Annotated in this window: 40 protein-coding genes (2 of these 40 cut by a window edge); 8 read left to right on the top strand and 32 right to left on the bottom strand. The window is 73.2% G+C overall.

What is annotated here, in order from left to right; genetic code table 11:
• A protein-coding gene (locus tag FB00_RS04395) for a DUF3048 domain-containing protein (RefSeq protein ID WP_047231561.1) crosses the window boundary here: on the bottom strand, positions 1–267 show its 5' end (the start). The gene continues 810 nt to the left of window position 1, outside the view; 267 of the gene's 1,077 nt are visible here — the first part of the coding sequence; it begins with the start codon at positions 265–267; the stop codon falls past the left edge of the window.
• A gap of 98 nt (positions 268–365) precedes the next feature.
• On the opposite strand from FB00_RS04395, the gene FB00_RS04390 reads away from it, so the two are divergent.
• Both FB00_RS04390 and FB00_RS04385 read left to right on the top strand, forming a co-directional pair.
• Entirely contained in the window at positions 366–1,631 is a 1,266-nt protein-coding gene (locus FB00_RS04390; protein WP_047231560.1) for an AMP-binding protein, read from the top strand.
• A 53-nt stretch (positions 1,632–1,684) separates the two neighbouring features.
• Complete coding sequence (locus tag FB00_RS04385) at positions 1,685–2,554, top strand: 1,4-dihydroxy-2-naphthoate polyprenyltransferase (RefSeq protein ID WP_047231559.1); 870 nt, start codon at positions 1,685–1,687, stop codon at positions 2,552–2,554.
• A gap of 31 nt (positions 2,555–2,585) precedes the next feature.
• Here FB00_RS04385 and FB00_RS20925 read toward each other — a convergent pair whose 3' ends face one another.
• Positions 2,586–2,951 (bottom strand): DUF4229 domain-containing protein, encoded by a 366-nt coding sequence (locus FB00_RS20925; protein WP_082140964.1) that lies wholly within the window; start codon positions 2,949–2,951, stop codon positions 2,586–2,588.
• Between the two features lie 31 nt (positions 2,952–2,982).
• On the opposite strand from FB00_RS20925, the gene FB00_RS04375 reads away from it, so the two are divergent.
• Entirely contained in the window at positions 2,983–3,453 is a 471-nt protein-coding gene (locus tag FB00_RS04375) for a PLD nuclease N-terminal domain-containing protein (RefSeq protein WP_047231557.1), read from the top strand.
• Positions 3,454–3,564: 111 nt separating this feature from the next.
• Here the strand turns inward: FB00_RS04375 and ccsB are convergent, their stop codons facing one another.
• The 6 genes from ccsB to FB00_RS04345 form a co-directional block, all read right to left on the bottom strand.
• Positions 3,565–4,584 carry a c-type cytochrome biogenesis protein CcsB gene (ccsB, locus tag FB00_RS04370; RefSeq protein WP_047231556.1) on the bottom strand — a complete coding sequence of 340 codons (1,020 nt, stop codon included), beginning with the start codon at positions 4,582–4,584 and terminating at the stop codon, positions 3,565–3,567.
• A 3-nt stretch (positions 4,585–4,587) separates the two neighbouring features.
• Positions 4,588–6,477, bottom strand: a complete 1,890-nt coding sequence (resB, locus tag FB00_RS04365) for a cytochrome c biogenesis protein ResB (RefSeq protein WP_047231555.1) — start codon at positions 6,475–6,477, stop codon at positions 4,588–4,590.
• Between the two features lies 1 nt (position 6,478).
• On the bottom strand, positions 6,479–7,234 hold the full coding sequence (locus FB00_RS04360; RefSeq protein ID WP_047231702.1) for a cytochrome c biogenesis CcdA family protein: 756 nt from the start codon (positions 7,232–7,234) through the stop codon (positions 6,479–6,481).
• Positions 7,235–7,344: 110 nt separating this feature from the next.
• Positions 7,345–7,977, bottom strand: coding sequence for a TlpA family protein disulfide reductase (locus FB00_RS04355; RefSeq protein ID WP_082140963.1), 633 nt, complete (start codon positions 7,975–7,977; stop codon positions 7,345–7,347).
• Between the two features lie 127 nt (positions 7,978–8,104).
• Positions 8,105–8,776, bottom strand: a complete 672-nt coding sequence (locus tag FB00_RS04350; protein ID WP_047231554.1) for a histidine phosphatase family protein — start codon at positions 8,774–8,776, stop codon at positions 8,105–8,107.
• A 70-nt stretch (positions 8,777–8,846) separates the two neighbouring features.
• Positions 8,847–9,374 carry a MarR family winged helix-turn-helix transcriptional regulator gene (locus FB00_RS04345; RefSeq protein ID WP_047231553.1) on the bottom strand — a complete coding sequence of 176 codons (528 nt, stop codon included), beginning with the start codon at positions 9,372–9,374 and terminating at the stop codon, positions 8,847–8,849.
• 172 nt (positions 9,375–9,546) lie between these two features.
• Here FB00_RS04345 and FB00_RS04340 point away from each other — a divergent pair, with 172 nt between their 5' ends.
• Positions 9,547–10,098: a YceI family protein gene (locus tag FB00_RS04340; RefSeq protein WP_047231552.1), complete on the top strand. Its 552-nt coding sequence runs from the start codon at positions 9,547–9,549 to the stop codon at positions 10,096–10,098.
• A 114-nt stretch (positions 10,099–10,212) separates the two neighbouring features.
• Here FB00_RS04340 and FB00_RS04335 read toward each other — a convergent pair whose 3' ends face one another.
• Positions 10,213–10,887, bottom strand: a complete 675-nt coding sequence (locus tag FB00_RS04335) for a redox-sensing transcriptional repressor Rex (RefSeq protein ID WP_197088739.1) — start codon at positions 10,885–10,887, stop codon at positions 10,213–10,215.
• 59 nt (positions 10,888–10,946) lie between these two features.
• Positions 10,947–11,240, bottom strand: a complete 294-nt coding sequence (locus tag FB00_RS04330; protein ID WP_412846775.1) for a glutaredoxin family protein — start codon at positions 11,238–11,240, stop codon at positions 10,947–10,949.
• A 61-nt stretch (positions 11,241–11,301) separates the two neighbouring features.
• Between FB00_RS04330 and FB00_RS04325 the strand changes: the two genes are divergently transcribed.
• The gene (locus FB00_RS04325) at positions 11,302–12,183 is read left to right on the top strand and encodes an HAD family hydrolase (RefSeq protein WP_082140962.1); all 882 of its coding nucleotides are present in this window, start codon (positions 11,302–11,304) and stop codon (positions 12,181–12,183) included.
• A 140-nt stretch (positions 12,184–12,323) separates the two neighbouring features.
• Here FB00_RS04325 and FB00_RS22255 read toward each other — a convergent pair whose 3' ends face one another.
• Entirely contained in the window at positions 12,324–12,422 is a 99-nt protein-coding gene (locus tag FB00_RS22255; protein ID WP_003792170.1) for a 30S ribosomal protein bS22, read from the bottom strand.
• Positions 12,423–12,643: 221 nt separating this feature from the next.
• Positions 12,644–13,873 (bottom strand): acetoin utilization protein AcuC, encoded by a 1,230-nt coding sequence (locus FB00_RS04320; protein ID WP_082140961.1) that lies wholly within the window; start codon positions 13,871–13,873, stop codon positions 12,644–12,646.
• 166 nt (positions 13,874–14,039) lie between these two features.
• On the opposite strand from FB00_RS04320, the gene FB00_RS04315 reads away from it, so the two are divergent.
• Together FB00_RS04315 and FB00_RS04310 are read left to right on the top strand one after the other, a co-directional pair.
• A complete protein-coding gene (locus FB00_RS04315; protein ID WP_047231549.1) occupies positions 14,040–15,416 on the top strand; it encodes a TrkH family potassium uptake protein in 1,377 nt (458 codons plus the stop codon).
• A gap of 163 nt (positions 15,417–15,579) precedes the next feature.
• Positions 15,580–16,284, top strand: coding sequence for a potassium channel family protein (locus FB00_RS04310; protein WP_047231698.1), 705 nt, complete (start codon positions 15,580–15,582; stop codon positions 16,282–16,284).
• Between the two features lie 35 nt (positions 16,285–16,319).
• Here FB00_RS04310 and FB00_RS04305 read toward each other — a convergent pair whose 3' ends face one another.
• A complete protein-coding gene (locus FB00_RS04305; protein WP_082140960.1) occupies positions 16,320–16,895 on the bottom strand; it encodes an ArsR/SmtB family transcription factor in 576 nt (191 codons plus the stop codon).
• A gap of 76 nt (positions 16,896–16,971) precedes the next feature.
• On the opposite strand from FB00_RS04305, the gene FB00_RS04300 reads away from it, so the two are divergent.
• Positions 16,972–18,285 (top strand): MFS transporter, encoded by a 1,314-nt coding sequence (locus FB00_RS04300; protein WP_047231696.1) that lies wholly within the window; start codon positions 16,972–16,974, stop codon positions 18,283–18,285.
• 48 nt (positions 18,286–18,333) lie between these two features.
• On the opposite strand, the gene FB00_RS04295 is transcribed toward FB00_RS04300, so the two are convergent.
• The 19 genes from FB00_RS04295 to FB00_RS04200 all read right to left on the bottom strand — a co-directional run.
• The gene (locus FB00_RS04295) at positions 18,334–18,966 is read right to left on the bottom strand and encodes a hypothetical protein (RefSeq protein WP_047231548.1); all 633 of its coding nucleotides are present in this window, start codon (positions 18,964–18,966) and stop codon (positions 18,334–18,336) included.
• A gap of 330 nt (positions 18,967–19,296) precedes the next feature.
• Positions 19,297–21,306, bottom strand: a complete 2,010-nt coding sequence (locus tag FB00_RS04290) for an Ig-like domain-containing protein (protein ID WP_047231547.1) — start codon at positions 21,304–21,306, stop codon at positions 19,297–19,299.
• Positions 21,303–23,552 (bottom strand): glycoside hydrolase family 127 protein, encoded by a 2,250-nt coding sequence (locus tag FB00_RS04285; RefSeq protein ID WP_047231546.1) that lies wholly within the window; start codon positions 23,550–23,552, stop codon positions 21,303–21,305. The genes FB00_RS04290 and FB00_RS04285 overlap by 4 nt, the downstream gene beginning before the upstream one ends.
• Positions 23,553–23,764: 212 nt before the next feature.
• Complete coding sequence (locus FB00_RS04280; RefSeq protein WP_197088738.1) at positions 23,765–26,338, bottom strand: immunoglobulin-like domain-containing protein; 2,574 nt, start codon at positions 26,336–26,338, stop codon at positions 23,765–23,767.
• Positions 26,339–26,454: 116 nt separating this feature from the next.
• Positions 26,455–31,392 (bottom strand): family 43 glycosylhydrolase, encoded by a 4,938-nt coding sequence (locus FB00_RS22625; RefSeq protein WP_231581707.1) that lies wholly within the window; start codon positions 31,390–31,392, stop codon positions 26,455–26,457.
• Between the two features lie 324 nt (positions 31,393–31,716).
• Positions 31,717–34,134 (bottom strand): family 43 glycosylhydrolase, encoded by a 2,418-nt coding sequence (locus FB00_RS04265; protein WP_047231545.1) that lies wholly within the window; start codon positions 34,132–34,134, stop codon positions 31,717–31,719.
• Positions 34,135–34,284: 150 nt separating this feature from the next.
• Positions 34,285–37,182, bottom strand: a complete 2,898-nt coding sequence (locus FB00_RS04260; protein WP_052877421.1) for a family 43 glycosylhydrolase — start codon at positions 37,180–37,182, stop codon at positions 34,285–34,287.
• Between the two features lie 154 nt (positions 37,183–37,336).
• Positions 37,337–41,515, bottom strand: coding sequence for a beta-L-arabinofuranosidase domain-containing protein (locus FB00_RS20915; protein ID WP_052877420.1), 4,179 nt, complete (start codon positions 41,513–41,515; stop codon positions 37,337–37,339).
• Between the two features lie 250 nt (positions 41,516–41,765).
• Positions 41,766–45,569, bottom strand: coding sequence for an alpha-L-arabinofuranosidase C-terminal domain-containing protein (locus FB00_RS21510; RefSeq protein ID WP_197088737.1), 3,804 nt, complete (start codon positions 45,567–45,569; stop codon positions 41,766–41,768).
• A 335-nt stretch (positions 45,570–45,904) separates the two neighbouring features.
• Positions 45,905–46,882 carry a galactofuranose ABC transporter, permease protein YjfF gene (yjfF, locus tag FB00_RS04245; RefSeq protein ID WP_047231689.1) on the bottom strand — a complete coding sequence of 326 codons (978 nt, stop codon included), beginning with the start codon at positions 46,880–46,882 and terminating at the stop codon, positions 45,905–45,907.
• Between the two features lie 80 nt (positions 46,883–46,962).
• On the bottom strand, positions 46,963–48,021 hold the full coding sequence (locus FB00_RS04240) for an ABC transporter permease (RefSeq protein WP_047231544.1): 1,059 nt from the start codon (positions 48,019–48,021) through the stop codon (positions 46,963–46,965).
• Complete coding sequence (locus FB00_RS04235; protein WP_047231543.1) at positions 48,018–49,556, bottom strand: sugar ABC transporter ATP-binding protein; 1,539 nt, start codon at positions 49,554–49,556, stop codon at positions 48,018–48,020. The genes FB00_RS04240 and FB00_RS04235 overlap by 4 nt, the downstream gene beginning before the upstream one ends.
• Before the next feature lie 222 nt (positions 49,557–49,778).
• The gene (locus FB00_RS04230; RefSeq protein WP_047231688.1) at positions 49,779–50,795 is read right to left on the bottom strand and encodes an ABC transporter substrate-binding protein; all 1,017 of its coding nucleotides are present in this window, start codon (positions 50,793–50,795) and stop codon (positions 49,779–49,781) included.
• Between the two features lie 382 nt (positions 50,796–51,177).
• The gene (gene araA, locus FB00_RS04225) at positions 51,178–52,686 is read right to left on the bottom strand and encodes an L-arabinose isomerase (protein WP_047231542.1); all 1,509 of its coding nucleotides are present in this window, start codon (positions 52,684–52,686) and stop codon (positions 51,178–51,180) included.
• A 155-nt stretch (positions 52,687–52,841) separates the two neighbouring features.
• On the bottom strand, positions 52,842–53,609 hold the full coding sequence (locus FB00_RS04220; protein WP_047231541.1) for an L-ribulose-5-phosphate 4-epimerase: 768 nt from the start codon (positions 53,607–53,609) through the stop codon (positions 52,842–52,844).
• Positions 53,606–55,279: a xylulokinase gene (locus FB00_RS04215; RefSeq protein WP_047231540.1), complete on the bottom strand. Its 1,674-nt coding sequence runs from the start codon at positions 55,277–55,279 to the stop codon at positions 53,606–53,608. The genes FB00_RS04220 and FB00_RS04215 overlap by 4 nt, the downstream gene beginning before the upstream one ends.
• Positions 55,280–55,398: 119 nt before the next feature.
• Positions 55,399–56,451, bottom strand: a complete 1,053-nt coding sequence (locus FB00_RS04210) for a LacI family DNA-binding transcriptional regulator (RefSeq protein ID WP_047231687.1) — start codon at positions 56,449–56,451, stop codon at positions 55,399–55,401.
• Positions 56,452–56,486: 35 nt separating this feature from the next.
• A complete protein-coding gene (gene proC / locus FB00_RS04205) occupies positions 56,487–57,374 on the bottom strand; it encodes a pyrroline-5-carboxylate reductase (protein WP_047231539.1) in 888 nt (295 codons plus the stop codon).
• A 148-nt stretch (positions 57,375–57,522) separates the two neighbouring features.
• A protein-coding gene (locus FB00_RS04200; protein ID WP_047231538.1) for a hypothetical protein crosses the window boundary here: on the bottom strand, positions 57,523–57,671 show its end. Its footprint extends 580 nt past the window's final position; the window shows 149 of its 729 coding nt (coding positions 581–729); its start codon lies beyond the right edge, outside the window — the gene reads right to left on this strand; it ends in the stop codon at positions 57,523–57,525.

Below are 57,671 nucleotides of genomic sequence, written 5' to 3'. Positions count from 1 at the left end.
CGGCCGCGCCTGGGGCGCGTTCTCGATCTTCACCGCGAGCGCCGGGCGGTCCGCGACCTCCTCGGCCTCGACGCCGGTCAGCGGCCACACGAGCGGCACGTCCGGCGTGGGCGGCGCCCCCTTGTCCGCGGACACGTCCGCGTCGACCGTCTCCGTGGTGGGCGCGGCCGGCTCGCCGCCGCACCCCGCGAGCAGGACCGACGCCGCGGCGAGCGCGACCACCAGCCTCGCCCGGACCGCACCGTGCCCTCGTGCCGTCCTCGTCATCCTCGACCTTCCCGTCGGTCCAGGACCCGGTCCTGGCGCTGCCCCTGCGACGGACGTGCGCTTCCCGGTCACCCTACGGCCCGGCCTACGCTGATCCGGTGAACCGCGCCGTCGTCCCCGCCGATCTCGACGCCCTGGTCGCGGCGGTCGGCGCCGCGCTCGACGGCGCCGGCCCCCCGGTGGCGCCCGTCCCGCTGCTCGCCCGGCCCGGGCCCGCCGACGTGCCGCCGGGCGCCGCGCTCGTCCTGCGCACGTCGGGCTCGACGGGCGAGCCGCGCGAGGTCGTGCTGTCCGCGGCGGCGCTGCGCGCCTCGGGCGCCGCGACGCACGAGCGGCTGGGCGGGCCCGGGCACTGGCTCCTCACGCTGCCCGCGACGCACGTCGCGGGCGTGCAGGTGGTCGCCCGCGCGCACGCGGCCGGGCGAGGCCTCACGGTCGCACCGGACGACGAGCCGTTCACCCCGGCCGGCTTCACCGCGCTCGTCGCCCGGGCACCGCGCGCCGCGCGCCGGTACGTCTCGCTCGTCCCCACGCAGCTCCACCGCCTCCTCGCCGCGGCGGAGGCGGGCTCCGACGGCGGCGGCGCGGGACTCGACGCGCTCTGCGCCCTCGACGCGGTCCTGCTCGGCGGTGCCGCCGCGCCTCCCGCGCTGCTGCGCCGCGCGCGGGCGGCGGGCGCGCGCGTCGTGACCACGTACGGCATGACGGAGACGAGCGGCGGGTGCGTGTACGACGGCGTCCCGCTCGGGGGCGCGCGCGTGCGCCTCGCACGCCCCACGCCGGAGGACGGGCCGGGCGGCGCCACGGGCGTCGTCGAGCTCTCCGGCCCGTTCCTCGCCGACGGCTACCTCGGGGACCCGGCCGCGACCGCGCACGCGTTCCGCACCGACGACGACGGCACGCGCTGGTTCCGCACCAGCGACCTCGGCCGGCTCGACGGGGCGCCGGACGAGCCGTCGCTCACCGTGCTCGGTCGGGCGGACGACGTCGTCGTCTCGGGCGGCGTCAACGTCGCCCCGGCCGCGGTCGAGGCCCTCGTCGCCGAGGTCGACGGCGTGGGCGAGGCGTGCGTCGTCGGCGTGCCGCACCCGGAGTGGGGGCAGGAGGTCGTCGCGGTCGTCACGACGGGAGGGCCCGCGCCCGCCGCTCCCGGCTCGGTCCCCGGCACGGGGGGCGCGGTCGCGGACGCCCCGGCCGCGCTCGTCGTCACGGTCCGGGACCACGTCGCGGATAGGCTGGAGCGGGCGGCCGCACCACGTCGCGTGCTCGTCGTCGCGGACCTCCCGCGCCGCGGGCCCGGCAAGGTGGACCGCGCCGCGGTGGTGCGGCTCGCCGTCGGGCACCTCCAGGGCCGCCCTGGTTGAGCCGCCCGCGGTCCCACCACCCTGCACGACCCGCACGACCGAGACGGAGCACCATGGCCAGCACCACCGAGTGGGTCGCGGGCGCGCGCCCGCGCACCCTTCCCGCCGCCGCGACGCCCGTCATCGTCGGGTCCGGCGCCGCGGCCCAGGTGGACGGCTTCGCCTTCTGGCCCGCGCTGCTCGCCCTCGGCGTCGCGCTCGCGCTCCAGGTGGGCGTGAACTACGCGAACGACTACTCCGACGGCGTGCGCGGCACCGACCTCGACCGCGTGGGCCCCATGCGGCTCACCGCGACCGGCGCCGCGCGACCCGGGCAGGTGCGCGCCGCGGCGTTCGGCGCGTTCGGCGTCGCCGCCGTCCTCGGGCTCGTGCTCTGCGCGGTGACCGGCCACTGGTGGCTGATCGCCGTGGGCGCGCTCGCGATCCTCGCGGGCTGGTACTACACGGGCGGCCGCAACCCCTACGGCTACCGGGGACTGGGCGAGGTCGGGGTCTTCGTCTTCTTCGGCCTGGTCGCCACGCTCGGCACCACCTACACGCAGGCGGGGGTGGTCACGTGGCCGTCGGCCGTCGGGGCGGTCGCGGTGGGCCTGCTCGCGTGCGCGATCCTCATGGTGAACAACATCCGCGACATCCCGACCGACGTCGTCGCGGGCAAGCGCACGCTCGCGGTCCGGCTCGGCGACTTCCGTGCCCGCCGGGCCTACGTCGCGATGATCTGGGTCCCGCTGCTGCTGGCGGTCGTGTGCGCGTTCGCGTCGCCCTGGGCGCTCGGCACGCTGGTCCTCCTGCTGCCGGCCGTGCTCCTCACGCTCCCGGTGATCGCGGGTGCGCGCGGCCCGCTCCTCGTGCCGGTGCTCGCCGGGACCGGGCTGTTCGAGCTCGCGTACGGCGTGCTGCTGGGGGTCGGGCTCGCGCTCTGAGCACCGGCAGCAGGCCGTGGCCTCGGTGGGCTCAGCGGGCCGACGAGGCCCCGGGCCGCTCGGTCGGCGCCGGGTCCGTGCCGGGCGCGGCGGCCTTCTCCTCGCGGTCGAGGGCGGCATCCTCGGCCGCCGCGTCGAGGGCCGCGTCCTCGGCCGCCGCGTCGTCCTCGATCTCGCGCGAGAACCGCTCGCCCGTGCGCGCGCGGTGCTCGGCTCGCGCGGCGAGGTAGCGCGAGGCGGCCTCGCGGGGCTTGCGCAGGGTCAGGTACGACAGCATGAGCGCGACGACCGCGGCGACGAGGACGAGCAGCCAGCCCCGGAGGCCGGCGAACCAGAGCACGCCCAGCGCGGCGGCGAAGAGCAGCAGACGCAGGACGGAGTAGACGACGACAGGCACGAGTCCAGGGTACGGCCCGTAGGCTGGAGCCATGCTTCGCGTGCTGCTCCCCCTCATCGCCGTCGGCCTCGCGGTCTACGCGCTCGTCGACCTCGCCTCGAGCGACGAGGAGGAGCGCGGCGGCATCCCCAAGGGGCTGTGGATCGTCCTCATCATCCTGCTGCCGTTCCTCGGCCCCATCGCCTGGATCCTCGTCAAGCGGTCCGCGTCGCGCTCGGGCTCGCGGTACGCGGGCGGGCGCCCGTCGGGCGGCTCGTCGAACGGCGGCACGCGCCGGCGCCGCAACGCCCCCGTCGCGCCCGACGACGACCCCGAGTTCCTCTGGCGGCTCGAGCAGCAGCAGCGCCGCCAGGCACGGGACGAGGCGCCCTCGCCCGCGACGGACGACGCTCCCCCGGCGACCGGGGACACGACGGAGGACGGCCGGACCGAGGACGACGGCGACGCGCGTCGACCCGGGGCGAGCAACGGGTCCGACGACGGCGACGACACCGCCCGCTGACCGACCCGCCGCGCACAGGTCGAGCGCTGCGTCCGCGGTCGAGCGCTGCGCGTCCAGACGCAGCGCTCGCGCGGGGACGCAGCGCTCGGTGCGGCGCGGTGCCGGACCGGGTCAGTCGCCCGGGTTGAGGCCCGAGTACGAGTGCTTGCCGTTGAACAGCAGGTTCACGCCCGTGAAGTTGAACAGCACGCACGCGTAGCCGACGATCACGAAGTACGCCGCCCGGCGCCCGGACCAGCCGCGGGTCGTGCGCGCGTGCAGGTACGCCGCGTACACGATCCAGACGACGAAGCTCCAGACCTCCTTGGGGTCCCAGCCCCAGTAGCGGCCCCACGCGTGCTCGGCCCAGATCGCGCCGCCGATGATGGTGAACGTCCACAGCACGAACGCGACGGCGTTGAGGCGGAAGCTCAGCGCCTCGAGCTGGAGCGGCCCCGGCGTCGAGTCGAGCCAGCGCCAGCCGCGCGCGCCGAGGAACGCATTCCCGGAGTCGCGCGAGTCGCGCAGGAGCTGGAGCACCGACGTGACGAACGCGACGGTGAAGATGCCCGTCGCGATGATCGCGACGCCCACGTGGATGACGAGCCAGTAGGACTGGAGCGCGGGCTGCACGCCGGTCGCGGCGACGAAGAACGCGTTCTGCGCGAGCACGAGGAAGAGCACCGCGAGGCCGGTCACGAACGACCCGAGGAAGCGCACGTCGCGCTTGAGGGAGACTCCGAGGAACACCGCGAGGGCCACGAAGGCGCCGACGAGCGTGAACTCGTACATGTTGGCCCACGGCGTGCGGCCCGCGGCGATGCCGCGCGTGACGATCGCGACGAGCAGCAGCGCCGTCCCGAGCCACGTGAGCGAGATCCCGATGTTGGCGGCCTTGCGCGACGGCTCGGGCGCGGCGACGGGGGCGGCGTCGACGGCCTCCGGAGTGTCCGGGCCGTACGGCGAGACGGACGCGCCCGCGCCCGCGAGCACCTCCGCGCCGGGCGCCTTCGCGTCGGCCCGTGCCTCGGCCCGCTCGTCGTCGGCGCGGCCCGCGAGCCGCGCGAGGTCGATCGCGAACGCGACGAGCGCGACGGTCAGGGCAGTCGCAGCGGCCCAGACGAGGTCCTGGCTCAGCTCGGCTACGGTCATCGGTCAGCCTTTCGTGCGCGGTCGCGCGGTCGGGTCCTGTGCGGGACGCGCGGTGGAGCGGGTGCGGTCGGCCGGTGCGCGTCCCGGCGACGAGGTGAGGTCACCCTCACCCGATGGTGCCACGCCCGGGAGCGCGGCGAGAAGCGAGTCCACCTCGCCCTGGAGGCCGGCGTCGTCCCCGCGGGCGAGGCCCGCGACGGCGACGACGGTGCGCTCGCGCGGGGCGTCGTCGCCCGTCCCGGGCACCTCCTCGCGCCACGCGCGCACCCACACGCGGCGGCGCGGGGTGAAGAGCGAGACGGCGAGCCCCGTGAGCGCGCCGAGCGCGAACACGAGCACCCACGTGAGCGACGGGTCGTGGCGCAGGTCGAGCGCGACGTAGCGCGGCAGCGAGTCGAACGTGATCGTGCCGAGGCCGTCGGGCAGGTCGACCGTCTCGCCCGGGGCGACGAGCAGCTTCACGCGCTCGCCGTCCTCGTCGACCGACGGCGTGAGGTCGTCGGTGTCGAGGCGGTAGACGTTCTGCGGCAGGCCCTCGTCGAGGCCGAGGTCGCCGCGGTAGACCTCGAGCACGAGCAGCGGGTTGATCGGCTGCGGGTACACCGACGCCGCGGTCTCGCCGTCCTCGCTGAGCTGGGCCGTCGGGAGGAAGTACCCGACGAGGCCGATCTGGTCGAGGCCGGAGGACACGTCGGGCACCTTGATGACGCCGCGCGAGGTGTACATCGTGTCCTCGGGGAGGAACGGCACGCGGCCGGAGAACGCGACCTCGCCGTCGGCGTCGTGCACCGTGACCTCGGGCGCGAACCCGTTGCCCTGGAGGTAGATCTTGGCGCCGCCCGCGGTGAGCGGGTGGTTGACCTTGATGGTCTCCTCGTGGGTCGTGCCGTCGGGGTCGCGCACGGTGACCGTCGCGGTGAAGTCGCGCGACTGCGCGAACGCGACGGAGTCCTGGGCGAACTCGGACTCGAAGGCGTCGAGCGTCATCGAGAACGGCACGAGCGACGACGGCCGGAACCACGCGCCGTTCTCGAACGTGTCGTAGTCGACGACCGCGTTCGCGAACCCGCGGCCCTCCGTGACGATCGCCTGGCCGCGGTAGTGCAGGAGCTGGCCCGTCGCGACGGCGACCAGGAGGCCGACGAGAGACAGGTGGAACAGCAGGTTGCCGGTCTCGCGCACGTAGCCCCGCTCGGCGGACACCGTGCGCGCCGCGGGCCGCGCGGCGGCGCGGCCCCGTGCCGGGGCGGCCTCCTCGGTGCCCGTGTCGACGCGGAACGTCGGCAGCCAGCGCAGACGGCCACGCAGGTGCGTGCTCGCGGCCGCGACGACGTCGTCCGGCGACGCGTCGGTGACGGCGCGCCCCTGTGCCGGGAAGCGGTCGAAGCGCCGCGGCGTGCGCGGCGGGCGCGTACGCAGCGCCTGCCAGTGCGCCTTGGTCCGCGGCAGGATGCACCCGACGAGCGAGACGAACAGCAGGATGTAGATGGCCGAGAACCACACCGAGGCGTAGACGTCGAAGAAGCCGAGCCGGTCGAGCCACTCCCCCGTCGTCGGGTTCTCCTGGAGGTAGCGCAGCACGGCCGCCGGGTCCTGGGGGCGCTGCGGCAGGACGGAGCCGGGCACCGCCGCGACCGCGAGCAGCATCAGCAGCATGAGCGCGACGCGCATGCTCGTGAGCTGGCGCCACGTCCAGCGCAGCGTGCCGCGCCACCCGAGCCTCGGGAGCGCCGGGCCGCCGGCGCCTCCCGCGTCGCCCCCGCCACCCGACGGCGTCCGGTCCCCCGGGCCGTCGCCCGCGGAGAACGCGTCGTCGATGCCCTCGGGGCGGTAGCCCGTCGAGGTCGTCGGACGCTCTTCCGATCTCTCGGCCTGGCCGGTCCGCTCGGTCATCTCACACCACCGTCACGTAGCCGTCGATCCAGCCCTGCATGGTCGACGTCCATGTCGTCCACAGGCCCGTGACCAGCGCGAGGCCGATGAGCACGAGCAGCCCGCCGCCGATCCGCATGATGGCGAGGCGGTGCCGGCGCAGGAAGCCGAGCATGCGCTGCGAGCTCTGGAGCCCGAGCGCGATGAGCAGGAACGGCACACCCAGGCCGAGGCAGTAGGCGATCCCGAGGATCGCGCCACGGCCCGCCGAGGCCTCGTTCAGCGACAGCGACTGCACGGCGACGAGCGTCGGACCGAGGCACGGCGTCCAGCCGAGCCCGAACACGATGCCGAGCAGCGGCGCACCCCAGAGCCCGGCCTGCGGGCTCAGGTGGAGGCGCCGCTCGCGCTGGAGGAACGGGACCGCGCCCATGAAGGCGAGCCCCATGAGAATCACGACGACGCCGAGGACGCGCGTGATGACGTCCTCCCAGCGGACCAGGTGCACGCCGATCGCGCCGGCCGCGACCATGAGCGCGACGAAGACCAGGGTGAACCCGGCGACGAAGAGCCCGACCCCCGCGAGCACGCGCCCGCGGCTCGGCGCCGCGACCCGGGTGGCCGTCGTCGTCCCCCCGGACGCTCCGCGCCCGCTCCCGGCGTTCGCCGCGGCCATGCCCGAGACGTAGCCGACGTAACCGGGCACGAGCGGCAGCACGCACGGCGACGCGAAGGACACGAGCCCCGCGAGGACCGCCACGGGGACCGCCAGGAGCATCGACCCGCTCCAGACCGTCGCGGCGAACGTGTCGCCGACGCTCGTCGCGGCGGCCGCGGGGAGCGCGGCGGTCGGGACGGTGGCGGCGAGGGACGCGAGGGTGACCACGGTCAGCCGGCCGCCTCGTCCTCGGCGAGCACGTCGTCGACGAGCGCGTCCAGGGTGGAGCCCTCGGCGAGCCCGATGACGCGCGCCGCGACGCGGCCCTCGCGGTCGAGCACGACCGTCGACGGCACGGCCTGGAGCGGCACGGTGCCGGAGAGCGCCGCGACGACCTCCCCGCTGCGGTCGTCGATCGACGGGTAGGGCACCTCGAACCGGCGCTGGAACGCCTGCGCGGCGCCCGCCTCGTCGGTCGTGTTGATGCCGAGCACCTGCACGCCGTCGTCGGCGCGGTCGTTCGCGAGCGCCACGAGGTCGGGCGCCTCGGCACGGCACGGCGCGCACGCCGCGTACCACGTGTTGAGGACGACGACGTCGCCCAGCCAGGCGCTCGTGTCGACCTGCTCGCCCTCGTAGTCGGTGCCGGTGAGCGCGACGACGTCACCCCGCTCGCCGGCGTCCCAGGTGCGGACCGAGCCGTCGCCGGAGACGTAGCCCTGCCCGACGACGTCGGTCGTCGCGCCGGAGTCCTGGGCGCACGCCGCGAGGCCGAGCGTCGCGGCGACCACGACGCCCGCGGTCAGCACGCGGCGGACGGGCGGGAGGGCGCGCGGGTCACGCGCGCGCGAGCTGGCGGTCACAGCGTCATCACGGGAGGCACCCTGCCCGGGGTTCCTGGACGCCACCTGAGAGACGTGACCTCCGCCACTCCCGAACGGGACGGTTCGGGCGCCTGGACGGCGACGACGGCGTGAGACATGACCGACGTCACGCCCCCGCGACGGTCGCGGCGCCCGGGAGGAGGTCGGCGACCGGCTCGGAGTAGTGCAGGCCGACGAGGCGGTCGTCCTCGAAGTGCAGCGACGTGAGCGACGCGAGCGAGCACTCACGCTTGCGCGGGTCGTGCCACAGCCGGCGGTTCTCGAAGCTCAGGCGCGTGAGCCACACGGGGAGCTGGTGGCTGACGAGCAGCGCCTCGTGCCCGGCCGCCTTGTCCCGCGCGTCGGCGACGGCGGCCCGCATGCGCGCGACCTGCTCCACGTACGGCTCGCCCCACGACGGGCGGAACGGGTTCCACAGGTAGGGCCAGTGCTGCGGGTGGCGCAGCGACCCGTCCCCGACGCCGAACGTCTTGCCCTCGAAGTGGTTCGCCGCCTCGATGAGGCGGTCGTCCGTGCCGAGCTCGAGCCCGAAGGCCTCGGCGGCGGGCGTCGCCGTCTCCTGCGCGCGCTGGAGCGGTGACGCGACGACGACGGCGAGGTCGGCGCGCGGGCGCGACGCCCCGTCGGGGCCGGGCTCGCCCGCGAGGTGCGCGGCGACGCGGCGGGCCATCTCGTGGCCCCGCTCGGAGAGGTGGTAGCCGGGGATGCGGCCGTAGAGGACGCCGTCGGGGTTGTGGACCTCGCCGTGGCGCAGGAGGTGGACGATGGTGGAGACCATGCGCACCAGTGTCCCGCACTCCGGGCTCTGACCGGCACCCGGCGCACGCGACCCCGGGGCGGCGGCGGGGTCAGGCGTCGCGGTCCGCCTTGCACGCCGCGGCGACGGCGGCCATCGCCTCGCCGAGCGCCTGGAACTGCTCCGGCGTGAGCACGTCGACCATGAACCGGCGCACGGCCGCGACGTGCGCCGGGGCGGACGCCACGAGCACGCGGTAGCCCTCCGGCGTCATCGCGCAGTTGACCCCACGGCGGTCGCCCGTGCTCGCCGAGCGCCGCACCAGGCCGCGCGCCTCCATGCGCGCGACCGTGTGGGTGACGCGGCTGCGGGAGCGCGCGAGCCCGTCGGCGAGCGCGGACATGCGCAGCGTGTGGTCCGGGCTCTCCGAGAGCCGCACGAGGAGCTCGTACTCGTTGAGCGAGACCTCCGACCGCTCCTCGTGGTCACGCCCCAGCGACTCGATGAAGCGCACGGTCCCGTCGAGGTAGGCGCGCCACAGACGCTGCTGCTCGGCGTCGAGCCAGCGCGGCTCCGCGCTCGCGGTCGCGACGGTGCTGGCGGTCGTCGTCGGCTGGGCGTCGACGTCGTTGCTGGTCATAGGTCCTCGGGCGCTCGCGGACGGGGGTCGGTTCGGGGGCGGAACCTCGGGCAACATTCTTCCACCCCACCGGGAATAGACGGATCACCCCCTGCTGTTGATACGCTCGTACGAAGTTGAACCTTCAACCAAGTTCGGTCCTCCGGGACCCACGACCCCCTCAGGAGCACCCATGGCCACGCCGCTGCCCGCCGGGCTCAACGCCGGTACCTACGCCCTCGACTCGTCCCACTCGCAGGCGGCCTTCACGGTTCGCCACGCCGGCATCTCCAAGGTGCGCGGCACGCTCGCCATCACGGCCGGCACCATCACCGTGGGCGACGACCTCGAGTCGACCTCCGTGACCGCCGAGCTCGACGCGGCGTCCGTGAGCACGGGCGACGCGAACCGCGACAACCACCTGCGCAGCGCGGACTTCTGGGACGCCGAGAACAAGCCGACGTGGACGTTCTCGTCGACGAGCATCTCCGGCGACGGCGACGACTTCGTCGTGGCGGGCGACCTGACCATCAACGGCGTGACCAAGCCGGTCGAGCTCGAGACCGAGTTCGCGGGCACCGCGACCGACCCGTTCGGCAACGCGCGCGCCGGGTTCGAGGCGACGACCGAGATCTCCCGCAAGGAGTTCGGGCTGACCTGGAACGCGGCGCTCGAGACCGGCGGCGTGCTCGTCGGCGACAAGATCAAGATCGCGCTCGACGTCTCGGCCATCAAGCAGGGCTGACGACCGACTCCCGGACACCCGTCCGTCCCCGGGACCCTTCCCCGGGAACGCTGCACCCACCGGCAGGGGTGCCGCCCGAGGGGCCGCGTGCACCAGCACGCGGCCCTTCGTCGTTCAGCGGTCCTGCGCCTCGGCGAGCGCGCGAGCCTGGGAGTGGAACGCGAGGATCTGGAGCTCGCTGCCGACGTCCACGCCGCGCACGTCGACGTCCGCGGGCACCTGGAGGGCGCGCGGCGCGAAGTTGAGGATCTCGCGCACCCCGGCGGCGACGACGCGGTCCGCCACCGACTGCGCGTGCGCCGCGGGCGTCGCGAGGACCACGATCGACACCTTCTCGCGCGCCACGACCTCCTCGAGCGCGTCGACGTGCTCGACGACGAGACCCGCCGCCCGCGTCCCGACGACGTCCGGCGACGCGTCGAGGAGCGCCGCGACGTGGAAGCCGCGCTGCTCGTAGCCCGAGTAGTTCGCGAGCGCGTGCCCCAGGTTGCCGATCCCGACGATCGCGATGCGGTGCTCGTCCACGAGCCCCAGCGCCTCGGTGATGTACTGCGCGAGCGAGTCCACGTCGTACCCGACGCCGCGCGTGCCGAACGAGCCCAGGAACGACAGGTCCTTGCGGAGCTGCGCCGGGCCCACGCCGGAGAGCTCCGCGAGCTCGACCGACGACGTCGTCGCCACCCCCCGCGCCACGAGGTCCCGCAGCGCCCGCAGGTAGGACGGGAGCCGCGCCACCGTCGCGCTCGGGATCCCCGGCGCCGTCACCTCACCGACTACCTGCTCAGCCACCCGTCACCCCGTCGTCCCTGGGACCGTCCTCGTCGACGGTCACGCTCCACCGGGAGGAATCATCCCAGGTCCGCGCGCGCCGTCGAAATCCGACCCACCGCGCGCGCGAGCCGGCGGGCGTCCACCCGCCAGAAGCCCTGCTGGACGCCGCCGACCGTCACGACCGGGACGTACTCGCCGTACTGCTCGCGCAGCGCCGGGTCGGCGCCCGGCGCGTCGACGTCGACCTCCGCCCACGCGACCCCCGCCTCGGCGCACACCGCCTCGACGACCGCCCGTGCGTCGTCGCACAGGTGGCACCCCGCGCGGCCGTAGAGGACGACGGGAGGGGCGGGGGCGTCGGAGGTGGTCACGACTCCCAGGGTACGAGGGACCCGCCCCCGGGACGGTCCGGAGACCGCCTAGAGTGGGGTCATGGCGACGTCTTCCGGTCCGGGCCCCGTCCCGACCCCCGGGTCGACGGACCCCGAGGACGCACCCGCCGCCGAGCGCACGCCGCCCGCTCCCGCGCACCGCACCGCCGCGTTCTTCGACGTCGACAACACGATCATCCGCGGCGCGTCGTCGTTCCACCTCGCCCGCGCCCTCTACCAGCGCGAGTTCTTCTCGACGCTCGACATCGCGCGCTTCGCCGTGCACCAGGCGCGCTATCTCCTGTTCGGCGAGAACAAGCAGCAGATCGACCGCATCCGGTCGCGCGCGCTCGCGCTCATCGCCGGCCGCTCCGTCGCCGAGGTCACCGCGATCGGCGAGGAGGTCTACGACACCGTCCTCTCGCTGCGCATCTACCCCGGCACGCGCCGCCTGCTCGACGAGCACCTCGCCGCGGGGCACCAGGTGTGGCTGGTCTCCGCGACCCCGGTCGAGATCGGCGAGCTCATCGCCCGCCGCCTCGGCACGACCGGCGCGCTCGGCACGGTCGCGGAGCACGAGGACGGCTTCTACACCGGGCGCCTCGTCGGCGACATGATGCACGGCCGCGCCAAGGCCGCCGGGGTGCGCGCCCTCGCCGAGCTCGAGGACATCGACCTCGACGCGTCCTACGCCTACGGCGACTCGCTCAACGACGTCACCATGATGGAGACGGTCGGCCACCCCTGCCCCATCAACCCCGACGCACGGCTGCGCCGCTACGCCCAGGACGTCGGCTGGCCCATCCGCGAGTTCCGCGGCCGTCGCCGGCGCGTCGCCCGCAGCAGCGTCCGCACCGCGAGCTGGGCCGGCGCCGCCTGGGCCGCCGCCCTCGTCCTGCGCTCCGTGCGCCGCGCCGTCGACCGCCGCATCGCCCGCCTCTGAGCCGCCCAGCACGGCGGACCGCGGTTCTCCCCCGCGCGACCGCGGTTGTTCCTCGACGGGCGCCGGAGACGCGTCGAGCCCGGTCCCCTCGGGAGGGGCCGGGCTCGACGGCGGGTCGGCGCGTCAGGACGCGCGCGACGTCACTTCTTGTTGCGACGCTGGTGACGCGTCTTGCGAAGCAGCTTGCGGTGCTTCTTCTTGGCCATGCGCTTGCGGCGCTTCTTGATGACGGAGCCCATACGGTCCTCGCAATGCTCGAGCGGCGTGTCGGTCGGCGACCGGTCGACCGGCCGCGTGTGGTCCACGGTTGATCGGGGCGCCCCGGCGACCACGAGGGCGCCGCGAGCCGACCAACACGAGAGAAATCCGCCCCCTAGACTACCCGCTCGCGCTCGTGCCCCGGTACGCCGCCGCCCGCGGGGGCCCGCGGCGCTCCCGTGAGGCGCCGCCCGCCACGGCCTCAGTCGAAGTGCGGGTCGAGACCCAGGAGCGGGAAGACGGCGCGGCGCGTGGCCGCGACGGCGCGGTCGACGTCGTCGTCCGGGTCGTAGCCGCTGCTCCAGCGCCGCACGTCGACGGGCGGGCCGAACGCGAGCGGGGCGTCGAACCCCGCGACCTCGGCCACGCGCGCGCGCCACTCCTCCGGCAGCGGCTCGCCCGCGGTCACGGGCCGGTGCACGACCTCCCCCACGACGGCCGACCACACGAGCGGGACGACGCGCGCGATCGCGTACCCGCCGCCGCCGAGCGCGAGCCACCGCCCGTCGGCGAGCTCGTGCGCGAGGTCGTGCACCCACCCCAGGGCGGTGCGCTGCGCGTCGACGGACACGTCGAGGTCGGAGAGCGGGTCCTCGCCGTGCGCGTCGCACCCGTGCTGGGTCACCAGGACCTCGGGCCGGAACGCCCGCAGCACGGGCGGCACGACGGCGTCGACCGCGCGGAGCCAGCGCGCACCGTCCGTGCGGCGTGGCAGCGCGACGTTCACCGCGGTCCCCCCGGCGCCCGCGCCCCCGACGTCGGTCGGGTGGCCCGTCCCCGGGAAGAGCGTCGCGCCGCTCTGGTGGACGGACACCGTGAGCACGCGCGGGTCGTCCCAGAACGCCTCCTCCACGCCGTCGCCGTGGTGCGCGTCGAGGTCCACGTAGGCGACGCGCGCGACGCCGTCGTCGAGCAGGCTGCGGATCGCGACCGCCGCGTCGTTGTAGACGCAGAAGCCCGACGCCGCGCCGGCCTTCGCGTGGTGCATGCCCCCGGCGACGTTCACCGCGTGCCCGACGCGTCCCGCCGCGATCTCCCCCGCCGCCTCGTACGAGCCCGCGACGATCCGGGCGGCGGCCTCGTGCATCCCCGGGAAGACGGGGTCGTCCTCGGTGCCGAGCCCCCGCGCCGGGTCGGGCGTCCCGTGCTCGGACGCCGCGCGCACGGCCGTGACGTACTCGGGGTCGTGCACGAGCCCCAGCACGTCGTCGCTCGCGGGCTCGGGTCGTAGGACCGCAGGCGCCGCGTCGCCGTCGAGCAGACGGAGCGCGCGCACCAGGCCCATCGTCAGGTCGAGCCGGGCCGGGGCCATGGGGTGGCCGTGGCCGAAGTCGTAGCCGAGGAGCTCCGGGCTCCACACGACGCAGGATCCGGGCGCCGCGGCGCCCGCACCGGTGGGGGCGGGCGACGACGTGGGGTCGGTCGTGGGCATGGCTCACGGTAACGCCCGACGGCGCGCACCCGCCCCGGTGGACCGGTCGCCGGACCCCGGTGCGGCACCCGGGCGCCGGAAGCGGCATGATGTCCCGGCGCCGGAGCGGCGACATGACGGGCCACCGGGCCCGTGGCAGAGTGGCGCGAGTGGTGAGGGAGGCTCCATGCCGACGAGCATGACCGGGCGCCTGTTCAAGGGGCGGGAGATCGTCGACCGCCTCGCCCGGCAGTCGCCCGCACGCCTCGCCGTCACGGTCTTCGCCGCCGTCATCGCCGTCTTCACCGCCCTCCTCATGGCGCCCTGGGCGACGGCGAGCGGACGGGCGGCGCCCTTCGTCGACGCGCTGTTCACCGCGACGTCCGCGGTGTGCGTGACGGGCCTCGTCGTCGTGCCGACCGGGACGTACTGGTCGACGTACGGGCAGGTCGTCATCCTGCTCGGCATCAAGATCGGCGGCCTGGGCGTGATGACGCTCGCGTCGATCCTCGGCATGGCCGTGTCGCGACGCATCGGCCTCACGCAGAAGCTCCTCACGGCGTCCGAGACCAAGACGACGCGGCTCGGCGAGGTCGGCTCGCTCGTGCGGGTCGTCATCATCACCTCGACGTCGCTCGAGCTGCTCATCGCGCTGCTCCTCCTGCCCCGCTTCATCGTCCTCGAGGAGACGTTCGGGGAGGCCGCCTGGCACGGGATCTTCTACGGCATCTCGGCGTTCAACAACGCGGGCTTCATCCCCACCGAGCAGGGGCTCGCGCCCTACGTGGGCGACTGGATGCTGTGCCTGCCGATCATCCTCGGCGTGTTCATCGGCTCCCTCGGCTTCCCCGTGATCCTCAACGTCATGCGCAACCGCAAGCGCGTCGGGAAGTGGAGCCTGCACACCAAGCTCACGCTCACCACGAGCGCCGCCCTCGTCGTCGTCGGCACGGTGCTCTTCGCGGCCGTCGAGTGGACGAACCAGCGCACGCTCGGCCCGCTCGCGTTCGGGGAGAAGCTCCTCGCCTCGCTCTTCGCGGGCGTCATGCCCCGCTCGGGCGGCTTCTCCACCGTCGACACCGGCGGCATGCACGAGGCGAGCTGGCTCATCACCGACGCCCTCATGTTCGTCGGCGGCGGCTCCGCGTCGACCGCGGGCGGCATCAAGGTCACGACGCTCGCCGTCATGCTCATCGCGATCGTGTCCGAGGCGCGCGGCGACCGGGACATGGAGGCCTTCGGTCGCCGCATCCCTCGCGACACCCTGCGGCTCGCCGTCGCCGTGTCCTTCGTCGGCGCGACCGCGGTCCTGCTGGCGAGCCTTCTCCTGCTGGAGATCACGGGCGAGACGCTCGACGTCATCCTCTTCGAGACGATCTCCGCGTTCGCGACGGTCGGCCTCAGCACCGGGATCACGCCCGACCTCCCCGACGCGGGCAAGTACGTGCTCGTCGCGCTCATGTTCGTCGGCCGCACGGGCACCATGACGTTCGCCGCGGCGCTCGCGCTGCGCGACCGCCGCCGCATCGTGCGCTACCCCGAGGAACGCCCCATCATCGGGTGAGCGACCCGCCCGCCGCGGCGTGCGCCGTCGGGCACCGCCACCGACCCTCCCCGACCACACGAAAGGCCCCACCGTGACCGACCCCTTCTCCCGCGGCGCCGACCCGAGCCCCGGGCCGGCGACCGGGAAGGACGCCCTGTCGGCAGACCCCGTCGCGCGGCGCATCGTCGAGCGCGGGCGTGCCGAGCGCTCCCGCCGCGACGAGGCGAAGGCTCCGCGCAAGGACGCAGGCGTCCTCGTCATCGGTCTCGGACGCTTCGGGACGGCCATCGCCGCGACGCTCGACCGCCTCGGCCAGGACGTGCTCGCCGTCGAGCGAGATCCCGACCTCGTCGCCCAGTGGAGCGGGCAGCTCCCCCTCGTCGAGGCCGACGCCTCCAACCCCGTCGCGCTCGAGCAGCTCGGCGCGCGCGACTTCCCCGTCGCCGTCGTCGGCGTCGGCACGTCGCTCGAGGCGAGCGTCCTCATCACGGGCAACCTCGTCGACCTGGGCACGCCGCAGATCTGGGCCAAGGCCATCTCCGCCGAGCACGGGCGCATCCTCCAGCGCATCGGCGCGCACCACGTCGTCTTCCCGGAGGCCGATGCCGGCGCGCGCGTCGCGCACCTGGTCTCCGGCAAGCTGCTGGACTACATCGAGGTCGAGGACGGGTTCACCATCGTCAAGATGCGACCGCCCCGCGAGGTCCAGGGCTTCACGCTCGCGCAGTCCAAGGTCCGCGAGCGCTACGGCGTCACCGTCATCGGGGTGAAGTCCCCCGGCGAGGACTTCCTCTACGCCAACCCCGAGACCCGCATCAGCGCGAACGACCTCCTCATCGTCTCGGGTCACGCCGACCTCCTGGAACGCTTCGCCGCCCGCCCCTGACGGGACCGACCGGACGGTCAGGACGGTCAGGTCGTTCAGGACGGCGGGCGGTGCAGGAGGAACAGCCCGCGGTGGAGCGGGCGGTCGAGGCGCTGGTCGTCCGTCGCCACGTACTCGTCGAGGACGGCGAGGATGCGTCGGTCGAGCTCGGCGACGTCGTCGTCCGAGAGGTGGAGGCGGAACGCGGCGGACGTCGTGACGGCATCGGGGCCGGCGGCGAGGGCGTCGTCGAGCGCCGCGGCGACGGGGCCGAACCGGACGTCGGGCGCGGTGCCGCGCAGGGGGTCGTCGAGCCACCAGGTCGCCCCGGTCGCGCGGTAGGGGCGCTCGAGCGCTCCCCCCGCACCGGTCCGCACCTCCGCGGGCTCGAGCAGGCCGGCCCGGACGAGCAGCCGGACGTGGTGGAGGGCCGTGCCGGGCGCGACGCCGAGGTGGTCGGCGAGCTCCTTGTTGGTCATCTCGCGCGTGCCGCACTGCCGGACGATGCGCTGGCGCAACGGGTGGGCGAGGGCCTTGGCCTCGAGGGCCGTGGGCGGGCGGCGCCCAGGCACCTCGGGTGGCGTGGTCCCCGGCCCGGGGGCGGGGTCCTGCGGCGTGGGCTCGACGCTCATGGAGGCATCGTACGGCGGCCGATCGAGATCGCCCGATCGATTGGGTTTTCTCGATCGCTGTGCCATGCTGGGCCGCATGGACTCCCCGCCCCGCCGCCGACGCCCGGCCGGCACGCCCCTGGGTGCGCCGTTCCGGCGCCTCTGGACGGCGTCGACGGTGTCCAACCTCGCGGACGGCGTGCTCAAGGTCGCGCTGCCGCTCGTCGCGGTCCGGTACACCGACTCCCCCGCGCTCGTGGCCGGGCTGACGTTCGCCCTCACCCTGCCCTGGCTCCTCTTCGCGCTGCCCGCCGGCGCGCTCGCCGACCGGCTCGACCGCCGCCACGCGATGATCGGCGCCAACGTCGCGCGGGCGCTGCTCGTGGTCGCGCTCGCCGCCGTCGCGCTCGTGCCCGACGCCGGGAGCATCGCCGCGCTCTACGTCGTCGCGTTCGGGGTGGGCGTCACGGAGACGCTCTACGACACCTCGGCGCAGTCGATCCTGCCGCAGGTCGTCCCGCGCACCGCGCTCCCCCGGGCGAACGGGCGGCTGTACGCGGCGGAGCTCACCGCCAACCAGTTCGTCGGGCCTCCGCTCGGCGGGCTGCTCGTCGCGGCGGGCGCGGCCGTGGCGTTCGGGCTCCCGGGCGCGCTGTGGGCGCTCGCCGTCGGGCTCCTCGTCGGGCTGCCCGGCTCGTACCGCCCCGAGCGCACGACCCGCACGACGCTGCGGGCCGACATCGCGGAGGGCCTGCGCTTCCTGTGGCACGACCGGATCCTGCGCACGCTCGCCCTCATGGTCGGCGGCATCAACTTCGCGAGCAACGCCGCGTTCGCGATCTTCGTGCTCTTCGCCGTCGGCCCCGACTCCCCCCTGGGGCTGTCGGAGCCCGCGTACGGCGTGCTGCTCACGACGACCGCGGTCGGCGCGTTCGCCGGCTCGTTCGTCGCGGAGCGCGTCGTCGTGCTCGTCGGCCGGGCGCGCTCCCTCGCGCTGACCGTGCTCAGCACGGTCGCGCTGGTGGGGGTCCCCGCGGTGACGACGAACGCGTGGGTGATCGGCGCCGTCTACGCCGTGGGCGGCGCCGGGATCGCCGTGTGGAACGTCGTCACCGTCTCGCTCCGGCAGCGGATCACGCCCGACGCGCTGCTCGGCCGCCTCAACTCCTGCTACCGGCTCGTCGCGTGGGGCACGATGCCGCTCGGCGCGGCGGTCGGCGGCCTGCTCGGCGAGGTGTTCGGGCTGCGGAGCGTGTTCGTCGTCATGGCCGCGGTGTCCGCGACGACGCTCCTGGGCATGCTCGTCGTGGACGACCGCGCGATGGACGCGGCGGAGCAGGCCGCCGACGAGCGCGCCGGCGTCGGGGAACGGGCGGTCGAGCCCGCGGCGGGCCCCGTCACCGAGGACTGAACCGCGCCGTCGCCGCCTCGTCGCGCGAGCCCTCCGCCCCGGCGGCGGTCAGGCGGCGGGCCGGTCCTTGTGCGCCCGACGGCGCAGCGCGGCACCAGCCGCGACGGCCACCCCCGCGAGCACGGCGGCCCCGACGAGCCCCGTGCCGGTGGTGGCGAGACCGCCCGGGCGCGGGGACGCCGACGTCCCGCCGCCGGCCGTCCCGCCCGTGCCGGTGGACGGCGTCCCGCCGGGCTCCTCGGGCTCGCCCGGTGCGGCGAGGACGACGAACGGCTCGGACAGCACGTCGGCGTCGACGCCCGGGGCGACGACGCGGACGTGGTGCTCGCCCGGGGACGTCCCGACCGGGATCGTCGTCACGAGCTCGAACGCGCCGTCCGCGTCGGTCCTGACCGTGCCGAGCAGCACGGGCTCGCTCTCGAGCCAGACCTCGTAGGTGGCGTGCGGCGTGAGGCCGGTGCCGCGGACCACGAGCTCGCCGCCGACCACGAACGGACCTTCGCCCACGACGACGCGCGGCCCTGCGGGCACCTCGCGGTCGGTGATCTCGACGCTCACGCGCACGCCCTCGGCCGGGTCCGGGGACGTGGCGGTGAGGGCGGCGGCTGACGCCGCTCCGGCGGGGACGAGGAGGGAGCCGGCGATCACGAGGGCGGCGAGCAGCCTGCGGGTGGTCGTCACGCGATGAACCTCTTCGTCCGGCCCGGGGGTGGGCGCTGCTGGGTCCCCCCGAACCCGGCTGGACGAGCGTCCAGCCGCGATCATCTTGCCATCTTGGACGCCTGAACTGAACAGGTGTCCAGGTTGTTCACCCTCCCGCCACCGGCCCGACTTCGGGCAGCACGAGGCTCGGCCCCCGCCGCTCCGAGGAGCGACGAGGGCCGAGCCGGACCCGGGCGGTGCCGGCACACCGCCCGGGGGTCTGTGGTCACCCGCCCTGGCGAGGTAGAGGCGTGGTCACGACCACGCCTCTACCTCGCGGTACCGGGGCTCTACCTGGCGAGCGGCGGGTCAGCCGCAGTCGAGCGCGTCGAACGGCGCGTCGACCGTGGCGGTCACCTCCTCTCCGCCGACAGCGGCGGTGGCCGTGACGGTCGCGGTGCCGGCCGCGGCCGACGTCGCGCGCGTCGCGAACGACTGGTACGCGCTCTTGCCCGGCGCCACGTCCGCGAACGCCTTCTGCCGGAACGGCGTGGAGAGCGTCACCGAGACCGGGACGTCCTCACCGTTCGTCGCGCGCACGGCGACGTACGCCTTGCCCGCGAGGCAGCGCGGCGAGACCTCGACCGCGAGGTCGAGCTCCGGCTCGTCACCCAGCGCGGGCAGGACGACCTGCTGGCGCACCTCCTCGTTGCCCGCCGCGTCGGTCGCGGCGAACTCGATGACCTGCGGCTCGTCGGTGAGCGCGCGCGTGAACGGCTCGGTATAGGTGCCCCAGAACGTGCCGGGACCCTCCCACTGCACCTTGTCCACGCCCGAGCCCGCGTCCGTGGCGGCCAGCGTGATCTCGACGCTGCTGCCGACCTCGCGCAGCGTCGCGACCGTCACGGGCGCGGCGCTGTCGACGCGGAGCTCGCGCGAGCCCGTCCCGACGTTGCCGGCGGCGTCCGTCGCGCGCGCCTCGACGGTGCGCACGCCGTCCTCGTCGACCGCGAACGGTCCGTCGTACGGGGCCCACGCTCCGCCGTCGACCGAGACCTCGACCGCCGGGGCGGGGTCGCGGTTGTCGGAGGCCACGACCGTGACGGTCGGGTGCTGGACGTACCAGCCCGACGTCGCCGGGCCGGGCTGGGCAGTCACGGTCACGGTGGGCGGGGTGGTGTCCTCGCCGGTGTCGGGCGCGACGACGAACACGACGGCCTCGGCCGGCACGTCCGTCCCCTCGACGTCGCCGTCGACGAAGAACAGCCCGTCGGGCTCGGCGTACTCCGCGGGGTCGACGGCGTCCCACGTCACGGGGATGCGGCTGTCCTTCGACGCGTCCTCGTACTCGGCCGTGACGGTCGCCGGGAGCACCGGGGCGGTGCCCGCGAGCGTCACGACGCTCACGTTGTCCACCGCCGTGATCGCACCCGGCTCGCCGTCGCGCACGTGCACCGTGCCGCTCACCGGCTCGACGAGCTCGTCCGACGTCCCGCTGACCTCGAACGCGCCCGCCGCGGCGACGTCCTCGGCCGTGACGTCCTCCCAGTCGACCGCGACCGTCTCGACACGACCGTCGGTGAAGATCGCGTCGATCTCGGCCGGGAGGTCGGGCAGGACGCCGACGTCCGTGGGGATGTGGACGGGCGAGTGGTCGATCGGCCCGTTCGGGTCGACCGGCTCGGGCTCCTCGACGCCGCCCGTGCCCCAGACCTCCCACTCGGAGACCCCGACGGCCGAGTACGTCGTCGCCGTGGTGCCCCGCAGCGCGGCAAACGTCGCGCGCAGGCGGGTCGTCGTCACCGCGTCGAAGGTCGTCTCGTTGGTCTCGAGACGCTGCGTCGGGTAGCCGCTCGGGTTCGGGACGTCGACGAACGCGCCGGCGTCGGCGTCCCAGTACTGGAGCGTCCACGACGCCGGGACGCGCACGTTGTCGCCGTTCGCGTCGGTGCCGTCCGACCAGAACCGGACGACGGAACGGTCCACCGTGACCGGCGCGGGCCAGGAGTACTCGAGCCACTGCGTCGCGGGGCGATCCCCGCTCCACGTCGCCCACGTCGCGTCGTGCGCTCCCCCGGTGCTGACGCCCGCGCCGTCGTTCACGGCCTCGACCTTGTTCCACGACGCGGTGTAGCTCGCCTCGGGCGTGCCGATGAGCGCGACGTTCGACGGCGCCTCGTCCGCCGCCGCGGTCAACCCTGCGGGCCCCGGACCGCCGACCGCGGCCCACGCCCCGACCCCCGCGCCCGTGAGGGCCAGGGCGAGCGCGGTCGCGGTGGCGACCACGCGCCGTCGGGCACGCGGTGCCGCCGGCCGGTCCCCGAGCGGGATGAGCACGGTCGAGCCCGCGACCCGTGATGAGTTGGTGCGCGCGCTCATGCCAGCCTCGCCTTCCCTGCCGTGACCAGGACCTTCTGACCGTCGCGGCGGCTCAGGAGGCCGTCCGCGGTGAACTGCTCGACCGTGCGCTGGACCTTCTGGAGGAACGCGGCGCGGTCGGCGAAGCCGCCGTCGCCCCACACGACGTCGAGGAACGTCGTCCCGTTCGGCCGCGCGGCGTTGGTGACGCCGCTGTCGAGCCCGGCGAAGACCACGCGCGGCTCGGAGCGCTCGACGTACATGTGGTACTGCGTGTCGTCGCCCGACCATGCGGGCTCGAACGTGAGGTCCCCGAGGCGGAAGTACCCGTTCCCGAGGTCCGTGAAGGCGCCCTCGAGCGTGCCGTCCAGGCCCATGTGGGCGTAGAGCGACAGCTTGAGGTACTCGCGCGACGCGCTGCGCGCGAGCAGGACGGTCGGACCGTTCTCGATGCTCTGGATCGCGGGGTTGTCGATCGTCGGCACGGCGCGGATGCTCAGCGGCATCGTCACCTCGACGACGTCCCCGGGCGACCACGAGCGCGACACGCTCACGTACGTCCCGGGTACGGCGTCGAGCTCCTGCTCCACCCCGTTGACCGTCACCGTGAAGCCCTTGCGCACCCAGCCGGGTACGCGCAGGCGCAGGTCGAGCTGCCCGGAGCCGTTCACCGTGAGGCGGGTCGCGCCGACCTTCGGGTACTGCGTCTCCTGGACGACCTCGAAGCCCTTCTCCTCCCACGTCAGGGTGGAGGCGAGGTAGAGGTTGACGTACAGCACCTCACCGTCGACGGACCGGAAGTAGACCGAGTCGCGGTACTTCACGTGGTTCTCGAGGCCCGTGCCGCCGCAGCACGTGCCGGTGTTGCCGTACTCGCGGCGCGTGCCCGGGTTGACCCCGTACATGTACGTGACGTCGGGGCTCGTCGTGGACTGCGTGTTCTTCTTCGAGCCGACGATGTGGTTGAGCAGGCCCCGCTCGTAGTACTCCATGTACTTCGGGTCGAGCGAGTGGAAGTACAGCAGCCGCGAGAGCTTGAGCATGTTGTACGTGCCGCACGTCTCGGCGTTGCGCGCGCCGATGTCGCCCGCGACCGTGCTCGGCGGGCCGAACAGCTCGCCCTCGCCGTGCCCGCCGTGCGCGTAGGTGCGCCCGGGCACGACCATGCCCCAGAAGCCCTCGACGGCCTGGCGGTACCGCTCCTCGCCCGTGAGGTCGTAGACCTTGAGGTAGCCGGGGAACTGCGGGATGTGCTGGTTCGCGTGCTTGCCGTTGAGCGTGTCCGTGCCCGCTGCGCTCGCGTCGACGAGCGTGTTGAGGTCGAACAGCTTGGCCGTGGCGACGTACGTGTCGTCGCCCGTGATCGACGCGATGTCGGCCAGCACCTCGTTCATGCCGCCGTACTCGCCCGCGATGTAGATGCCCCACATCCGGTCGAGCTGCGCCTGCGGCAGCACGGAGAGTCGGCTGTGCACCCACGCCGCCATGGACGACGCGAGCTCGAGGGCCTGGTCGCTGCCCGCCAGGCGGTACGCCTCGAGCAGGCCGGCCATGATCTTGTGGCACGTGTAGTACGGCGCCCAGATCTCCCCGTACGGCGCGTACTTCTCGAGCTGGCTGAACTGCCACTCGCCGTAGGCGGCGAGGAACCCGGGGTGGCTGAACCGGCCCATGGCCGCGAGCGCCGTCTGGACCTCGCCGAGGCCCTCGACGATCTGGTCCACCTTGTCGCGGAACACCGTCTCGCCCGTGCTCGCGTACGCGAGCGCCACCATGGACAGGAAGTGCCCGCCGTAGTGCCCGCGCAGGAGGTTCGCGGTCTGGGTGTTCGCCCGGCCCGGGTAGTCGTCGGGGCCCCAGGGCTGCTCGTTGGCGTGGCCGAAGCCCTCCCAGCCGCCGGGCGCCGACGCGCCCTGGGTGTCGATCCCGGCGTTGCGCCGGAACACCGCGAGGACGCGGTCCACGGGGTACTCGCGCGCGAGGTGCAGGATCTGGTCCTGCGAGCGCGTCGCGACGCTCGGGGCGAGCGTCACGTCGGACATCGGGAACGGCTCGGCGGCCCAGCCGTCGAGGGTGACCGAGCGGTCGAGGGACCGCAGGAAGGCCCGGCTGACGGGCGGTCCGCTCGGGACCGTCAGCACCGGGACCGGCGGCGCGGCGAGCGCGCTGCCGCCGCCCGCGAGCGCGACGGCGCCGGTCGCCCCCGCGGCCAGCGCCCCGAGCCGCAGGACGGCTCGTCGCGAATAGCTGGTGTCGTGCACGTGCATGAGCTGTCGCTCCTTCTCACTCGTCGTCGAGTGGTGGAAGCGTCGTCGGCGGCAAGGAGGGAAGCCCCGCGTCCGACGCTCGTGCTGGTTCCGCCCGGCCGCCACGTCGCCGAGGGAGAGCTCTGGTCCGTCGAGGGAGAGGCGTGGTCGTGACCACGCCTCTACCTCGCGGTACCTCGCCTCTCCCTCGGCGGGGTGCGACCTCGCGGGTGTCAGGCGCAGTCGAGCGCGTCGACCTGCGCCTCGCGCGTGGTCGTCACCTCCTTCCCGTCGAGGGTCGCGACGCCGGTCACCGTGACGGTCCCGGCGGGGACCGCCGTGGCTCGCGCCGCGAACGACTGGTACGCGTTCTTGCCCGGCGCGACGTCGGCGACCGTCTTCTCGCCGTACGGCGTCGTGAGCGTCACGGTCACCGGGACGTCCTCGCCGTTCGTCGCGCGCACGGCGACGTACGCCTTGCCGGCGAGGCACCGCGACGTCGCCTCGACCGCGAGGTCGAGCTCGGGCGCCGGCTCCTGCTCGCCGTACGCCGCGAGGAGCGCGGCGTGCTCGGCGGCCGTGATCGGCAGGACGGTGCCGTGCCGCGGGCTGCTCGGCAGGTGGGCGTCGACGGACGTCCACACGCCCGAGTCGAGGTCGGTGGACTCGAGCGGCAGGTAGCCCTGGCCGCCGTGGTAGCTCGGCTGGTCGACGAAGAGGTACCACTTCTCCTCGGTGTTCGACTTGAAGACGGTCGGGCCCTCGCCCGCGGTGAGCGTGCCGCCCCACGGGTTGGGCTGGCCGTAGCCGATCTTCTCGGCGACCAGGTCCCAGTCGGTCGAGCGCAGGTCCGTGGACTTCTCGAGGCGCGGGATCATGTACGCCTCGTCCTTGGTGAACCGGTAGTACGTGCCGTCGTGCTCGACGATCGACGAGTCGATCATCCCGAGCCCGTTGCCGCGCTTCTCGTCGATCCACACCTGCGGCTCGGAGAACGTCACGAAGTCGCGCGTCGTGGCGTACATCATGCGCTGGTAGGAGTCGGCGATGCGGCGGCCGTCGGTCGACGTCGTCGGGTAGAGCGCCGAGGCCCAGTAGACGATGTACTCGCCGCGCTGCGCGTCCCAGAACGCCTCGGGCGCCCACGTGTTGCCCGCGTACGCGCTCGACACCGTGACCATGCGCTGGTCGGACCAGTGCACGAGGTCGGTCGACTCCCAGATCATCAGCGCGCGCGACCCGCGCTCCTGCGCGTTGCCGAAGTTGTTGCCGCCGTAGATGCGCAGGTCGGTCGCGAGGAGGAAGAACCGGTCGCCCTCGGGCGAGCGGATGATGAACGGGTCGCGCAGGCCCTTCTCGCCGAGCGTCGACGTGAGGACGGGCTCGCCGTCGTTGAGCTCGACCCAGTCGAGCGGGTCGTTGCCGTTGCTCGCGCTGAAGTAGACGGACTCGCCGTCCGCGGTGCTCTCGCCCTCGAAGTACGGGAAGAAGTAGCCCGCGTAGTCGGCCTCGGCGGGCAGCGGGCGGACCGTGGCGTCGTAGGTGTGCGTCGCGGTCGCGCCGTCCTTGGTCGCCGTGACGGTGAGCCGCACGACGGCCGCCGGCTCGCCGTGGGCGGGCCGCGTCACCTCGCCCGTGGCCGAGACGGTGGCGGGGTCGGAGCTCGCCCACGTGAGGGCGGAGCCGTTGGCCCCGTCGGCGGGCAGCGTGAGGTTGCCGCGCACGTCGTCGAGGTGCGGCACGACGGCGTGGCTCGCGTCCCACGCCACGGCCTCGGCGGGCGCGAGGTGCGCGAGGACGGTGACGTCGAACTGCGCGGTGCGCGCGACGGCGCCGCGCGTGACGAGCGCGGTGAGCGTCACGGTCGCGTCGTCCTCACCCGCGGCGGGCCGTGTGACCTTCCCCGCGGCGCTGACGACGCCCGCGTCGGACGACGTCCACGTGACGAGCGAGCCCTGCGCGCCCGTGGTGGGCAGCACGAGGTCCGCGGTGACGGCGCTCGTGTCGCCGAGGTCGAGCGCGGCGAGGTCGGCGTCCGCGGCGGCCGACGACGTCCCGGCCGCGAGCTCGGCCGCCTCGGCCGGGCTCAGCGCACGGTCGTAGAGGCGGAAGTCGCGCACCTGGCCCTTGAGGTAGCGGTCGCCGGAGTAGAGCGAGCGGCCGACGTAGTTCGCCGTCGTCTGCCCGCCGCCGATCTGGCCGGGGTCGGTCGTGACGTTCGTGGCCTGCTTGACCTGCACGCCGTCCTCGTAGAGCGTCGCCGTCGTGCCGGTGAGCGTGTACGTGAGGGTCTTCCAGACGCCGCGCTGGAGGTTGGAGCCCTTGGTCACGGTCTGCTCGGTCGACCAGTTCCCGGTCGCGATCGACGTGCGGTACGCGTTGCCGGTCGTGAACAGGTACCCGTTGCCGTTCGAGCCGCTCGTGTTGCCGAGCCCGTAGACGAAGTACGGCGTGCCCTGGTCCTGGCTCACGAGCACGTCGAGGCTCACGGTGACGTCCGTGAGCCCGGCGAGCAGGTGGTCGGGCAGGTCGACGTAGTCGTCCGTCCCGTCGAGCGTCGTGCCGTCGGCCGTCGCCGTCCCGCCCACCACCGTGGCCGGGCCGAACGTCGAGCCCTCGGCGCGGTTCGCCGTCGTGCCGCCGGTCGTGCTCGCGGCGTCGAGCGGGTACCACGCGACGAGCCCGTCGTCGGTGGGCCCGCCGACGTCTGCGGCCGCTGGTGCGGCGACCGCGGCGGCGAGCGTGGAGACGGCGAGCGCCCCCACCAGCCCGGCGGCGAGCGCCGAGCGTCCTCGGTGTATCGACATCATGTCGTCCTCTCTTCGTCGAGATGCAGGTCGTGCCGCGAGATAGAACCCGCGGTCGCGAGGTAGAGCTCCGGGAGCTCTACCTCGCGACCTGCGGCTCTACCTCGGCGGGGTCGTCAGCCGCAGGTGTGGGCAGCGACGGCGACGTCGTAGGGCGTGGTGACCGGGGCGCCGTCGAGCACGGCCGTGCCGGTGACCGTCACCGTGCCGGCGGGGACCGACGTCGCGCGGGTCGCGAACGACTGGTACGCGTTCGCCCCCGGGGCCACGGCCGCGAACGTCTTCGTGCCGTACGGGGTCGTGAGGGTGACGTCGGCGGGCACGTCGCCCGCGTTGGTCGCCCGCACCGCGACGTAGACCTTGCCCGCGAGGCACCGCGGGGCGGCCTCGACGGTCAGCTCCACCCGCGGCGTGGGGGCCACGTCGACCGGGTCCACGCTCTCGAGCGTCGGCACGACCTCCTGGATGAGGCCGTCGTCGCCGAACGTCAGGCGGTCGATCGTCGTCTCGCGGTGGGTCCCGTCGCCACCGGGGATGGCGAACCGGTGGTACGCGATGTACCAGTCGTCCGTGCCCTCGACGTTGAGGATCGAGCTGTGCCCGGTCCCGAGGATGCCCTGCGAGGCGTCCTTCTCGAGGATCACGCCGCGGTACGTCCACGGGCCGTCGATGCTGTCCGACGTCGCGTAGCCGACGCGGTAGTTCTCCGAGCCCGTGTCGTCGATCGAGTACGTGAGGTGGTAGACGCCGTCCCGGTAGTTGAGGAACAGGCCCTCGCGGAAGTCGGTCAGGCCGGGGATGCGCCGGAGCGTATCCTGCTTGATCGACGTCATGTCGTCGTTCAGCTCCGCCATGACCGGGCCGTTCGACGGCCCGCCGTTGCCCCACAGGAGCCAGTGCTTCCCGGTCTCCGGGTCGCGGAACGCGGCCGGATCGATGGCCTGGCCGGACGTGACCGCCTCGCCGTTGGTGATCATCGCCGTCGGCTGCGCCGTGAACGGGCCCTCGGGGCTGTCGGCCACCGCGACGCCGATCGTCTTGCGGTTGTACGTCGGGTTGTGGCCGGAGAAGTAGAAGTAGTACTTCCCGTCTCGCTCGATGATCGTGGGCGCCCACGCGTTGCCGGTCGCCCAGGGGACGTTCCCGTTCGTGCCGTCGAGCGTGAGGAACGGCTGCTCCGAGCGCTCCCACGTGACGAGGTCGGTGGACTTCCAGACGTAGAAGTCCTTGCCGCCCCAGCCCGGCGTGCCGTCGGTCGTGGCATAGAGGTAGAACGTGTCGCCGAACTGCGCGATGTTCGGGTCCGCGTACGTCCCGGGGAGCACCGGGCTGCCCATCTGCTTGGCCTGGACCGTCCACGTGCGCGACGACCCGTCCGGCCCGGTCACGGTGTACTCCACGGGCTGCGTGAAGTCCTGCACCGAGCCGTTCCCGGGCGTGACCGTCGCGCGCGGCGAGACCGTGAGGACCGGCGCGAGCGCGGAGACGTCCGTGCCCGGCTCGACGGCGAGCGTCACGGTCGAGCTCGCCCCGTCGACGATCGCCGGGACCTTGAGCGCGTCGAGCTCGGCTCCCGTGACGGCCGTGTGGTCGGCCCCGACCTGGTAGACCTCGTCCGCCGTGAGCGCGCGGTCGTAGATCCGGAAGTCGCGCACCGAGCCCTTGAGGTACCGGTCGCCCGAGTACAGCGAGCGGCCGATGTAGTTGGCGAGCGTCGAGCCGTTCCCGATGTCCTTCGGGTCGATGGTGACGCCGGTCTGGCGGCCCACCTCGACGCCGTCCTCGTAGAGCACGGCCGTCGTGCCGGACAGCGTGTACGTGAGGTGCTTCCACACCCCGCGCTGGAGGTTCGCGTTCTTGGTGACGGTCTGCTCGGTGGTCCAGTTCCCCGTCGCGATGGACGTGCGGTACGCGTTGCCCGTGGTGAACAGGTACCCGTTGCCGGCCGTGCCGCTCGTGTTGCCGAGGCCGTAGACGAAGTACGGCGTCGCCTGGTCGGTGGCGACCTTGACGTCGAGCCCGACCGTGACGTCGGTCAGCCCGGCGAGCAGGTGGTCCGGCAGGTCGACGTAGTCGTCCGTCCCGTCGAGGGTCACGCCCTCGCCCGTGCCGGAGAACGCCGCGCCGTTCGTCAGCGTCGCCGGGCCGAACGACGACCCGGGCGCGGTGTTCGCCGCCGACGTGCCGCTCGTCTCGTCGAGCGCGTACCGCACGACGAGGCCCGGGATCTCCGTGGTCACCTCGACCGCGACGTACGCGGTGTGCGACCCGTCGGCCGTCGTCGCCGTGACCAGCGCGTGGCCCTCGCCGACGCCCGTGACGACGCCGTCGGCCGAGACCGTGGCGACATCGGCGTCGTCCGACGCCCAGGTGATCGCGCGTGCGGTCGCGTTGGCCGGCGTGACCGTCGCGGTGAGCTGTCGCGTGCCGCCGACGCCCACCTCGAGCGACTCGGGGGTGACGCTCAGGCCCTCGACCGGGACGACGTCGTCGGTCACCGTGACGACCGCGCGGGCGCGGACGCTCACCCCGCCGCCGAGCGTGCCGGCGACCTCGAACGACCCGGCCTGCGCGTACGACGCCGGGTCGACCGCGTCCCACGTGACGTCCGCCGGGCCGGTCGACCCGTCGGCGTACGTCGCGGTGACGGTCGCGGGCAGCACCGGGGCGGACCCGGTCTGGACGGTCACGGCGACGTCCTCGACGGACTCGACGAAAGCGTCGGGCTGGTAGGTGCTGAGCAGTCGGTCGTACTCGGCCTGCGTCACCGGGAGCACGGTGCCGTGGCGCGGGCGCGACGGCATCTGGTAGTCGGTGGACATGGTCCACTCGGCCGCGTCGAGCGAGGTCGACTCGAACGGCACGTAGCCGCGGCCGCCGAACTCGTCGATGAAGAGGTACCACTTCTCCTCGGTGTTCGACTTGAAGATCGTCGGGCCCTCGCCCTGGTTGATCCCGCCGCCGAGCGAGTTCGCCTTGCCGATGCAGTCGGTGATGAAGTCGTAGTCCGTCGAGCGCAGCTCAGCGGCCTTCTCCGCGAGGATGAACTTGGAGCACGGCGTGGACGACGTGTTGTTCCGCTCGTCCTTGGTGAAGCGGTAGTACTGGCCGTCGTGCAGCGTCACGGTCGAGTCGATGACCGAGTAGCCCGGGTCGACCCACACCTGCGCCTCGCTGAACGTCACGAAGTCGCGCGTCGTCGCGTACATCATGCGGTTGTAGGTGTTGCCGGTGTGGTCCGGGTCGTCCTCCGCGTAGAGCTTCGAGGCCCAGAACACGACGTACGCGCCGATCGTCTCGTCGTAGTACGCCTCCGGCGCCCACGTGTTGCCCGCGGTGTCGGGCGAGACCTGCACGAGCCGCTGGTCGGTCCAGTTCACGAGGTCCGTGGACTCCCACACCATGATCGACTTCGAGCCGGTGCGCTGGGACGCGTCCCAGTTCCCGTTGCCGTAGATCTTGAGGTCGGTCGCGATCTGGTAGAACTTGTCGCCCTCGGGCGAGCGGATGATGAACGGGTCCCGCAGGCCCTTCTCCCCCAGCTCCGACGTGAGGACCGGCTGGTTGTCGTTGAGATTCTGGTACTTCAGCGGGTCGTTGCCCTGGCTGAGGCCGAAGTAGACCTGCTCGCCCGTGGCGGTGCCCTCGCCCACGAAGTAGGAGAACAGGTAGCCCGCGAGGTCCTCCTGCTCGGGCAGCGCGGGGACGTGGGCCTCGAGCTCGCGCGTCGCGGTGGCCGCGCCGACCGTCACCGTCGCGGTGAGCGTCACCGTCTCGGCGTCCTCGCCGTGCGCCGGGCGCGTCACCTCGCCCGTCGGGGCGATCGTGCCCGACGACGACTCCCAGGTCACGCTCGCGCCGTGCAGTCCCGTGGTGGGCAGCGTGAGGTTGCCGCGCACGTCGTCGAGGTTCGTCACCTCGAGCGCGGCGGCCGCGGCGTCGGCCTTGGCCTGGTCGCCGTCGCCCGGCAGTACCGTGACGTCGAACGTCCGGGTCTCGGTCGCGCCGCGCAGCGTCACCGTGGCGGTGAGGGTCGCGGTCGCCGGCTCGTCGCCCGCGGGGCGCGTGACCGCACCGCTCGCCGAGACGACGTCCGCGTCGGAGGTCGCCCACGCGACGGCGGAGCCGCCGACGCCCTTCGCCGGCAGTGCGAGGTCCGTGACGACGGCGCTCGTGTCGCCGAGGTCGAGCGCGGCCGCGTCGGCCGCGACGGCGTCCTGCGCGGCGTCCGACGCGAGGCCGGCGACCTCCTGGGCGGTGAGCGCGCGGTCGTAGAGCCGGAAGTCCTTCATGCGGCCCTTGAAGAGGTTGTCGGCAGCGTAGGCCGACTTGCCGAGCGCGTTCGCGGTCGTCGTGCCGCCGCCGATCGCGCCGGGCGTGATGGTCACCGCGGTGTTCTGCCCGACCTGCGTGCCGTCCTCGTACAGCCGCGCGGTGCCGCCGCCGAGCGTGTAGGTGACGGTCTTCCACACGCCGCGCTGGAGCGCGCCCGCGGGGGCCTTGGCCGTGTTCTGCTCGCGGCCCCACGCGAGGTCGGAGATCGACGCGCGGTAGTTCGCGTTCCCGGTCGAGAACAGGTAGCCGTTCCCGGACTGCGGGCTCCCGACCGCCGGGTTGCCGAGGGTGTAGAAGAAGTAGTTGCCGCTCAGCGACGTGTCGACCCACACGTCCGCGCTCACGGTCACGGCGTCGTAGCCGGCCAGGAGGTCGTCGGGCAGGTCCACGTGGTTCGCGCCGCCGAACGTGAGCCCCTGTCCCGCGCGCCACCCGCCGCCCGAGCCGACGAGCGCGGCGTCGAGGCCGTGACCCGACGCGTCGTGCGCGACGGTGCCCTCGGTCTCGTCGAGCGGGAGCCAGAGCCGCAGACCGTCCGCGGTCGGCTCGGCCGCGGCGGGGACCGGCGCGGGCGCCGCGGGCATCGGGCCGGCGGCCGCCGCGCCCACGGGCGCGAGCGGTGCGACCAGCGCGAGCCCGAGCAGCGCCGCGAGCGAGCGGCGCCGGCGTCGGGCGCGGGGCTCCGCGGGCGTCGGGGGTGGTTCGTGGCGTGAGGTCATCGGTGACTCCTCGTCGTCGTGCCCGGCGTCGACGCCGGTCGCGGGTCCGCCGTCGGACGCGCGTGTGAACGCTAACATGTGAACGCAAACATGGCGAGGGTCAGAGGCGACCTCTCCCGTCGAAACCGTTGTCGACTTTCCTTCCGGGCTGGGACCTGTCGGGCGAACGATGCGTTTCCGCTCGAGCGATGCGTACAGACGCGCATCACTCGAGCGGAAGCGCATCACTCGACGCACGGGGCGGACCAGCGCCAGAGCGGGCCGGCGTCCGTGACGCCGACCCGCTCGCGGGACGTCTGGACGCGACGTGCGCGCCGTCCGCCCTCAGTCCCCGCAGGCGAGAGCGCCGAACGCGACCTCGTGCGCGGTCTCGACCGTGGCGCCATCGAGCACCGCGGTGCCCGTGGCGGTCGCGACCCCGGCCCCGAGCGACGCGGACCGCGCGGCGAACGACTGGTACGCGTTCGCCCCCGGCGCGACGTCGCGCACGACGCGCGTGCCGAACGGGGTGACGAGCTCGACGTCGGCCACGACGTCGGCGAGGTTCGTCGCGCGCACCGCCACGTAGGCCTTGCCCGCGAGGCAGCGGGCGGACGCGGTCACGTCGAGCTCGACGACCGGGCCGGCGGCGTCGGCCGCGAACTCCCACGTGTCCACCTCGACGAGGTCGACGCCCGCGGGACCGGCGAACGTGAAGTACACGTCGTGGACGCCGCTCACGCCCTCGAGGGCGGCGGTCACGTCCGCCCACTCGCCCACCGGGGTGTCGAGGTCGAGCGTCCCGACGACGGCGCCCTCGCGGTCGTCGAGGCGCACCTCGACCGTGGCGCCCTCGACCAGCGGCTTGACGCGCGCCGTGACGCTCGCGGCGCCGTCGCCGAAGTCGACCGACGACAGCGCCGACCAGTCGCCGTCGTCCACGTCGCGGACGACGAGGTTCGGCGCCTGCGCGCCGAACTGGGCCGAGCCGCCGTCGACCTTCGCGGTGGTGAGGCCCTGCTGCCAGGCGAACGTCTCCGCCTCGAGCACCTGGAACGGGTCGAGGTCCTTGACCTGGTCCACGCCCGCGTAGTCGCCGACGACCTGCTGGACCGTGCCGTCCGCGTTGAACGTCAGCTCCTGGATGTGCGGGCTGCGGTAGCCCTGCGTGGTGCTGCCGTTGACGCGCTTGTTGAGCGTGGGCGCGTGGTACGTGAAGTAGTACTTGCCGTCCAGCTCGAACACCGACTGGTGGTTGTTGCCGCCCGTGCCCGCGCCGAAGAACTGCGACTGGTTCGGGAACATCACGCCGGCGTACGTCTCCTTGGGGAACGACATCGGGTCGTCGGAGATCATGTAGCCGATCTGCCCGCCGCCCGGGTACCCCGGGAGCGTGACCTGGTTGCCGCCGAAGTCGTTGCCGCCGAAGTGCGACGAGTACGACAGGTAGTACTTCCCGTCGCGCTCGAAGACCTGCGCCGCCTCGAACGCCACGGGCGCGTCCACCACGGCCGCCGTGCCCTGCGTGGAGACCATGTCGTCGCCGAGCTCGATGACGCGGATGTTCTTCGGGTTGTTGAACCGCTCCGCCGCGGGCATCGACGTCGACGCCGGGCCGCCGCCGAAGTAGAGGTACGCGCCGTCGTCGGTGACGAGCGGTGCCGGGTCGAACTTCCAGGCCACGGCCTCGGCGCCCGGGGTGCGCCCGTCGATGAGCGTGCTGTCGCGCTCGCTCGTCCACGGTCCGAGCGGCGAGGCGCCCGTGATGACGTTCGACGACCCGCCGCCGTTGGCGTAGTAGAGGAAGTACTTGTCGACGCCGTCGACCGTCTTCTTCGCCATGCCCGGCGCCCACGAGTTGTTCGTGAAGGGCGCGACGCCCTGCGGCCCCGCGACCTGGATCTCGCCGTGGTCCGTCCAGTTCACGAGGTCCTCGGACGAGATGAGCGTGATCTGGTTGATGCTGCCGTAGTTGATCTGCGGCGAGACGCCCGTCACCGGGTCGGGCGCGTAGCCCTGCGTGTCGTTCGTCATGTACATGTACACGCGCCCGTCCTCGACGAACCCGAACCCGTCGGCCCCGAACTTGTGGGAGATGAGCGGGTTGTGCTCGCCGGGCAGCTTGCCGAGCACCTCGATCGTCTTCGAGGGCGGCCCGGGCGGGGCCGCGCCGACGACGGAGACGTCGTCGAGCACGAAGTCCATGAGGTGCGTCGCCGGGTCGGCGGACGGGTTGCTCGTCCACGGCGTCTCGAAGAACAGCCGCGCGGTGCCGACGTTCTGGTCGGCCGGGATCGTGAACCGGCCGTCGAACGTCGCCCACTGGCCCTTGGTCGCGGTGACGCTCACCAGGTTGGTGTACGACCCGCTGCCGTAGTGCATCGTGGCGAAGAACTGCTTGGTGGCCGGGGCCGCGGCGGCGTCGTACCGGATCCTCGCGGTGAGCTCGTACGTCTCGCCCGCGCGGACCTTGCCGCTGAGGTCCTGCATGGGACCGGAGCCGGTCGTCGCGCGCTCGGTGGTCAGGGCCGCGGCCGCGCCCGCGAACGCCTGGTCGGTGGTCGACAGCACGGCCTTGTCGGTCGCGTTGCCGTTGTTGACGAACCAGCCGGTCGTGCCGTCCTCGAAGCCGCCGTTGACGACCAGCTCCTCGTCCGCGGCGTACGACGGCAGCGCGGCGAGCGACGCGGAGAGCAGCGTCACGAGCGCGGCCCCGGCGACGGCGCCGCGCAGGCGACGTCGTCTGCGGTGGTGCGTGTCCATGGATCCTCCTCGATCGATGTGGGTGTCCTGCGCGTCCGCGCGTCTCGCGCGGACGGTCGTGCCGACGGCGGTTCGCGCCGTCGTCCTGCGCCTCCTCTCGTCGGCACCGGCGGGCCGCCCGGGCGGCCCGCCGGCGGATCAGCGGCAGGGTCAGCTGCCGTACGCGACCGTGCGGGTCGCGGTGGACCCGTCGGTCGAGCGGGTGACCGAGACCGTCACCTCGCCCGCCGGGACGCTCGTGAGGCGGCTCGGGAACGCCTGGTAGGCGTTGCGGCCCGGCTCGACGTCGGCGAACGAACGGCTGCCGTACGGCGTGGTGACGACGACGTCCACGGGCACGTCCTCGGCGTTCGTCACGCGCACGGCGACGTAGTCCTTCCCCGCCAGGGCGCGCACGCTCGCCTCGACCGTGAACGCGACCTCGGCGGCGTCGGCCCGCACGAGCGACGCGACGGCGAGCGCGAGCGCCCGCGCGGGTGCGTCCGCCTCGTTCTGCGTCGACGGCGCGGTCGTGGCCCGTGCCGACGCGAGCCCCTTCTCGACGGCGGACCACGACTCGACCGTGTAGTCCGCCGGGTCGAGCCCCTCGGCCTCGGCGACGACGGCGTCGAGCGCCGTCCGGTCGGCGCCGCCGTCGGCGTCGAGCACGTCGCTGAGGAGGAAGTGGTCGAAGTCGACGTGCCCGCCGGTCTGCTCCTTGGCGTAGGAGAAGAGGCCGAACCGGTACCCCATGAAGTGGGACAGGCTCCAGTCCATGACGAGCGGCCCCTGGCGCGCACCGAGCGGCTGCCAGGTCCGCCCGTCGAGGCTGTAGGAGTACTGCACCCAGAGCTGGCCGTTCGGCGAGGCGAAGTCCGCGTCCGCCTTGAGGTGCACGTCCGTGCGCTCGCCCAGCGGGACCTGCGACCCGGGGACGAACGACTCGACCACCTCGCGGTCGATGGTGTCGGTGAACGGCTGGAGCCGGGTGACGAGACCGAGCGTGCGCTCGCCGTCGACCTGCTGGACGCCCGCGTACGCGAAGCTGCGCCCGTAGACGGCGAGGCCGGCGACGTCGCCGTCGAGCATGCCGGAGACGTCGAGCCTCGTCTGGGCCGACGACGTCGGGCCGAACGTGCGCTGACCGAGGGTGTTGCGCGCCTCCTCGAGATACGTGAGGTCGCGCCCGGGCGCCTTCGTGTACTCCGCCTCGCCGGTCACGACGTGCCCGTTGGTCAGACGCAGCCAGCCGTCGCGCTCGGTGAGCGACCAGTACCGGTTGTCCGGCGCGTGGTTCCACTGCCACGCGAGGTCGAGGTCCGAGCCGTTGTACGACACCTCCTCGAGCGTGGGTGTCTCGACGTCCGGCGCGCGGCCGACCACGGAGACGTCGTCGAGCAGGTACTCGACGCTCGACGACGGCGGCTGCGGGTTGCCCCACGGCGTCTCGACCGCGAGCTTGAAGGTCCGGACGTCCGCGTCCTGCGGGACGGTGTAGGTGCCCCGCACGGTCGTCCACTCCCCCGGCGTGGCGTTCGCCCACGCGAGCGTGGTGACGCCCGCGCCCCAGTCCCCGACGAGGTTGAAGCGGACCTGCGCGGGCGCGGAGGCGTAGCGGACCCGGGCCGAGACCTCGTAGGTCACGCCCGCCTGGATCTTCCCGCCGAGCTGCTGGTTCGGGCCGGAGCCGTTGAGCGTCCGGCCCGCGACGCGCAGCGCGCCCGTGCCCGACGCCGCGCCGCCCGTCTCGCGCGACAGCGTCGCCCCGAACTGCGCGGCCCACGGCGCGGTCCCGGCGTCCTCGAACCCGGGGTTGGCGACGAGCTCGACGCCGAGCAGCGACTCGTCGTACGTGGGCGCGTCGGGGACCTCCCAGACGGTGTCGCTGAACGCGCGGTGCTCGGCGTCGTTCGCGAAGTCGTCGGAGGCGACGATGCTCTTCAGCCGCTCCCGGCGCTCGGTCGCCGGGTCCAGCACGATCGGCTTGGCGAACGTGTCGCCGACGCGGACGGCGCCGTCGTCGCCGAACGTGGGCCAGCCGTCCTCCCACGTCGCGGGGATGAGCGCGGGGATGCGGCCGAGGGGATAGGTGTCGCGGAAGAACATGCCCCACCACGCGTAGCCGCCCGCGCCGTCGGGCACCTCGACCAGCCCGCCCTGGGCGAAGCCGTCGGAGTTCAGCGCGCTGCGCGCCTCGTACGGGTTCGACCCGTCGGCGGTCTCGTAGCGACCCAGCAGGTGCGGGGAGCGGAACAGCACCTCCTGCCGGTTCTGGCCGCTGGGCCACGTGATGATCGCGACGTAGTACTCGCCGTCGATGTAGTGCACCTGCGCGCCCTCGAACAGCCCGCCGACGAACGGCTCGCCCGCGTAGTCCGCGGCGCGGAAGATGTTCGGGAAGTCCGCCTCGATCGCGGTGAGGTCGTCGTTCAGCCGGACGGCGCTCGTCGCGCCCGAGCCGTAGAAGATGTAGGGCGTCCCTCCGTCGGCCTCGTCGAAGAACAGCGACGGGTCGTGGAACCCCCGGCCGAGCGCGGTGCGCTCCCACGCACCGTGCTCGACGTCGTCCGTGCGGAAGAGGTACGACCCCCCGAGGTCGTTGGTGTTGAACACCACGTAGAACGTGCCGTCGCGGTAGCGCAGCGAGGACGCCCACTGCCCGTTGCCGTAGCCGTTCTTCCCGTTGCGCAGCGACGACACGTCGCCGACGCCGAGCCGGTCGTAGACGTAGCCGACGATCTCCCAGCTCACGAGGTCGTACGACTTCATGATCGGGGCGCCGGGGGCGAGGTGCATCGTCGTGCTGATCATGTAGTAGAGGTCGCGGCCCTCGTCGTTCTCGTCCGCGGGGACGCGCGTGACGCTGATGTCCGGGACGTCGCTGCGCAGGAGCGGGACGTCGTAGGTCCCGTCGCCGCGGTCGGTCGTGGTCAGCCCGGTGAGGGCGGTCGCCGCCGGGGGTTCGTCGTCGGCCGTCGCGGTGGCGTGCGCCGCGGGCAGGCTCGCCCCGAGCGCCAGCACGCCCGCCACGACCGTCGCCGCGGCTCGTCGTCTCCGGTGTCTGCTCATGTTCTTCCTCCTCGTCGAGGTCCTGCCGTCGTGGGGTTCATCTGAGGGATATCGATGTCGGTACCGATATCGAAAGGCGCCGCGTCATTGCCGTGCGGCGTCCTCGCGGCCCGTCGGACCGACCGCGAGGACGCCCGTGCGGCGCGCGGGTCGCTCAGCCGCAGGTGCGCGGCTCGATGTCGACGTCGTAGGTGGTGGTGGCGTGGTCGCCGTCGAGCACCGCCGTCGCGGAGACCGTCGCGGTGCCGGCGGGGACCGTCGTCGCGCGCGACGCGAACGACTGGTAGGCGCTCGCGCCCGGGGCGACGGCAGTGAACGATCTCTCCCCGTACGGCGTCGTCAGGGTGACGTCCACCGGGGTGACGCCCGCGTTCGTCGCCCGGACTGCCACGTAGACCTTGCCGGCGAGGCACCGCGGGGAGACCCCCACGTCGAGCGGCACGACGGCCGCCGTCCCGGGCACGATCTCGACCGTGTACGTCGTCGCGGTCTCGTGGTCCTGCGCGACGCCGACGACCTCCACGGTCCGCCCCGACCCGTCCGCAGGGAGCGGCACGACGCGACCCTGCGTGTCGTCGACGAGCACGCCGTCGACGCGGACCAGGCCGCTCGGCACGTGCGGGTCGGCGTCGAGCACGACGCTCGTCGTGCCCGCGGGGACGGTGAGGGTGTAGTCCGTCACCGCCGGGTCGAACGCCGGGGCGAGCGACCCGGTGTCGAACGCGAGCGCCGCGAGACCGGGCGTCGCGTCGTACGACGCCGCGCGGTCGACCCGGACGCCGAACACGCCTCCGGCCCAGCCGCCCGTCGCCTGGAAGCGCACGGTGACCACGGGGATGCGCTCGCCGTCGTCGTCGAGCACGTACTCGCCCGCGCTGTCGACCTTCCAGCGCGTGCCGTCGCCGATCTCGAGGTACTTCGCCGGGAGCTGCGTCGTGTCGACGTAGAACCCCTGCTCGTCCTTGGTCGGCGCGTTCGCGACGGTGGTGATCGTCTTCAGCTTCTCGTCGTTGACGTACACGTCGAACACGCGGCCCTGGTCGCCCGAGTAGAGGGTGACGCCCAGGTGGTTCGAGGCCGACGCCGGGTCGACCATGAGGTCGTAGCTGAACCAGCCCGTGCCGTTCGCGTGGCGGAACTGACGGCCGGAGAACGTCCCGACCGACGACCCGCTCTGCTTGAGGTTCTTCGCGTTCTCGAAGTTGTTGTTGTCGAAGCTCGTGAGGCTGTCGACGGTGCGGTCGGCGTCGCGCAGCTCCTGCTTGGCGCGCAGGATGCGCTCCTGCGACGCGGCCGAGTCCGGCTCGTCGAGGTGGAGGTACAGCCCGTACGTCACGTCCCAGTTGGTGTGGTGGGGCGTGAAGACGAGGTCGCCGCCGTCGGCGGTGTTCCGCAGCTCGAGCTGCACCCGGCCCTCGGCGTCGTCCTCGACCCGCACGAGGTTCTCGGCGATGCGCTCCTTCCACTCGTCGGCGCCCATGTTCGCCGCCGTGATGGTCGTCTGCGCGTCGGCGTCGCGCGTGGCGGAGCGGACGAGGATGCCCGTGCCCTGCCACGCCGGCTCGGGGACCTCGCCGAGGTTCGCGGAGAGGACGACCGGCCCGTACCGGAAGGCCACGAAGTACGGGTTGTCCGGGGTGTCGACGACGGACGCCGCCATCGGCATCGTGTACCGGACGACGTCGCCCGCGGCGACGGGCAGCACGACGTACCCGCGCGACACGACCGGCTCGACGGCGGCGCCGTTCACCTCGACCGCGGGCTCGCCCGCGATCCACGACGGCACGCGCAGGCGCAGCGTCGCGTCCCCGGCGACCGCACCGCCGTCGAGCGCGTCGACGCGGAAGGTCACGGTGTCCTCGTTCGGCAGGTTCGCCTCCTGCGTGAGCCGCAGGTTCTGCTCGGCGTGCTCGACCGTCGAGGAGAAGAACAGGTTGACCCACACCGAGCCCTGGCCGGTGAAGTACATCGAGTCGCCGAGCTTGGAGAAGTTCTCCATGCCCGTGCCGGTGCAGCACCAGAACTCGGTGAACGGCAGGTTGTAGACGCGGTGATAGCCCGACGCCATGGGGTTGAAGTACGTCGTCGTCCCGGTCTCCGGGTTCTGCGACGCGAGGATCGTGTTGATGAACGCGTTCTCGTAGTAGTCCGCGTACCGCACGTCCTTGCTGAGCTTGAACAGCTCGCGCGCGAGCTTGAGCATGTTGTACTCGTTGCACGTCTCGGCCGTCTCGGCGTTGCGCGCGGTGCCCTGCTCGTCGGCGCGCTCGTGCAGCGAGCCGGGCGCGTGGAAGTGCTCCGCCTGGCTGTTCGCACCGGTGACGTACGTGTGGTCGCGCACGACGATGTCGAAGAAGTTCTCCGCCGCCGCGAGGTACATCGGCAGCTCCTCCTTCTCCGCCGGCGTGAGCAGCGCGTAGTACTCCGGATTCTGCGTGAACACCCGGTAGCGCTTGAGCGCCCCGAGCAGCTTGGGGATCTGCGTGTTGGCGTGCTTGCCGGGCAGGACGTCCTGGCCCGCGGCGAGCTGGCGGAAGAACGGGACCTCGTCGAACGCCTCGGCGGCCTCCTTGATGCGCACGTCGCCCGTGAGGTCGAACAGCTCGTACAGCGCCTCGTTCATGCCGCCGTACTCGGTGCGCAGCATGACGTCGGTGCTCGGCAGCGTCGCCACGCGCCCCTGCACGTAGAGCCCGAAGTCGGTCGCGACGGCGAGCGCCTCGTCCCCGACGGGGCCGTCGACGTACTCGGCGACGTCGAGCAGCCCGGCGAGCACCTTGTGCAGGTTGTACCAGGGCACGATGACGTTCTCGTCCGACGTCCCGGTGCCCTGCACCTGGTCGAGGATCGACTCGCGGAACGCGGAGACGTACCCCGCCGAGCCGGGGTGCGCGGCGGCGTACGCGTCCTGCACGCGGGCGAGCCCTCCGACGCCCTCCTCGATCTCGGTGAACAGCGCGTCCTTCGTCGCCTCGTCCGGCGTCGAGGACCACGACATCGCGAGCGCCGAGAGGTAGTGCCCGAACGCGTGCCCGCGGAAGTTCACGGCGTTGCTGCGCTCCCAGCCGCCGTACCCGGCGGAGGTGGTCGGGGTGAGCCCGCCGACCTTGTAGAACTCGTAGAGGAACGTCTCGGAGTCGAGGCTCAGCAGGTACTCGTGCTCCTTCGCCGCGGCGTTCTGGAGGAAGTCGTCGGAGAGCAGCACGGACGGCAGCGCGGTCTCCTCGAGCGGCGTCTCGTCGACGAGGGCGGGCACGACCACCTCGAGGTCGCGCATCACCGGCTCCCCGTCGAGGTACCGCACCGTCGCCGTGAGCGTGACGTGCGCGTCGTCCTCCCCGATCGCCGGCCGGACCACGGTCCCGTCGGTCGCGACGACCTCGGGGTGCGACGACCGCCACGTCACGGTCGAGCCGCGCGATCCCGTCGTCGGCAGCACGAGCGCGACGGTCACGCGCTCGGGCAGCGACAGCGCGTCGGCGTCGTCCTGGGCGATCGCGTCGCGGTCCACCGTGCGCCCGCTCTCCTCGTAGATCCCGACCACGTCGCCCAGGTCCGCGACGGCGTCGTACAGGCGGTAGTCGTCGAGGGCGGCCTTGAGGTAGGCGCCGTTGTACTGCGGACCGTTGAACCCGATCGTCTTGGGCAGGGCCGGGTCGGAGCCGAGCACGCCCGTCGCGTCGCCGGCGACCGCGTTGGCCACCGTGGACGGGACCTTCTCGCCGTTGCGGTAGAACGCGACGTCCTTCGTCGCGCGGTCGTACGTGACGACGACGTGCGTCCACTCGTCCGCGGGGAAGAACGCCGCGCGGTCGGAGCTCGCGACCCGCACCTTGTACGGCTGGCCCGACGCCGGGCCCACCGACAGCGCGAGCGGCACCGTGTCCGACTCGGACGAGAGGTACCAGCCGTCGGAGTTGTAGGCCCGCTTGTTCCAGGTGATGACGTGCTCGCCGGACAGCTTCCCGCTGGGCTCCACCCAGAACGAGAGCGTGAGGTCCTCGGGCTGCAGCGCGGCCGACGACCCGAGGTCGAGGTACGTGCTCCCGGCGAGGCGAAGCGCCTGCCCCCGGGCGTCGACGCCCTCGACGTACGAGTAGCCCGTGGGCGCGGTCCCGTTGTGGCCCTTCAACGTCACCGGGTGGTCGAGCGGGCCGGCGTCACTGACGTCGCCCTCGAACCCGAGGTCGAGGACCGGGTCGGGCAGGGCGTCGGCCGCGACGGCGGACGGCGCCCAGGTGGTCAGGGCGAGCGCGGCGGCGGCCGCGACGGCGGCCAGCCGGGCCGCGCCGCCGGGTCGACGGCGGGCGCCGTCGGTCGGTCGGGGGTGCATCGTTGCTCCTCAAGGTCGCGCGCGGGCGCCGTCGCCCGGGCGTCAGGACGTGCGGTGTCGTGCAGCTCGTCGCGCGACGACGTCGTCGCGCGGTCGTGCGAGGCGGCCCGCGCACGACGCGCGGGCCGCGCCCTCGTGGCCCGCCGGACCGGCCACGAGGGAAGCAGGCTCTCGCGAGGGAGAACCCGCGGTCGCGAGGTAGAGCCCGGGGGCTTCTACCTCGCGACCTGCGGTTCTACCTCGGCGTCGTTCAGCCGCAGTCGAGCGCGTCGTAGGCGACGTCGACGGTCGAGGTGACCTGCTCGCCGTCGAGCGTCGCCGTGCCCGTCGCCGTCGCGACGGCCGCCGGGGCCGACGTCGCGCGTGCCGTGAACGACTGGTACGCGCTCTTGCCCGGCGCCACGCCCGCGAACGCCTTCTGCCCGAACGGCGTGGAGAGCGTCACCGAGACCGGGACGTCCTCACCGTTCGTCGCGCGCACGGCGACGTACGCCTTGCCCGCGAGGCAGCGCGGCGAGGCCTCGACCGCGAGGTCGAGCTCGGGTGCCGCGTCGGACGCGTGCAGCCGGACGAACGTGATCGAGTGCGCGGGGAACTCGTAGGAGAACTCCTCCCCCACGCCCGTCAGCGTCCGTTCGACCGGGACGACCCGCTCGGGGTCGGCCTTGGTGTTGGTGTCCGACGGCGCGCCCACCATCTCCGTGACCGTCGCCTCGGACGCGATGCCCTCAGCACCCTCGACGTGCACCTGCGTGCGCGCCGCGGTCGCGGTGGGGTTGACGACCTTGACGACGACGTCGCCCGTGTCGTCGTCGCGCGTGACGACCTGGTAGAGCGACTTGGTCGACGGCTGCTCGTAGGACATCTGGAGCTCGCCGTCGAGGTAGAGCTCGATGGTCGAGCCCTCGACGACGACCTTGACGTGGTACGGCTGGCCGACCTCGATGCTGTGGTTCTCGACCGCCTTCACCTCGTTGGCGCTCCCGCCCGACGCGCGCTGGAGCGCCTGGCGGGTGTTGTTCCACCCGCCGAGGTTCCACCAGTAGTAGTCGTTCGGGCCGCCGGCGGCGAAGCCGACGAGGAAGCCCTCGGCGCCGGACGTCTTGCGCGCGTCGAGCTCGAGCGTGTAGCTCGACCAGTCCTTCGCGTACGCCCCGGCCACGATCGAGCGGGCGTCGGTGACGTTCGTCGCCGACTGCACGTAGGCGCCGTCCTGCGCGGCCCACGTCCCGGTCTGCGGCTCCCACTGCGACGCACCGGACTCGAAGTCGTCCGCGAAGAGCACGTCGCCGCTCGCGTTGTCGGTCACCCGGACGTTGTCGTACTGCGCGGCCGTGTTCCACGTGGAGAGGAACACGCCGCCGTCGAGCGTCGCGTCGGCCGGCGCCGGGCCGGAGTGCGTGCTGGGCACGACCTCGTCGCCGGCGTTCGCGGAGAACAGCTGCTGGACGTAGTAGTTCACCGAGCCCCACGACTCGTCGTTGTCGAACCAGATCGCGTCGGGCGACCACTGGACGTACGACTCGTTGGCGAGCAGCGGCGCGTACGACGCGAGCCGCACGACGTCGGAGTTGCGCTCCAGACCGGTCATGAACGACGCCTCCGCGAGCGCGTTGGCGAACGTGTTGCCGCGCGACGCGTACTCGCCGAGGAACACGTGCGGCCCCTCGCGGTCGTAGGAGTCGTAGCGCTCGTCGTTCTCCAGGAACCACTGCGGGTCGTTGTAGTAGTGCTCGTCGACCAGGTCGACGTCCTGCTCGCGGTTGAACTCCCAGAGCTCGTCGAAGCGCTGGCCCGTGTCGTCCGGACCGGAGTTCGAGATGATCTGGATGTCCGGGTAGGCGGCCGCGATCGCGTCGCGGAACGCCGGGAAGTTGGCCTCGAACGTCTTGGTGTTCTCCTCGTTGCCGAGGCCGATGTACTTCAGGCCGAACGGCTCGGGGTGCCCGAGCCCGGCGCGCACGGCGCCCCACTCGGTCGTCACGTCGCCGTTGGCGAACTCGATGAGGTCGACCGTGTCGTCCACCCACCGCTGGATCTGCGCGGGGTCCTTCATCTCGGGGATGGTGCTGCCGCAGCCGTTGGCTCCGACCGACACCACGGGCAGCGGCGTCGCGCCGAGGTCCTCGGCGAAGAGGAAGTACTCGAGGTACCCGATGCCGTACGACTGGTTGTAGCCCCAGAAGTTCCAGTTGGTCGCGCGCTCCTCGACCGGGCCGATCGTCTCCTTCCACTGGTACGTGCGGCGACGGTCGGTGAAGCCCGACTCCTCGTACGTGCGGAACGTGCCGACGTTCGTCACGCAGCCGCCGGGGAACCGCAGGAACTGCGGGTCGAGCGCGTCGATCTTCTCGGCGAGGTCCTTGCGGAGCACCGACGGCCCGTTGACCGGGCCGACCCACGTGTCCTGCGGGAAGAGCGAGACCTGGTCGAGCGCGAGCGTGCCCGCAGCGCCCGAGAGCAGCGCGAGCCGCCCGGCGTTCGTCGTGCCCGTCGCGGTGAGCGCGACGTCGTACTTCTTCCACGCGTTCGAGCCGTCGACGGCGACCTGGCCGGTCGCGTACGCCGTGGTCCCGGCGTTGTCCTCGACGCGCACGGTGACGGTCTGCGCCGTCGCCGACCGCGCCCAGACGGAGAAGTCGTACGACTCCCCCTCCTCGACGAACAGGCCCGTGTTGTACCCGGCGTTGCGCACCCCGGCGCCCGCCGCGGTCGTCGTGAGGTTGAGGTAGTTCCGGTTCGTCGCGTTGAGCCGCCCGGCGTCGTTCACGACCTGCGTCGTCGCCGTCGCGCCGCCCCGGTTCGCGGCGCTCCACGCCGTGAGCCCGGTGAACGACCCGTTGTCCTGGTGGTTGAACTCGAACGACCGGTTGCGCACGAGCTCGGCGTACAGGCCGCCGTCGGCCGCGTAGTTGATGTCCTCGTAGAAGATGCCGTAGAGCTCGTCGCTCATCTCCGTGCGCTCGCCGGCGAGGTCCACGGTGATCTCGTGGTCGGCGCTCGTGGCGGGCGTGATCGTGAGCTTCGTGGCCGAGTCGCGCGGCCCGAGGACGAGCGCGCCGTCGGACGCGCGCACGCCGGCGTACCGCTCCGGGTCGGCTGAGTCGCGCAGCCAGACCTTGCCGCCGCCCGCGTCGGTGAGCCGCAGCGCGGTGGCGTCGTCGCCCGCGGCCCCGAGGGAGAGCCGGGACGCGTCCGAGACGACGACGGGCCGGTCGTCGACGGCGAGCGTCACCGGCGACGTGCCCTCGGCGCCGTCGACCGCCGTCGCGTCGAGCGCGACCGTCGTCGCCGGGCGCTCGTCGTCGAGGGCGAGGCCGTCGTCGGTCGCCACGAGATACCGGGCGTCGCCCGGGCCCGCGAGCGTGAACGGGCCGTCGGGCACCTGGTCGGCACCCTCCGCGGTCTGGAGCGCGACGTAGTCGAACGCCGCGGTGTGCGCCGCGCCGTTCTGCGCGGCGAGCGCGTAGAGGCCCACCTGCGTGGTCGGGAAGTCGACGGTCACGGAGCCCGCAGGCTGCCACGCGGCGCCGTCCCAGTAGCTCGTCGCGATCGTGTCGCCGGTGCGCTGCATGCGCAGCGTCTCGCCCGTGGACGCCGGGCGGTCGGTGAACGCGGCGGCGGAGAACACGCCGCCGGTCTCGACGTCGTTCTCGATCGCGCGGCCCGACGGCGAGAGGCTGCCCACGAAGGTCAGGCCCGACCGGACGTAGTTGTCCATGTCCTGCCACGCGATGAGCCCCGCGCCCTGGTAGACGGAGGCGACCGGTGCCTCGAGCCGGGTGACGACGGTGAAGTCACCGGCGGGCACGTCCATCAGGACGACGTTCTTGGCGCTGTTCGCGTCCTGGTAGGTGTCGCCCGGCTGGGACGTGAGCCGCAGCGCCCCGCCGGAGACGGCGAGCGCCTCGGGCACGGGGTTGACGACGGTCCAGTCCGCGCCGAGCGTGGAGCCGTCGAACGCGTCGACCCGCGCGTCGTCGGGCAGGTCGGGCTCCGCGGCCGAGGCGGGCAGCGACGTCGCGAGCGCGACGGTGCCGACCAGGCCGGTCACGAGCGCGAGCGCGACCGCCCTCCGGCGGTGAGCCGTCCTGGGTCGTGGAGGGTGAAGGGACGTATCCATGGGCTTCCTCTCATCGTCGAGAGACACGCGTCATCGCGTGTGAGCGTTAACAGGATCGTGGCCGAGCCTAGTGTGAACGCTCACATTCGACAAGGGGCGTGTCGTGACACTCCGCCGGCCGGGCGCGTGCCCGGCCGACCCAGGGGTGCCGGCCCCCGTCCAGCTCCGGTGATCCCGGGCGAGGGCCCGGGCAGACGGCCGCGGCGCCGGGCCCGCGCCCTCGTGACGTCCGAGGACGTCGCGCGGGCGGACCCGGCACCGCCGGCTCACCTCCGCCTGACGACCAGCACGCGCTGCAGGATCACGAAGACCAGGAGAAGCACGCCGATGACGATCTTGGTCCACCACGAGCTCAGCGTGCCCTCGAAGGTGATGATCGTCTGGATGAGGCCGAGCACGAGCACGCCCAGCACGGACCCGAGCACGAAGCCCGTCCCGCCCGTGAGCAGCGTGCCGCCGATGACGACGGCCGCGATCGCGTCGAGCTCCATGCCCACGCCGGTGAGCGAGTAGCCGGACCGCGAGAACATCGCGAAGAGCAGGCCGCCGATGCCGGCGCACGTGCCGCTCACCACGTACACGAGCACCTTGGTGCGCGCGACGGGAAGGCCCATGAGCATCGCCGACTGCTCGCCGCCACCGATCGCGTAGACGGTGCGGCCGAACTGCGTGTAGTGCAGCACGTAGAACGCGATCGCGACGACGACCAGGGAGATGATGACGGCGGTCGTGATCCGCCAGCCGTCGCCGATCTCCTGGCTCCAGCCCGCGAGGGCCACGAACGACTCGTCGGTGATGGGGATCGACTGGAGCGAGATCACGTAGCACAGGCCGCGCGCGAGGAACATCGCCGCGAGGGTCGCGATGAACGGTTGGATGTCGAAGACGTGCACCATCAACCCGACCGCGAGGCCGAGGACGGTCCCGATGAGGACCGAGATGAGGAGCACGACGGCGACGGGCCAGCCGCTCTGGAGCAGGGACGCCGTCGTGATGCCCGAGAGCGCCACGACCGCGCCCACCGACAGGTCGATGCCGCCCGTGAGGATGACGAAGGTCATCCCGACCGCGAGCACGATCAGGAACGAGTTGTTGATGAAGAGGTTGGAGAGGACGCGGGCCGAGAGGAAGTTCTCGTACCGGCTGCCGCCCACCACCAGCATGAGCGCGAGCACCGCGAACGTGCCGAGCACCGGGAGGTAGCGCCGGTCGAGGCGGACGCGGCTCGTGAGTCGCTCGGTCATGGACGGGCCTCCGGAGGCGGCGGTCTCGGCGCCCCGGGGGTCGGGGGGCGAGGTCGGGGCGGGGGTCTGCACGGCGGACATCAGGCGCTCACCTCCGCGGCCGCGGCGGCCGTCGGGGCCGCGCGACGTCGTCGGGCGGCGACCAGGTCGCGCACCTTCGGGGACTGCGCCAGGCAGACCGCGATGACGACGATCGCCTTGAACAGGGGCGTGACGGACGGCGAGATGCCGAGCATGGTCACCGTGAGCGTGAGCGTCTGGATGATGAGGACGCCGACCAGGGTGCCCGAGAGCGAGAACTTGCCGCCCGCGAGCGACGTGCCGCCGATGACGACGGCGAGGATCGCGTCGAGCTCGATGAACAGGCCGGCGTTGTTCGCGTCGGCCGCCATGGTGCTCGAGGAGATCATGAGGCCCGCGAGGCCCGCGAACAGCGCGCACACCGCGTACACGGTCCAGATGATGCTGCGGGACTTGACGCCCGCGAGGCGGCTCGCCTCCGGGTTGATGCCGACGGACTCGATGAGCATGCCGAGCGCGGTGCGGCGCGTGAGCAGCGCGACCGCGGCGAACACCAGGCCCGCGAGCACGACCGCCACGGGGATCCCGAACCAGAAGCCGGAGCCGATCGCCTTGAACGGCGCGCTGTTGACCGTCGTGATCTGGCCGCCCGTGATGAGCATCGCGACGCCGCGGCCCGCGGTCATGAGCACGAGCGTCGCGATGATGGGCTGGATCCCGAGGACCGAGACCAGGAAGCCGTTCCACACCCCGAGGACGAAGGACAGCGCGAGCGCGATCCCCGCCGCGACCAGGACCGTCGTCAGGCTGTCGGGCGAGGGCGACGACGCGATGAAGCTCAGCGCGACGGCGCCGGAGATCGCGACGACCGCGCCGACCGACAGGTCGATGCCTCGCGTCGCGATGACGAGCGTCATGCCGAGCGCGACGAGCAGCAGCGGCGCGCCGTTCTTCAGCAGGTTGACGAGCGAGCCGAACAGGTGCCCGTCCTGGAGCCGGATCGACAGGAAGCTGGGCCGGTTGATGGTGTTGACCGCCAGCAGCACGACCAGCGCGACGATCGGCCAGAAGAGCCGGTGCTGGACGGCGCGCTGCCAGGCGGGTGCCGTGGTGCTCATGACTCCTGCCCTCCGCTCGCGATGAGCTCGACGACGTCCTCGACCGTGACGTCCTCGTCGTTGGTGATCTCCGCGACCTTGACGCGGTCGCGCATGACGGCGATGCGGTGGCTGAGCCGCAGCACCTCCTCGAGCTCGGCCGAGATGAACACGACCGACATGCCCTCGCCCGCGAGCTGGGCCACGAGCTTCTGGATCTCGGCCTTGGCACCGACGTCGATGCCGCGCGTCGGCTCGTCCAGGATGAGCAGCTTGGGGGCCGTCGCGAGCCAGCGCGCGAGGAGCACCTTCTGCTGGTTGCCGCCCGAGAGGTTCTTGATGAGCGCGTCCGGGTTGCCGGGGCGGATCGCGAGCGCCTTGATGTACGTCTCGACGATCTCGTCGACCTGCTTCTTCGGCAGGCGACGCGCCCAGCCGCGCTCCGCCTGGAGCCCGAGGACGATGTTCTCGCGGATCGTCAGGTCGCCCACGATGCCCTCGGCCTTGCGGTGCTCCGAGGAGAACGCGATCTTGCGCTGCATCGCGCTGCGCGGCGTGCGCAGGCGCGCGAGCGTGCCGCCCACGCGCACCTGGCCGGAGTCGGCACGGTCCGCGCCGGCGAGCAGGCGCGCGAGCTCCGTACGGCCCGAGCCGAGCAGGCCGGCGAGGCCCACGACCTCGCCAGGGTACACGTCGAGGTCGAACGGCTGCACCGAGCCCTTGCGACCGACGCCGAGCGCCTGGACGAACGGCGTCGTCTCGCGGTCGGCCACCGAGCGCTTGGGCGCCTCCTCGAGCTCCTCGAGCACCTCGAGCGAGGTGCCGATCATCTTGGAGACGAGCTCGAGCCGCGGGAGCTCGGCGGTCACGTACTCGCCGACGAGCTTCCCGTTGCGCAGGACCGTCATGCGGTCCGAGATCTCGTAGACCTGCTCGAGGAAGTGCGAGACGAAGAGGATCGCGACACCCTCGTCCCGCAGCCGCCGCACGACGGCGAAGAGCTGGGCGACCTCGTCCGCGTCCAGGCTCGAGGTCGGCTCGTCGAGGATGAGGACCTTGCACTCGACGACGAGCGCGCGGCAGATCGCGACGAGCTGCTGCACGGCGAGCGAGTGGGAGGCGAGCGACGACGCCGGGTCGATGTCGAGGTTGAGGCGGGCGAGCATCTCGCCCGCGCGGCGGCGGGTCCTGCGCCAGTCGATCGCTCCGAGCCGGCGCGGCTCGTGACCCAGCATGATGTTCTCGGCGACCGAGAGGTTCTCGCAGAGGTTGACCTCCTGGTACACCGGCGAGACCCCGGCGGCCTGGGCCTCGCCCGGGCCGGAGAACGTGTGCTCGGCGCCGTCGACGACGATGCGACCGGAGTCGATCGAGTAGACGCCGGTGAGCGCCTTGATGAGCGTCGACTTGCCGGCGCCGTTCTCGCCCATGAGGGCGTGGACCTCTCCGGGCCGGAGCGTGAGGTCGACTCCGTCGAGCGCCTTGACGCCCGGGAACTCGATCGAGATCCCGGTCATCTCGACGACGGGTCGACCGTCGGGGACGGCGGTAGTCATGGGTGACCTTCCGTGCAGCGGTGGCGGCGGGGCTGCCGGGCCCCGGGGCGCCTCAGGACGCCGGCGACGTCGGCATGCCGGCGGTGGTGCGTCGGCCGCGCGCCGGGGAGACGTGCTCTCCCGGCGCGCGACCCGTCCGTGGTGGCGGACCGGTCGGCGTCGACCGGCCCCGCCGGGCGGGCGGCCGCCCCGGATGGCTCCGGGACGGCCGCTCGGTCCCGGTCAGTACTCGCGCGTCGGGAGCGCCTCGATGGCCTGCTCCTGCGTGAAGGACTGGTCCTCCACGACGATGCGCTTCTCGACCTCCTCGCCCGCGACGACCTTCTTGATGATCTCCGCCAGGTCCGGGCCGAGGAGCGGGTTGCACTCGACGATGAAGTTGATCTTGCCGTCGGCCAGCGCCTGCATGCCGTCCTTGACCGCGTCCACGGTCACGATCTTGATGTCCTCGCCCGGGACGAGACCCGCGGCCTCGATGGCCTCGATGGCGCCGAGACCCATGTCGTCGTTGTGCGCGTAGACGAGGTCGATGTCGTCGTGCGCCTGGAGGAAGCCCTCCATGACCGTCTTGCCCTCGGCGCGCGTGAAGTTGCCGGTCTGCGAGTCGATGATCGTCACGTTGGGGTTGTCCGCCGTGGCGTTCTCGAAGCCCGTCTTGCGGTCGATCGCGGGCGCGGCGCCCGTGGTGCCCTGGAGCTCGACGACGTTGATGGGCTCGGTCGCGAGGTTCTCGGAGACCCAGTCGCCGGCCATCTCGCCCTCGAGGACGAAGTCGGAGCCGATGAACGACTCGTAGAGGGTGTCGTCCTCGGAGTCGACCGCGCGGTCGGTGAGGATCACGGGGATGCCGGCCTGCTTGGCCTCCTCGAGCACCGCGTCCCAGCCGGACTCGACGACCGGGGAGAACGCGATGACGTCCACGCCCTGCGCGATGTAGGAGCGGATCGCCTGGATCTGGTTCTCCTGCTTCTGCTGCGCGTCGGAGAACTTGAGGTCGAAGCCGTTCTCGGCCGTGAGCGTGTCCTGGATGGACTTGGTGTTCGCCGCGCGCCAGCCGGACTCGGCACCGACCTGCGAGAAGCCGACGACGATCGTGTCGCCGCTGCCGCCGTCGCCGCCGGCGTCGTTGCTGCTGTCGTCCGTGCTGCCGCCCCCGCTGCTGCACGCCGCGAGCGCGAGGACCGCCACGCCGGCGAGGACACCCGTCAGACGCGTGCGCGCCTTGGTCGTGCTGAACATGCTCTCCTCCTTGAGATGCGACCTCGGCGCCGTGCCGAGGGTCGTCGGGTCGTGCCAGCCCACCATCGGGCTGTTGACTCTTGTTGATACATGTTTGCTTGTGTCAATGTCTAGCGGTGTCAGTGCCCCTCCCGCAAGCCCCGACCCGGCATTCCGCATAACCGTTCGGTAACCGTTGTGGCCACCGTCCGGCACTGCGACGTGCCGACCGCGCGGAGCCTGTCGAGGCGCTGAGCGCCAGACCTGCGGATGTGATCGCTCACACCCTCCCGAGAGACGATGTTAGCGCTCACACGCGCGGAGGGGAAGCCGTCACCCGTCACGGTTCGGTCACGGCCGCGAGGCCACGCCCGGACCTGCGCCGACGGCTCCCCCCGGCGCGTCAGAGGCCCTGCGCGACGCGGTAGAACACCTGGTTCCACCGCACCTGGTCGCGGAAGCCCCGGCGCGTCGTGCTCTCGTCGATCACCAGCAGCTCGGTGCGCGCGATGTCCGCGAAGACCTCGAACGCGTCGATGCCGGCCGCGGTGGAGAGCACCGTGTGGTGCGCCCCGCCCGCGGTGAGCCACGCCTCGGCGGACGTCGCGAAGTCGGGGCGCGGCTCCCACACCGCGCGCGCCACCGGGAGGTGCGGCAGCGGTGCCGAGGGCGCGACGACGTCGACCACGTTGGCCGTGAGGCGGAACCGGTCGCGCATGTCCGCCAGGGAGACGACGACGCCTACGCCCGGGTCGGCGTCGAACACCATGCGGACGGGGTCCTCCTTGCCACCGATGCCGAGCGGGTGGATCTCGACCCGGGGCTTCGACGTCGTGAGCGAGGGGCAGATCTCGAGCATGTGGGCGCCGAGGATCTTCTCGCTGCCGGGCGTGAGGTCGTAGGTGTAGTCCTCCATGAGCGACGCGCCGCCCGGCAGACCCTGGCCCATGACCTTCGCGGCGCGCACGAGGACGGCCGTCTTCCAGTCGCCCTCGGCGCCGAACCCGTAGCCCTTGGACATGAGGCGCTGGACGGCGATGCCCGGGAGCTGGCGCAGGTCGCCCAGGTCCTCGAAGTTCGTCGTGAACGCCTTGGCGCCTACCGACTCGAGGAAGGTCTCGAGCGCGATCTCCTGACGCGCGGCGTACCGCAGCGACGCGTGGCGGTCGCCGTCCTTGCGCAGCTCGGGGACCACGTCGTACAGGTCCTCGTACTCCGCGACGAGCGCGTCGACGTCGGCCTCGGAGACCTCGTCGACCGCGCGCACGAGGTCGTTGACGCCCCACGTGTTCACGCTCACACCGAACCGGAGCTCGGCCTCCGTCTTGTCGCCCTCGGTCACCGCGACGTTGCGCATGTTGTCGCCGAACCGGGCCAGGCGCAGCTCGTGCGTCGCCGCCCAGCCCGCGGCGCCGCGCACCCAGGCGCCCACGCGCGCGGTGACCGCCGGGTTCGACACGTGCCCGACGACCGTGGTGCGCGCCACCCCGAGCCGGGTCGCGACGTACGCGTACTCGCGGTCGCCGTGCGCGGCCTGGTTGAGGTTCATGAAGTCGAAGTCGATCGTGTCCCACGGCAGCTCGACGTTCGCCTGCGTGTGCAGGTGCAGCAGCGGCTTGCGGAGCTGGTCGAGTCCCCCGATCCACATCTTCGCGGGGCTGAAGGTGTGCATCCACGTCACGACGCCCAGGACGCGGTCGTCCGCGTTGGCGTCGAGCATCGCGCGCCGGATCGAGCCGGCGTCCTTGAGGACGGGCTTCCAGACCACGGTCGCCGGGACGTCGGGGGACGCGTCGAGGACGCGCGCTACCTCCTGGGACTGCTCGGCGACCTGTCGCAGCGTCTCCTCCCCGTACAGGTCCTGGCTCCCGGTGAGGAACCAGATCTCGCGGTCCGCGTAGGGCTTGCTCATGTCGGTCCATCTCTCGTGTCGTGGGGCGGGCGCCGCACCGCTGCGGTCCCGTCCCGGGTGGTCGTGCCGTGTCGTTGCTGTCGTGCTGCCGACGTGCTCCGCGCGCCCGGTGCGCGGCGTGCCGAGACCGCCGCGGAGGCGGCACCGACCCGTGGTCAGCGCGGGTCGGGCGCGGGCTGCTGCCCGTAGACGTGCTGGTACCGCGCGTAGAGCGAGTCGACGTCGTCCTGCGGGATGCGCGTGGGCTCGCCGAGCTGGCGGCTGACGTGCACGGTCCGCGCGACCTCCTCGCACATGACGGCCGCCTTGACGGCCGCGCGCGCGTCCTTGCCGATCGTGAACGGCCCGTGGTTGCGCATGAGGACCGCGGGGCTCCGGGAGCCCCGCAGCGTCTCGACGATGCCGCGCCCGATCGAGTCGTCACCGATGAGCGCGAACGGCCCGACCGGGATGTCGCCGCCGAACTCGTCGGCCATCATCGTCAGCACGCACGGCACGGGCTCGGCCCGTGCGGCCCAGGCCGTCGCATACGTGGAGTGCGTGTGCACGACGCCGCCCACCTCGGGCATGTGCCGGTAGACGTACGCGTGCGCCGCCGTGTCGGACGACGGCGACCGGTCGCCCTCGACGAGCGTCGCGTCGAGGTCGCACACCACCATCGCCTCGGGGGTGATGTCGTCGTACGAGACGCCCGACGGCTTGATGACGAGCAGGTCGCCCGAGCCGTCGGGGCGCGTCGTGTCGCGCACGCGCTCGGAGACGTTGCCCGCGGTCCAGACGACGAGCTCCCACCGCGGGAGCTCGGCGTGCAGCGCGGCGACGCGCTCCTTGGCGGCGTCGACGGCGTCGCGCAGGTGCGCGGGCACCTGGGTCACGGCGGCGGGCGCGGCGACCACGTCCGCGGCCGGGGTGGGCGTGCTCATGCGGGGTCCTCTCCTTCGGTGCGGTTGGGCAGGGCCGCCACGGCGGCACGTTCGACGGCGAGCCCTGCCGCGTAGCGCTCGAGGTACGCGGCGAAGCCGGCGACGTCGGCGGGGTCGGGAGCGACGGTCTCGGTCTCCGCCGTCGCGAACACGTGCTCGCGGAGGTACGCGCCGAGGTCCTGGGCGGCGACACCGACCGTCGCCGCCGACGCGGTGCCCGACGACGCCCGGTCGCGCGCGAAGCCGGCCAGGACCGCGATGCCCCACGCGCCGCCCTCGCCCGCCGTGTGCCCGACGCTCACCGGCGCGTCGATCGCCGCGGCGAGCAGGCGCTGGGCGACGCCCGCGGTGCGGAACATGCCGCCGTGCGCGAGCATCCCGTCGAGCCGGACCCCCTCGTCCGCGAGGACGCGCATGCCGAGCGCGAGGGTCCCGAACGCGCCGTACACCTGCGTCCGGGCGAAGTTGGCGAGCGTGAGCCGGCTGCCGGGCGTGCGCACGACGAGCGGCCGGCCCTCGTCCAGGCCCGTGATCGGCTCGCCGGCGAGGTAGTTGTAGGCGAGCAGGCCGCCGCCGTCGGCGTCGCCGTCCAGCGCGGCCCGGAAGAGCGCGCCGAACACGTCGTCCGGGCTCGCGTCGCTGCCGACGGCCGCGGCGAGCTCGCCGAGCAGGCTCGCCCATGCGTCGAGCTCGCTCGCGCCGTTGTTGCAGTGGACCATCGCGACGAGGTCGCCCGCGGGGGTCGTCACGAGGTCGAGCTCGTGGTGCACGCTGCGGAGCGGACCCTCCAGGACGACCATCGCGAAGATGCTCGTGCCCGCGCTGACGTTGCCGGTCCGCGGCGCGACCGCGTTCGTCGCGACCATGCCCGTGCCGGCGTCACCCTCGGGCGGGCAGAGCAGGACGCCGGGGGTCAGCGTGCCCGACGGGTCGAGCCAGGCGGCGCCCTCGGCCGTGAGCCGGCCCGCGTCCTCGCCGGCGACGAGCACGTCCGGCAGGAGCTCGGCGAGCTTGGGCCCGTCCCGGTGCGTCGCGACGCGCTCGTCGACGAGCGCGAGGAGCGCGTGGTCGTAGTCGCGCGTCGCCGGGTCGACCGGGAACATGCCCGACGCGTCCCCCACCCCGAGCGCGTGCCGGCCCGTGAGCCGCCGGTGGACGTACCCGGCGAGAGTCGTGAGGGACGCGACCTGCGGCGCGTGCGGCTCGGCGTCGAGGATCGCCTGGTACCAGTGGGCGACCGACCAGCGCAGCGGGACGTTGTACCCGAGCAGCTCGGTGAGCTCCGCGGCGGCCGGGCCGGTCGACGTGTTGCGCCACGTGCGGAACGGGACGAGCAGCTCGCCGTCGGCGTCGAACGCGAGGTAGCCGTGCATCATCGCGGAGACGCCGAGCGCGCCGTAGGTCCTGGGGCGCACCCCGTACCGCTCCTCGACGTCGTCGACGAGGCGCGCGTAGCAGTCGCGCAGACCGGCCTCGACGGCCTCGAGCGAGTACGTCCACACACCGTCCTCGAACCGGTTCTCCCACGCGTGGCTCCCGCTCGCGAGCGGCGTGCCCGCGGCGTCCACGAGGCACGCCTTGATCCGCGTCGACCCGAGCTCGATCCCGAGCGCGGTCTCCCCTGCCACGACGGCCGCCCGACGGCGACCGACCTCGTCCTGCTGCACCATTGCTGCTTCTCCTCGTCGCGGCGTCGCGCCTCGGTCGTTGAGTACCTTCTCGAATGTTAGCGCTCACAACCGGCGGGGCCAACTCCCCCGGCACAGGCCCTCGTGAGCCGAGCGCGGCGTCAGTCGCGCGGCCCCGCCGTGCTCTCGCGGACCATGAGCTCGGGCGGGATGGAGACGGGTCGGACGGTCGCCCCGGACAGGGCGTCGATCATCATGCCCATGCACCGGCGCCCGAGCGAGCCGAAGGGCTGGCGCACGGTCGTCAGCGGGGGGATGAAGTGCCCCGCGCCGGCCACGTCGTCGAACCCGACGACCGAGACGTCGAACGGCACGCGCACCCCCCGCTCCCAGAACGCCCGCAGCAGGCCGAGCGCGAGCTGGTCGTTGCCGGCGAAGACGGCGGTCGGCCCGTCGCCCGCACGCACCGCGTCCGCGAGCTCCTTCCCGACGGCGTAGCCGCGGTCCGACGACCAGTCGCCGCGCACGGGCTCCGGCACGGGCGCCCCGTGCTCCTCGAGCGCGGCCCGCCAGCCCGTCTCGCGCTCGCGCGCGTCGAACCAGTCGAGCGGACCGGACAGGTGCAGCACCGTGGCGTGCCCGAGGCCGAGCAGGTGCTCGGTCGCGAGCCGCGCACCGAGCCGCTGGTCGACGGCGATCGAGAGGATGGCGCCCGGCGCGCCGAGCGCCCCGGCGCCCGGGCGGACGACCTCCGCAGGCTCGCCCTCACCCGGGTGGTCGCGCGCCGCGATCATGATGACCGGCACCGGCGCCCGGAACGAGTCGACCGCCGCCGCGACGTCGGTCTGCGGCGCGATGACGACGATGCCCTCGACGCCCTGGTCCATGAAGTGCTCGAGCACCCGGTGCATCGTGTCGGCGTCGTAGCGCCGGATCGTCGCGACGCTCACGAAGTACCCCTGCTCGCGAGCCGCCTCCTCGACCGCGATGAGGGTCGACGTCGGCCCGTAGAGCGCGGAGCCCGTCGTGACGACGCCGATCGTCCCCGAGCGCATCGTGACGAGCGCGCGCGCCGCGCTGTTGCGCCGGTAGCCGAGCGTCGCGATCGCGTCGAGGACCCGGTCGCGCGTCTCGGGCCGCACGCTCGGATGGTCGTTGAGCACGCGCGAGACCGTCTGGTGCGACACCCCGGCGAGGCGCGCGACGTCCGACATCGCGGGCGGGCGCGTACGGGGGGACGGGCCGTCGCTCACCGCTCGTCCCTCCCGGCCTCCGGGCGCGGCGTGGGTGCGTCCGCGAGCGCCGCGGCGAGCTCGGCCGAGCGGTCGCGCGCGGCCTCGAGAGCGTCGAGGAACGCGGCGCGCACGCCGCCCGCGTCGAGCCGCCGCAGGGCGGCGACCGTCGTGCCGCCGGGCGACGAGACCTTCTCGCGCGCGATCGCCGGGTGCTCCCCGGTCTCGCGCAGCATCGTCGCCGCGCCGTGCACGGTGGCGGTGGCGAGCTCGAGCGCCGTCGCGCGCGTGAGACCCAGCAGGACGCCCGCCTCGGCGAGCGCGTCGATCACGTAGAAGACGTACGCCGGGCCGGAGCCCGAGAGCGCCCCGACCGCGTCCTGGTCCTTCTCCGCGACGCGCACGACGAGCCCCGTCGCGGACAGCAGACGCTCGACGAGCGCGACGTCGCCGTCGTCCGCGGCGGCGCCGCCGCTCACGGCGCTCACCCCGGCACCCACGACGGACGGCGTGTTGGGCATGACCCGCACGACGGCGGTCCCGGCCGGGAGGCGGTCCTCGTAGAAGGACGTCGGGAGCCCGACGACGACGCTCACCACGACCGTCCCCGCGCCCACCGCGTCGCGGACCTCCGCGAGCAGCGCCGCGACGTCCTTGGGCTTCACCGCGACGACCACGACGCCCGCGCCGCGCACGGCCTCGACGTTGTCCTGCGTCGTCGCGACCCCGTGGCGGGCCGCGAGCTCCTCGCCGCGCTCGGCCCGGCGGACCGTCGCGACGACGTCGGCGGGGTCCCAGCCCGCGGCGAGCGCGCCCGCGAGGACGGTCTCGCCCATGACGCCCGTGCCGAGCACGGCGAGCCGGCGCTCGGGGACGGGCGCGGGCGGGGTCGGCAGGTCGGTCATGGACGATCAGCTCCCGGTGGTCGGTGAAGGCATTCTTGCGCACCCGGCGGACGCTCGGGACCGCCGCGGCGTCCCAGGGACGCCGACGCGCGCTCCGGGGACGACGCGCGCCGGTCGAGGGCGGGGTCCGAGCAGGTGCCGAGAACGGTCAGAGCGGGAACGCCTCGTACACGTCGGTGACGACGTCGACGGGCCCGGTGGCCTGCAGGACGGCGGTGCCGTTGCGCCACGTGACGGTCGCCTGCCCGTCCGCCCCGGGCGTCACCGAGTACGTGCCCGCGACCTCTCCGGCGACCT

Source organism: Cellulosimicrobium funkei (genome assembly GCF_001019615.1).
In the GTDB taxonomy this organism is placed as follows: Bacteria; Actinomycetota; Actinomycetes; order Actinomycetales; family Cellulomonadaceae; genus Cellulosimicrobium; species Cellulosimicrobium cellulans_E.
The sequence above is the reverse complement of the archived record's forward strand: the minus strand, read 5'-3'. Positions and strand labels throughout refer to the sequence as shown.

Bases quoted from the DNA above. Each gene is read 5' to 3' on its own strand.
- FB00_RS04215 (WP_047231540.1), bottom strand. From the start codon at position 55,279: ATGGTGCAGCAGGACGAGGTCGGTCGCCGTCGGGCGGCCGTCGTGGCA.
- FB00_RS04360 (WP_047231702.1), bottom strand. From the start codon at position 7,234: ATGCTCCTGGCGGTCCCCGTGGCGGTCCTCGCGGGGCTCGTGTCCTTC.
- FB00_RS04325 (WP_082140962.1), top strand. From the start codon at position 11,302: ATGGCGACGTCTTCCGGTCCGGGCCCCGTCCCGACCCCCGGGTCGACG.
- FB00_RS04375 (WP_047231557.1), top strand. From the start codon at position 2,983: ATGCTTCGCGTGCTGCTCCCCCTCATCGCCGTCGGCCTCGCGGTCTAC.
- FB00_RS22625 (WP_231581707.1), bottom strand. From the start codon at position 31,392: ATGACCTCACGCCACGAACCACCCCCGACGCCCGCGGAGCCCCGCGCC.
- FB00_RS04265 (WP_047231545.1), bottom strand. From the start codon at position 34,134: ATGGACACGCACCACCGCAGACGACGTCGCCTGCGCGGCGCCGTCGCC.
- FB00_RS04240 (WP_047231544.1), bottom strand. From the start codon at position 48,021: ATGAGCACCACGGCACCCGCCTGGCAGCGCGCCGTCCAGCACCGGCTC.
- resB (WP_047231555.1), bottom strand. From the start codon at position 6,477: ATGACCGAGCGGACCGGCCAGGCCGAGAGATCGGAAGAGCGTCCGACG.
- FB00_RS04315 (WP_047231549.1), top strand. From the start codon at position 14,040: ATGCCGACGAGCATGACCGGGCGCCTGTTCAAGGGGCGGGAGATCGTC.
- FB00_RS22255 (WP_003792170.1), bottom strand. From the start codon at position 12,422: ATGGGCTCCGTCATCAAGAAGCGCCGCAAGCGCATGGCCAAGAAGAAG.
- araA (WP_047231542.1), bottom strand. From the start codon at position 52,686: ATGAGCAAGCCCTACGCGGACCGCGAGATCTGGTTCCTCACCGGGAGC.
- proC (WP_047231539.1), bottom strand. From the start codon at position 57,374: ATGACCGACCTGCCGACCCCGCCCGCGCCCGTCCCCGAGCGCCGGCTC.
- FB00_RS04260 (WP_052877421.1), bottom strand. From the start codon at position 37,182: ATGAGCAGACACCGGAGACGACGAGCCGCGGCGACGGTCGTGGCGGGC.
- FB00_RS04340 (WP_047231552.1), top strand. From the start codon at position 9,547: ATGGCCACGCCGCTGCCCGCCGGGCTCAACGCCGGTACCTACGCCCTC.
- FB00_RS04285 (WP_047231546.1), bottom strand. From the start codon at position 23,552: ATGCACGTGCACGACACCAGCTATTCGCGACGAGCCGTCCTGCGGCTC.
- FB00_RS04210 (WP_047231687.1), bottom strand. From the start codon at position 56,451: ATGTCGGACGTCGCGCGCCTCGCCGGGGTGTCGCACCAGACGGTCTCG.
- FB00_RS04305 (WP_082140960.1), bottom strand. From the start codon at position 16,895: ATGAGCGTCGAGCCCACGCCGCAGGACCCCGCCCCCGGGCCGGGGACC.
- yjfF (WP_047231689.1), bottom strand. From the start codon at position 46,882: ATGACCGAGCGACTCACGAGCCGCGTCCGCCTCGACCGGCGCTACCTC.
- FB00_RS04230 (WP_047231688.1), bottom strand. From the start codon at position 50,795: ATGTTCAGCACGACCAAGGCGCGCACGCGTCTGACGGGTGTCCTCGCC.
- ccsB (WP_047231556.1), bottom strand. From the start codon at position 4,584: ATGACCGTAGCCGAGCTGAGCCAGGACCTCGTCTGGGCCGCTGCGACT.
- FB00_RS04345 (WP_047231553.1), bottom strand. From the start codon at position 9,374: ATGACCAGCAACGACGTCGACGCCCAGCCGACGACGACCGCCAGCACC.
- FB00_RS04290 (WP_047231547.1), bottom strand. From the start codon at position 21,306: ATGAGCGCGCGCACCAACTCATCACGGGTCGCGGGCTCGACCGTGCTC.
- FB00_RS20915 (WP_052877420.1), bottom strand. From the start codon at position 41,515: ATGCACCCCCGACCGACCGACGGCGCCCGCCGTCGACCCGGCGGCGCG.
- FB00_RS04300 (WP_047231696.1), top strand. From the start codon at position 16,972: ATGGACTCCCCGCCCCGCCGCCGACGCCCGGCCGGCACGCCCCTGGGT.
- FB00_RS04320 (WP_082140961.1), bottom strand. From the start codon at position 13,873: ATGCCCACGACCGACCCCACGTCGTCGCCCGCCCCCACCGGTGCGGGC.
- FB00_RS04350 (WP_047231554.1), bottom strand. From the start codon at position 8,776: ATGGTCTCCACCATCGTCCACCTCCTGCGCCACGGCGAGGTCCACAAC.
- FB00_RS04385 (WP_047231559.1), top strand. From the start codon at position 1,685: ATGGCCAGCACCACCGAGTGGGTCGCGGGCGCGCGCCCGCGCACCCTT.
- FB00_RS04280 (WP_197088738.1), bottom strand. From the start codon at position 26,338: ATGTCGATACACCGAGGACGCTCGGCGCTCGCCGCCGGGCTGGTGGGG.
- FB00_RS04220 (WP_047231541.1), bottom strand. From the start codon at position 53,609: ATGAGCACGCCCACCCCGGCCGCGGACGTGGTCGCCGCGCCCGCCGCC.
- FB00_RS04235 (WP_047231543.1), bottom strand. From the start codon at position 49,556: ATGACTACCGCCGTCCCCGACGGTCGACCCGTCGTCGAGATGACCGGG.